Source organism: Micromonospora sp. NPDC048871, assembly GCF_043198155.1.
Lineage (GTDB): Bacteria > Actinomycetota > Actinomycetes > Mycobacteriales > Micromonosporaceae > Micromonospora.
On sequence record NZ_JBICUM010000014.1, the window covers coordinates 1 to 57671 of the forward strand.

39 protein-coding genes (1 of these 39 running past the window's edge) are annotated in these 57671 nt (G+C 70.2%); 23 read left to right on the top strand and 16 right to left on the bottom strand.

The window, feature by feature from the left end; all coding sequences use genetic code 11:
• The first annotated feature begins 66 nt into the window (after positions 1–66).
• Together ACGFIK_RS23995 and ACGFIK_RS24000 are read left to right on the top strand one after the other, a co-directional pair.
• Complete coding sequence (locus ACGFIK_RS23995) at positions 67–1212, top strand: IS3 family transposase (protein WP_393341426.1); 1146 nt, start codon at positions 67–69, stop codon at positions 1210–1212.
• A 22-nt stretch (positions 1213–1234) separates the two neighbouring features.
• Positions 1235–1423 carry a DUF6308 family protein gene (locus ACGFIK_RS24000; RefSeq protein WP_393341429.1) on the top strand — a complete coding sequence of 63 codons (189 nt, stop codon included), beginning with the start codon at positions 1235–1237 and terminating at the stop codon, positions 1421–1423.
• A gap of 59 nt (positions 1424–1482) precedes the next feature.
• Here the strand turns inward: ACGFIK_RS24000 and ACGFIK_RS24005 are convergent, their stop codons facing one another.
• From ACGFIK_RS24005 to ACGFIK_RS24020, 4 genes are all read right to left on the bottom strand, one after another.
• The gene (locus ACGFIK_RS24005; RefSeq protein ID WP_393341431.1) at positions 1483–1677 is read right to left on the bottom strand and encodes a DUF397 domain-containing protein; all 195 of its coding nucleotides are present in this window, start codon (positions 1675–1677) and stop codon (positions 1483–1485) included.
• Positions 1670–2557, bottom strand: a complete 888-nt coding sequence (locus tag ACGFIK_RS24010; protein ID WP_393341433.1) for a helix-turn-helix domain-containing protein — start codon at positions 2555–2557, stop codon at positions 1670–1672. Before ACGFIK_RS24010 ends, ACGFIK_RS24005 begins: the two co-directional genes overlap by 8 nt.
• A gap of 257 nt (positions 2558–2814) precedes the next feature.
• A complete protein-coding gene (locus ACGFIK_RS24015) occupies positions 2815–3318 on the bottom strand; it encodes a hypothetical protein (RefSeq protein WP_327025759.1) in 504 nt (167 codons plus the stop codon).
• Positions 3319–3366: 48 nt separating this feature from the next.
• Positions 3367–3567 (bottom strand): AlpA family phage regulatory protein, encoded by a 201-nt coding sequence (locus tag ACGFIK_RS24020; RefSeq protein WP_327025760.1) that lies wholly within the window; start codon positions 3565–3567, stop codon positions 3367–3369.
• A 142-nt stretch (positions 3568–3709) separates the two neighbouring features.
• Between ACGFIK_RS24020 and ACGFIK_RS24025 the strand changes: the two genes are divergently transcribed.
• The 7 genes from ACGFIK_RS24025 to ACGFIK_RS24055 all read left to right on the top strand — a co-directional run bounded on the left by ACGFIK_RS24025 (position 3710) and on the right by ACGFIK_RS24055 (position 12349).
• A complete protein-coding gene (locus ACGFIK_RS24025; protein WP_327025761.1) occupies positions 3710–4198 on the top strand; it encodes a hypothetical protein in 489 nt (162 codons plus the stop codon).
• A complete protein-coding gene (locus ACGFIK_RS24030; RefSeq protein WP_327025762.1) occupies positions 4195–4575 on the top strand; it encodes a hypothetical protein in 381 nt (126 codons plus the stop codon). Before ACGFIK_RS24025 ends, ACGFIK_RS24030 begins: the two co-directional genes overlap by 4 nt.
• Positions 4576–5229: 654 nt before the next feature.
• Entirely contained in the window at positions 5230–7764 is a 2535-nt protein-coding gene (locus ACGFIK_RS24035; protein WP_327025763.1) for a DUF262 domain-containing protein, read from the top strand.
• A 42-nt stretch (positions 7765–7806) separates the two neighbouring features.
• Positions 7807–9957, top strand: coding sequence for a UvrD-helicase domain-containing protein (locus ACGFIK_RS24040; RefSeq protein ID WP_327025764.1), 2151 nt, complete (start codon positions 7807–7809; stop codon positions 9955–9957).
• 180 nt (positions 9958–10137) lie between these two features.
• Positions 10138–11412: a serpin family protein gene (locus ACGFIK_RS24045; protein ID WP_327025765.1), complete on the top strand. Its 1275-nt coding sequence runs from the start codon at positions 10138–10140 to the stop codon at positions 11410–11412.
• A gap of 83 nt (positions 11413–11495) precedes the next feature.
• Complete coding sequence (locus tag ACGFIK_RS24050; RefSeq protein ID WP_327025766.1) at positions 11496–12008, top strand: hypothetical protein; 513 nt, start codon at positions 11496–11498, stop codon at positions 12006–12008.
• Positions 12005–12349: a hypothetical protein gene (locus ACGFIK_RS24055; protein ID WP_327025767.1), complete on the top strand. Its 345-nt coding sequence runs from the start codon at positions 12005–12007 to the stop codon at positions 12347–12349. The genes ACGFIK_RS24050 and ACGFIK_RS24055 overlap by 4 nt, the downstream gene beginning before the upstream one ends.
• Before the next feature lie 840 nt (positions 12350–13189).
• On the opposite strand, the gene ACGFIK_RS24060 is transcribed toward ACGFIK_RS24055, so the two are convergent.
• The 6 genes from ACGFIK_RS24060 to ACGFIK_RS24085 all read right to left on the bottom strand — a co-directional run bounded on the left by ACGFIK_RS24060 (position 13190) and on the right by ACGFIK_RS24085 (position 24112).
• A complete protein-coding gene (locus ACGFIK_RS24060) occupies positions 13190–13576 on the bottom strand; it encodes a hypothetical protein (RefSeq protein WP_327025768.1) in 387 nt (128 codons plus the stop codon).
• 10 nt (positions 13577–13586) lie between these two features.
• Positions 13587–13775: a hypothetical protein gene (locus ACGFIK_RS24065; RefSeq protein WP_327025769.1), complete on the bottom strand. Its 189-nt coding sequence runs from the start codon at positions 13773–13775 to the stop codon at positions 13587–13589.
• A 119-nt stretch (positions 13776–13894) separates the two neighbouring features.
• A complete protein-coding gene (locus ACGFIK_RS24070) occupies positions 13895–14020 on the bottom strand; it encodes a hypothetical protein (RefSeq protein ID WP_327025770.1) in 126 nt (41 codons plus the stop codon).
• A gap of 67 nt (positions 14021–14087) precedes the next feature.
• Complete coding sequence (locus ACGFIK_RS24075) at positions 14088–18416, bottom strand: hypothetical protein (RefSeq protein WP_393341442.1); 4329 nt, start codon at positions 18414–18416, stop codon at positions 14088–14090.
• A 65-nt stretch (positions 18417–18481) separates the two neighbouring features.
• Complete coding sequence (locus ACGFIK_RS24080) at positions 18482–22324, bottom strand: helix-turn-helix domain-containing protein (RefSeq protein ID WP_393341444.1); 3843 nt, start codon at positions 22322–22324, stop codon at positions 18482–18484.
• A gap of 57 nt (positions 22325–22381) precedes the next feature.
• Entirely contained in the window at positions 22382–24112 is a 1731-nt protein-coding gene (locus ACGFIK_RS24085) for a toll/interleukin-1 receptor domain-containing protein (RefSeq protein ID WP_327025773.1), read from the bottom strand.
• Positions 24113–24376: 264 nt separating this feature from the next.
• Between ACGFIK_RS24085 and ACGFIK_RS24090 the strand changes: the two genes are divergently transcribed.
• The 6 genes from ACGFIK_RS24090 (at position 24377) to ACGFIK_RS24115 (ending at position 34112) form a co-directional block, all read left to right on the top strand.
• Positions 24377–25189: a serpin family protein gene (locus ACGFIK_RS24090; RefSeq protein WP_393341447.1), complete on the top strand. Its 813-nt coding sequence runs from the start codon at positions 24377–24379 to the stop codon at positions 25187–25189.
• Positions 25174–25476, top strand: coding sequence for a serpin family protein (locus ACGFIK_RS24095; RefSeq protein ID WP_327025775.1), 303 nt, complete (start codon positions 25174–25176; stop codon positions 25474–25476). Before ACGFIK_RS24090 ends, ACGFIK_RS24095 begins: the two co-directional genes overlap by 16 nt.
• 30 nt (positions 25477–25506) lie before the next feature.
• Positions 25507–26520 (top strand): sigma-70 family RNA polymerase sigma factor, encoded by a 1014-nt coding sequence (locus ACGFIK_RS24100; RefSeq protein ID WP_327025776.1) that lies wholly within the window; start codon positions 25507–25509, stop codon positions 26518–26520.
• 62 nt (positions 26521–26582) lie between these two features.
• On the top strand, positions 26583–27146 hold the full coding sequence (locus ACGFIK_RS24105; protein WP_393341450.1) for a dihydrofolate reductase family protein: 564 nt from the start codon (positions 26583–26585) through the stop codon (positions 27144–27146).
• Between the two features lie 235 nt (positions 27147–27381).
• Positions 27382–27759 carry a hypothetical protein gene (locus ACGFIK_RS24110; RefSeq protein ID WP_327025778.1) on the top strand — a complete coding sequence of 126 codons (378 nt, stop codon included), beginning with the start codon at positions 27382–27384 and terminating at the stop codon, positions 27757–27759.
• A 113-nt stretch (positions 27760–27872) separates the two neighbouring features.
• Positions 27873–34112 (top strand): NACHT domain-containing protein, encoded by a 6240-nt coding sequence (locus tag ACGFIK_RS24115; protein WP_393341453.1) that lies wholly within the window; start codon positions 27873–27875, stop codon positions 34110–34112.
• Here ACGFIK_RS24115 and ACGFIK_RS24120 read toward each other — a convergent pair.
• Entirely contained in the window at positions 34079–35305 is a 1227-nt protein-coding gene (locus tag ACGFIK_RS24120; RefSeq protein WP_327025780.1) for a type IV secretory system conjugative DNA transfer family protein, read from the bottom strand. The two genes, ACGFIK_RS24115 and ACGFIK_RS24120, sit on opposite strands and share 34 nt — an antisense overlap.
• Positions 35306–35508: 203 nt before the next feature.
• On the bottom strand, positions 35509–36714 hold the full coding sequence (locus ACGFIK_RS24125; protein WP_327025781.1) for a hypothetical protein: 1206 nt from the start codon (positions 36712–36714) through the stop codon (positions 35509–35511).
• A gap of 138 nt (positions 36715–36852) precedes the next feature.
• Here ACGFIK_RS24125 and ACGFIK_RS24130 point away from each other — a divergent pair, with 138 nt between their 5' ends.
• The 4 genes from ACGFIK_RS24130 (at position 36853) to ACGFIK_RS24145 (ending at position 45517) form a co-directional block, all read left to right on the top strand.
• Positions 36853–38376, top strand: a complete 1524-nt coding sequence (locus ACGFIK_RS24130; protein ID WP_327025782.1) for an NAD(P)/FAD-dependent oxidoreductase — start codon at positions 36853–36855, stop codon at positions 38374–38376.
• A gap of 295 nt (positions 38377–38671) precedes the next feature.
• Positions 38672–40015, top strand: a complete 1344-nt coding sequence (locus tag ACGFIK_RS24135; RefSeq protein WP_327025783.1) for a serine/threonine-protein kinase — start codon at positions 38672–38674, stop codon at positions 40013–40015.
• A 40-nt stretch (positions 40016–40055) separates the two neighbouring features.
• Positions 40056–43787 carry an ATP-dependent RecD-like DNA helicase gene (locus tag ACGFIK_RS24140; RefSeq protein WP_327025784.1) on the top strand — a complete coding sequence of 1244 codons (3732 nt, stop codon included), beginning with the start codon at positions 40056–40058 and terminating at the stop codon, positions 43785–43787.
• Between the two features lie 113 nt (positions 43788–43900).
• Complete coding sequence (locus ACGFIK_RS24145) at positions 43901–45517, top strand: flavin monoamine oxidase family protein (RefSeq protein ID WP_327025785.1); 1617 nt, start codon at positions 43901–43903, stop codon at positions 45515–45517.
• A 13-nt stretch (positions 45518–45530) separates the two neighbouring features.
• Here ACGFIK_RS24145 and ACGFIK_RS24150 read toward each other — a convergent pair whose 3' ends face one another.
• The 3 genes from ACGFIK_RS24150 to ACGFIK_RS24160 all read right to left on the bottom strand — a co-directional run bounded on the left by ACGFIK_RS24150 (position 45531) and on the right by ACGFIK_RS24160 (position 48861).
• A complete protein-coding gene (locus tag ACGFIK_RS24150) occupies positions 45531–46274 on the bottom strand; it encodes a hypothetical protein (protein ID WP_327025786.1) in 744 nt (247 codons plus the stop codon).
• Between the two features lie 77 nt (positions 46275–46351).
• Entirely contained in the window at positions 46352–47665 is a 1314-nt protein-coding gene (locus ACGFIK_RS24155) for an HEXXH motif domain-containing protein (RefSeq protein ID WP_327025787.1), read from the bottom strand.
• Complete coding sequence (locus tag ACGFIK_RS24160) at positions 47662–48861, bottom strand: FxsB family cyclophane-forming radical SAM/SPASM peptide maturase (RefSeq protein WP_327025788.1); 1200 nt, start codon at positions 48859–48861, stop codon at positions 47662–47664. Before ACGFIK_RS24160 ends, ACGFIK_RS24155 begins: the two co-directional genes overlap by 4 nt.
• A 264-nt stretch (positions 48862–49125) precedes the next feature.
• Here ACGFIK_RS24160 and fxsA point away from each other — a divergent pair, with 264 nt between their 5' ends.
• Genes fxsA through ACGFIK_RS24175 form a run of 3 tightly spaced genes read left to right on the top strand, consistent with a single transcriptional unit; the run spans position 49126 to position 54150 of the window.
• Positions 49126–49317 (top strand): FxSxx-COOH cyclophane-containing RiPP peptide, encoded by a 192-nt coding sequence (gene fxsA / locus ACGFIK_RS24165; protein ID WP_327025789.1) that lies wholly within the window; start codon positions 49126–49128, stop codon positions 49315–49317.
• Positions 49304–53149: an FxSxx-COOH system tetratricopeptide repeat protein gene (fxsT, locus tag ACGFIK_RS24170; RefSeq protein ID WP_327025790.1), complete on the top strand. Its 3846-nt coding sequence runs from the start codon at positions 49304–49306 to the stop codon at positions 53147–53149. The genes fxsA and fxsT overlap by 14 nt, the downstream gene beginning before the upstream one ends.
• 11 nt (positions 53150–53160) lie before the next feature.
• A complete protein-coding gene (locus ACGFIK_RS24175) occupies positions 53161–54150 on the top strand; it encodes a hypothetical protein (protein WP_327025791.1) in 990 nt (329 codons plus the stop codon).
• 22 nt (positions 54151–54172) lie between these two features.
• Here ACGFIK_RS24175 and ACGFIK_RS24180 read toward each other — a convergent pair whose 3' ends face one another.
• On the bottom strand, positions 54173–56350 hold the full coding sequence (locus ACGFIK_RS24180) for an AAA family ATPase (protein ID WP_327025792.1): 2178 nt from the start codon (positions 56348–56350) through the stop codon (positions 54173–54175).
• 312 nt (positions 56351–56662) lie between these two features.
• Between ACGFIK_RS24180 and ACGFIK_RS24185 the strand changes: the two genes are divergently transcribed.
• Positions 56663–57671: the 5' portion of a RyR domain-containing protein gene (locus tag ACGFIK_RS24185; protein WP_327025793.1), read on the top strand. It continues 779 nt past the right edge of the window; the window shows 1009 of its 1788 coding nt (coding positions 1–1009); its start codon is at positions 56663–56665; its stop codon lies beyond the right edge, outside the window.

Consider the following 57671-nt stretch of genomic DNA (forward strand, 5'->3'; position numbering starts at 1 on the left):
GCGGCAGCACCAAGCCCGAGCCCGACGATCCCACTACACACGCCGCCTCAACCTCGAACTTCAGCCATGATCCCGAACGGCGGCTGCCGTACTAGAAGCGGATCTGGCGCGGACGAAGACCGCCCTGGAGATCATGGGAAAAGCGCACGCGCTCTTGGAGACGCTGTCCGAGAGCGCGGACGACACGCCACGGCCGGTCAGGAGGCGCTGACCACGGCCTTCGACAAGCTGATGCCGCTGGTCGGGGTGGCCGGGGCGTGCCGGCTGACGGGCCGGTCCCGCGCCACGCACTACCGGCTCCAGCAGCCGCCCGTGGTGTCACATCCGCTGCGGCCGAAGACACCCCCACCGTCGACCCTGTCCACCGGTGAGCGCCGCGCGGTGCTGGACCTGTTGCACCGGGACGAGTACGCGGAGATGTCCGTGGCGCAGGTGTGGGCCCGTGAACTCGACCAGGGCCGCTACTGGTGCTCGCAGTCCACGATGTACCGGATCCTGCGTGAGGCAGGTGAGAGTCGGGAACGCCGCCGGCAGGCCACCCACCCGGCCCGCGCCATCCCGCAGCTGGTGGCGAGGGGCCCGTCGCAGGTGTGGTCGTGGGACATCACCCGCCTCAAGACCGGGCAGCGGGGCGTGTTCTACCACCTCTACGTGATCATCGACGTGTACTCCCGGTACATCGTCGGCTGGCACGTCGCAGGCGGCGAGGACTCGCTGCTGGCCCGGGAGCTGATCGACGACGCCATCGCCCGCAACGGCGTGCGCCCCGAGATCCTGCACGCCGACCGCGGCTCGTCGATGACCTCGAAACCCGTCGCCGAACTCCTCGCCGACCTCGACGTCACCCGCTCCTACTCCCGACCCCGCGTATCCAACGACAACCCGTACTCCGAAGCGCAGTTCAAGACCCTGAAGTACTGCCCCGCGTTCCCCGACCGCTTCGACTCCCTGCACCACGCCCGCGAGTTCGCCGCCGAGTTCTTCACCTACTACAACCACGAACACCGCCACTCCGGCATCGGCCTGCACACCCCCGCCTCAGTGCACTACGACACCGCCGGAGACGTCCACACCCAACGGCAGGCCACCCTCGACGCCGCCTGGCAGGCCCACCCCGACCGGTTCACCCGCCGACCCCGACCACCCGCCCTACCGACCACGGTGTGGATCAACAAACCAGCAGCTCAACCCACCGAACTACAGAACACCTGACCACGAAAACGTCTCACTTGACTTGACAGGTTCCGAACAGCTCCGAGCCGACAATTGCCGCCTGGCCCGCAGGTTGCACAACCTGCGGGCCAGGGCCAATGTGCCAGCCCACGTATCAGACATCCGAATCTTCGATGTCGTCTTCTGGATGCGTCACCAGGGCAAGCATCGTCGTCGAAACTGCCCAGGGCTGTCGATCGACGGATCTTAGGGCTGACCCGGCCGGATCGGCCGAGCGTTTGCAGCGGGGTCGTTGGGCGCTCGCCGTGTTCAGTCGGCCGATCGGGTCACAGTGACGAAGGCGACCCAGGCGGTGGGGGAGAAGGTCAGAGCTGGTCCGGCCGGATCTTTGGAGTCGCGTACGGCGACGAGGCCGGGGAGGTTGGCGGCTACCTCGATGCACGCGCCGCCGTTGTCGCCGCTTCGGGTGCTCTTGCGCCAGATGGCGCCGGTCAGGTCAGTCATGCCGGATCTCCCCGATGAGCCTTTTGATCATGTCCTTTGATTCTGCCTCGCAGAGGGCGAGCGCATCCAGTCCTCGCCAGACCCTTTCGTAGGCCGCCAGTTCATCGGGTTTGTCGAGGTAGAGCGCTCCGGTCAACGACTCGCTGTAGACGATCGACGGCTCTGGTGCAGCCCGACCACCTTTGGTGGCGGGGAAGTCGAGAATCATGAACGTGCCCGCCACCGCGCCGGGTTGCGGTCCTGCTGCCAGCGGCAACACTCTGACCGACACGTTCGGCAGATCGGACAGCCGGATGATGTGGTCGAGTTGACGGCTCATGACCGTCGGACCGCCGACCCTGCGCCGGAGTACCGCCTCCGAAAGCACTGAATCCAATCGAGGCGCGGCGGGGAGTCGACGAGTGAGCAGCGCTTGGCGTTGCAACCGCACCTCAACGGTTCGCTCTCGCTCCTCATCATTCATCATCCGCCCGAGGCGGATCAGCGTGTCTGCGTAGTCCTTTGTCTGGAGGATGCCGGGGATCAGTGACTCGTCGTATCCCCGCAGCCGCGAAGCGGCGGATTCCAGGCCGACGTACAGCTCGAACCAGCTTGGTACGGCGTCGCCGTAGGCGTGCCACCAGCCTTTGGACTTGGTCTCGGCGGCCAGGCCGCGCATCGCCTCGGTCATCTCGGGCGACACGCCGTACAGCTCGCACATCGCCTTGACGTCGAGCACCCGGACGGAGCCCATGCCGCATTCGAGGCGCCAGATCTTCTGGCGGCTGTATTCCAGGGCCTCGGCGGCGGCGTCGAGCGTCACCCCGGCCTCGTTGCGGAACTGGCGTAGCAGCCGACCGAGCTGTCGGCGGGGCACTGTCGATCCGATGTCCTCGGCCATTGGCACACTCCCTGGTTCCAACACGCAACGCTGTGTGACCTGTCGTTGTTACACCTAGCCGTTACAGGAAAGAAAGTCAATGCATATCCGCGAAATTTGGCGCTGGAACGTTGCAACTCCACTGCGGAGTGTTCCAGGATGCTCACAGCGCGGCGGCTGGCCGATTCCCCCCGGACGGCCGCCGCGTTCCGATCGAATCTCTGCGTCCAGCATGGAAGGGCAGCGACATGACGATCTGCCGCTCCGCGTGCTTGTTGCTACTTACTCGCCGTCGCCGGTGGCTTGTAGGTTCCCAGCGCCTGGGTCCTGGCCATGGTCATGGGCGTGAGGAGCGAGTCGAGGAGCTGTGCGTCCTGGGCTGGCAGGGTCAGCAACGCCCGGCGCAGGTAGATGCTCCACGTCTGCGGCTTGGGAAAGGCGGCCAACTGCTCTACGAGCGGCTGCAACTCCAACCCGCCCGGGTACGGCACCAGGCCGTCGATCCGCAGGTCGCAGCCGGAGACGAAGGTGCGGCTCGCGATCTCGACCGGCTCGTCCAGCTTCCGGACGGAGGAGCGGGCCACTGCCGTACCGATGATCCGGCCACGGTCGCGGGTGGGGTTTCGCCACGCACCTCGGGTGGCATAGAGGAACAGGCGGTCGTCGGCGGCGAGCGCCGCCACCTCCGCACGCGGTGTCGCCGGAAACGCCATGCGCTCTTCGTGCAGTACCCACGAGATGGCGTCACGATCGCCCAGGATCACCAGATATGCACGGGACACCGCGACAGCTTACGTCGATCTAGGCGACCCGATGAACTGCCCTGTCGGCTACGCCTCGGTGTCTTGCAGGTCCCGCCGGTGGGTTCTGATCCACCGTTCCACGTCCTCGGCCCGCCAGATACGGCCGACGGAGAGGACCGCCACGGGATCAGGGAAAGTCTTCGAGTTCGTGATCTGGTATGCGCGCGTGCGGGACACACCGAGCATGTCCTGAATTTCCTGGCTCGCCACCAGTCGCAGCTCTCCCACCCCGCCACGGTAAGAGCAGGCGAACTGAACACATGTTCCCTGAGCAGATGCTCTCTTCATGCGCTTAGGAAGCGTGTAGGCTGTGCATCTGTTCACTTCGTGGGGATGGCTGAAGCGATCAACAGGGGAGGCGTGGTGGAACATGGGTAGGCGGTGGAAGTGGTTCTTGCGGGCGGGGCCGGTGGCGTTGGACCTGACCGGGCAGGCTGTGCCGGACGGGGATGTGCCGGGGCGGTTCCGGCGAATACCGGTGGAGCATGTCGTACCAGAGCTGCGGGTGACCTCGCGCTGCGACGGCGCGGAGGTCTACGAGCGGCCCGAGGAGCGTCCGGCGGTGGCGCGGAACCAGCGGGTAGGCCACCCCGAGGCCGGGCGGCGGAACCGGGGGAGTTTCCCGACGCCGAAGTGCGCGGGGCCTGCGTCGACCGAACCCGATCGGGTGGAGTCGGGCGACGAGATCACTTCGGGTCAGCTTGCGCGGGCGAACCGGGTGGTGAATCAGCACTGGCGGCGACCCGGCGAGGATCCGCGTACCCGCAAATGCGCGGACTGTCGCGCGGACGGCACGTGTCCCCGGGCGGCCTGGGCCGAGGCTACCGTCACCCGCATTCTGCAGACGTACCTGCCGTGAACGCCTTCGACCTGTCGCCCGCGCAGATCCGCAACCGGCTGATCCTGCGGGCGCGCCAAGCGGCGCTGGCCAACCGGACCGGCCCGCCGTGCGCCGAGGAATGCCCGGTCGGGGTGGCGGCGGTCCGCGTACCGGTGGTGCCGCAGGTCTGCGTCGCGCCCGGCGACGTGGTCCGGCTGCACAGCTCCGACTACCGGTACCCCACGGGTCCGATGCGGCTGCGGATCGTCCGGGTCCGGCTGGACATCAGCCAGTGGTACGAGGGGCAGTGGGTGTGGCTCGAAGGCGTCGAGATCACGCCGGATGGCCAGGACGGCGCGTGGCGGCCGGTGCTGGCCCGGGTCTGCGCGCTGCCTCGCCGCTTTCCGGAACCGTAAGCGCCTCCACCTGGGCAGTGGCAGTCGTGTTCGGCTGTGCGCTGATCGGGGCGGAGATCTTCGTACCTGCTCCCTGGATGTGCGGGTCCGCGTACCAGGAAGTGCCCGGACTGTCGGGGTGACGGCACCTGTCCGCGGGCGACCTGGGCCGATTCGATCATTGCGCGGTGTCTGCGGGCGTACCGGCGAGGAACGTCTTTGACCTGTCGCCCGCAGATCCGTAACCGGCTGACGTAGCGGGTGCGGCAGGCCGCGCGGGCCGCCAGCCTGCCATCCGCGTCGGCGACGTGGTCCGGCTCGCCGAATCCGATTATCGTTACGGGGTTGGTCCGTTGCGGTTGCCGGTGGTCCGGGTCCGGTTGGACATCAGCCAGTGGTACGACAGGCAGTGGGTGTGGCTCGAAGGCATCGAGATCGGCCCAGACGGCCAGGATGGTAGGACGTCCCCTCGAACGAGTCACGCCGGACGATGCGAAGAGTCGGCGCCGAACCGCAGGAGCGATGTCGGGAAGCCGACGCGAGTTCGATCCGCTGGGATCGACACTTTCAACCGGTTTGGGGACTGATGCTCGCTGTTCGTGTGTTGCCCGGCGTACCAAGATTTGTTTGGCTTGTCGGACTCAACGGGCAGGACCATAAAGGACGGAGGCGGGGATGGTCGCGGCTGCGGAGACCACGCTGCAGGGTCTGCTGGAAGGCACCAGGCAGTACCTGGTGCCGCTCTATCAACGGACATATTCGTGGACCGAGCTTCAGCTGAAGCGGATCTGGGACGACGTCTGCCAACTCGCCAGGGACCGGGCCGACCACCCGGCCGCCACCCACTTCATCGGCTCGCTGGTGCTCGCGCCCAGCCCGGCCACAGGCGCGGTCGGCGTCGCCGAGTACCTGGTCGTGGATGGTCAGCAGCGGCTCACCACGCTGACCATCCTGCTCTGCGCCATCCGTGACCACCGGGCCGAGCACGAGAGCCCGAAACACCGGCTCCGGCTCGACCAGCAGTATCTGACCAACCCGTTCGAGGAGCAGCGCTGGTTGAAGCTGGTCCCCACCCAGGCCGACCGGGACGCGTACGTGGCCTGCGTGAGGTCGACGCCGTCTAACGGCCCGGACAACGCGGTGGGCCGGGCGTACCGGTTCTTTGCCAACGCCTTGAAGACCCTCGGTGACGGCGAGGAGCCGATCACCGTCGAGCAGGTCGAGAGTGCGGTGATCACCGGACTGGCGTTGGTCGCGATCACCGCCAAGCCCGGTGACAACGTCTACCGGATCTTCGAGTCGCTGAACAACACCGGGCTGGCGCTCACCCAGGCCGACCTGCTGCGCAACTACATCTTCATGCGGCTGCCCAACCGGGGGCAGGCCGTCTACGACTCACTCTGGCGGCCACTGCAGCAGCGGCTCACCCCGACCGAGCTGGTCCTGCTCTTCTGGCTCGACCTGGTCCACCGCGACCCGAAGGCCAAGCAGACCGACACGTACGCGATCCAGCAGGCCCGCCTCGACAAGCTGCGCACCGAAGCGGACGTCGAAGCGGAGGTGAAGCGGTTCAGCCGGCTCGGTGCGCTCCTGCGGGTGATCCTGCACCCGGCTGAGGAACAGGACTCGGGCGTACGGCAGCGGCTGGGGCGTCTCAGCGCGTGGGGCACCACCACCGTCTACCCGGTGCTGCTGCACCTGCTCGACCGTCGGGACCGGGGCACGGCGACCTCCGAGCAGATCGCCTCCGCGATGTTGTACCTGGAGAGCTTCTTTGTCCGGCGGCTGCTGATCGGCCGCAGCACTATGAACATCAATCGCATTCTGCTCGCCGTGGTCACCGAGATGGACCGGGAACTGCCGGTCGACGAGGCAGTGCGCAGGTACCTTTCGACGGGCCGCAAACACTGGGCTACCGACGCGAGCCTGCGAGCCATGGTGCGGACCATGCCGTTCTACCTCAACGGTCGGGCCAGCCAGCGCAGCCTGGTGCTGCGCTGGCTGGAGGAGTCCTACGGCAGCAAGGAACCGGTGGCGCTGGAGAAGCTGACCATCGAACACGTGCTGCCGCAGACCCTCAGCGACGAGTGGGCGCAGATGCTCGCCGCTGACCTCGACACCGACGAGACCACCGACGAGGCGCACGAGGCGCTCGTGCACACCCTGGGGAACCTGACCCTCACCGGCTACAACACGGAGCTGAGTAACAAGCCGTTCGCCGCCAAGCGGATCGCTCTGGCCAAGAGCGGTGTTCAGCTGAGCCGGGACGTCGCCGATCGGCAGCGGTGGGGCCGCTCGGAAATCCTGACACGGGCCGACGCCCTCGCCGAACGGATCATTGCCATCTGGCCGGGTCCCTTCGGCGAGACTGGCAACCAGTCCGACGTGCCCTGGGATGTGCTGGCGAAGGCACTCGCCGAGCTACCGGCCGGCTCGTGGACCACCTACGGCGATCTGGCGGCCCTGATTGGTACGGCGCCGCAACCGGTGGGGAACCGGCTGGCAAACCATCCGACCCTCAACGCCCATCGGGTGCTCCAGGCCGGCGGGATCGTCGCGGGTAACTTCCGGTGGCTCGAACCCGGCCGTAACGACGACCCTCGTGACGTGTTGCGCCTCGAGGGCGTGACGTTCGACCAGCACGGCCGCGCCGACCCGGCCCAGCGCATCACAGTCGAGGAGTTGGCGCAGCTCGCCGGGGTGACGCCACCCGATCTGCCCGAGCCGCGAGCCCGCTCTCACGGCGACGTCGACTACGCCTCGCGGTTCATCGAGCAGCTCACCGCGTCCCAGGGGGCGGCGGTCGCCACGGCCACCGCCGTCGTGCTCGACGCGTGGACCACGATGGGCGGCACCCTTTCCTACGGGATCGGCAACGAGACCTCCTGCTTCCTCATGGCCCGAAGCAAGGATCACGAGTACGGCAACATCTGGCCGGTGACGTTCTACCCCAATGGGAAGTGCGAGGTCGTTTTTCAGCACCTCAGTATCCGTACGCCGTTCGACGACCTGGCCCTGCGGGAGGAACTGCGGCAGCGGTTGAACCAGTTGCCGGATGTCCAGATCGCCGCTGCCAGGCTTGCCCTGCGGCCGGGCTTCCCGATGACGGTCCTCGCCGACGCCGAGGCCCGGTACGCACTGCTCGACCACCTGCGCTGGTTCTACGACCAGGCGCAGATCAGCACCTCCGACGATGCAGCCCTGGTTTAGCCGATCCGCCTTTCTCGATCAACTGCCCCGGAGGTCTCGTTCGTGCCGCAGCTCGCCTTCGCCAGCAGTTTCTGGCAGAGCTACGACGTGCTGGAAAAGCCGGTAAAGGCCGGCGTACGCAAGGCGATGGAGAAGTTTCAGCAGCTCACCGTCGCCGGGTTGCACGCCGACAAGGGGCTGCACCTGGAGTCGGTGAACAATGCCCGCGACCCACGGATGCGGACCATCCGGATCACCGACTTCTGGCGCGGGGTGGTGCTCGCGCCCGACGACGGTAGCGACACCTTCCTGCTGATCAAGGTGGTGCCGCACGACGACGCGTACACCTGGGCCGCGAAGCGGCTCTACACGGTCAACAGCGCGACGCGGGCGTTGGAGGTCCGCAACGTCGTGGCCATCGAGCAGCTCACCCCGGCGTTGGAGCAGGCCGCCGCGCAGGCACCGCGCCTGCTGTTCGCCAAGCATTCCGACACGGTGTTGCGCGATCTCGGCATCGACGATCAGGTGCTGCGGGCGGTACGCACGATCGTCGACAAGTCGCAACTGGAGGCGTTCGGCACGCTGCTGCCGGAGGACCAGTTCGAGGTGTTGCAGTACCTCGCCGAGGGGTTCAGCCCGGACGAGGTCTACCGCGACCTGGTGACCGCGCGCCGGCCGGCCGACGCAACGCCGGAGCCGAGCGAGAGCCTGGAACTCGCCATCGCGAACACCGCCAGCCGGATCACCCTGGTCACCAGCCCGGACGAGCTCGCCGAGATCCTCGACAAGCCGTTCGCCGCCTGGCGGGTGTTCCTGCACCCCTCGCAGCGGCGGGTCGCCTACCGGGTTTCGTACACCGGGCCGGCGCAGGTGACCGGGGGGCCGGGCACCGGAAAGACGGTGGCGGCGCTGCACCGAGTCAAGCATCTGCTTTCCCGTACGCCCGAGGGGCGGGTGCTGCTCACCACCTACACCAATGCTCTGGCGGCGAACCTGCGGGAGAACCTGGCGTTGCTGCTCGGCGACGAGCAGCAGCTGTCGCGGGTGGAGGTGACCACGGTCAACGCCGTCGCCAACCGGACCGTACGCGCCCTCGCCGGCCGGGTGCCGACGCCGATCGGCGATCTCGACGAGCGGCAGGTCTGGCGGCGGGTGTGCCGCAAGCTGACGCTGCCCTTCACCGAGCAGTTCCTGGCCCAGGAGTTCCGGCACGTCATCCTCGCCCAGGACGTGCGTGACCGGGAGGCGTACCGGGCGGCCAGCCGGCGCGGCCGGGGGACCGCGCTGGGCACCCGGCAGCGCGACCGGGTGTGGGACGCGGTGGAGCTGTTCCAGAAGGAACTGTCGGCCGCCGGCAGCGCCACCCACCTGCAGGTCTGCGCGCGGGCGGCGGATCTGCTCGGCGAGACCGACCTGACCGAGTACGGCTACCGGCATGTGGTGGTCGACGAGGCGCAGGACCTGCACCCGGCGCAGTGGCGGGTGCTGCGTGCCGTCGTGTCACCCGGCCCGGACGACCTGTTCATCACCGGCGATCCGCATCAGCGGATCTACGACTCCCGGGTCTCACTCGCCGCCCTCGGCATCTCGGTCACCGGCCGCAGCAGCCGACTGCGGATCAACTACCGCAGCACCGAGGAGATCCTCTCCTGGTCCACAACGGTGCTCGTTGGGTCGCGGGTCGAGGACCTCGGTGGCGAGGGCGAGGACAGCCTTACCGGCTACCGGTCGCTGCTGCACGGCAAGCGACCCACCGCGCAGGGTCACCCCTCGTCGCAGGCCGAGATCGCCGCGCTGATCAAGCGGGTGGGGGAGTGGCTCGACCAGGGCATCGGGCCGAGCGAGATCGCCGTGTGCGCCCGGTTCAACACCACCCTGAGCAGCGTGCAAAGCGAACTGGACGCTGCCGGAATTCCGTCGGTCCGGGTCCGCGACCAGCCCGGCGCGGAAGTCGACGGCGTACGGCTGGCCACCATGCATGCGATGAAGGGCCTGGAGTTCCGCTGCGTCGCGATGGTCGGTGTCACGGCGAAGGCGATCCCCTTCGCCAAGGAGGTCACGCCACCCGAGGTGGACCCGGTGCAGCACGACAACGATCTGCTACGCGAGCGCTGCCTCCTCTTCGTGGCCAGCACCCGAGCCCGCGAAGCCCTGCACGTCTCCTGGAGCGGACAACCCAGCCCGTTCCTGTCATCTGTCTCGACCGTCCGGTAACGACCGCTCTTGTTCACCGAGGCTGATGGAGTGCATCCAGAGTGCGACATCGAGCACTCGCATTCAGCCGGAGTGAGCCGTTCCCCAGGTCTCGCCGCCGCGTCGGTCGACATTGTCAAACTTCGATTAATTTGGGTCTTGGTCTGGTCTGTTCCGTAAGGGCTGAACTACCGTCAGGACATGGTCTCGCGTCGATCGATACTGCGGACCGTGCCGCTCGCGGCCGCCGCACTCACCGCCACCCCAGCCCACGCCCGTTCCTCCACCTCGACGGATCCGGTACGCGTACCTCCCGATCCTGCCACGATGGCCGCCGCCGCGACCGCCGTACGCGGCTTCTCGGCCGACCTCTACCGCGAGTTGGCGTCGAGCCGTCCCGGCGGCAACATGGTCTGTTCGCCGTACTCGGTCGGGCTCGCGCTGGCGATGGCCAGGGCGGGGGCCGGCTCGACCACGGCGGCGGAGATGGACGCCGTGCTGCACGCACCGCATCCCCGACCGGGCGCGCTCGACAGCGGGCTCAACACGGTCGAACAGACCCTGGCCACCCGCTACCAGGACGGCGACGGAGTCGCCCGGCCGCTGCTGACCACGGCCAACGCCCTGTGGACCCGGCTCGGTTTGGGCCTGCGGCCCGGGTTTCAGGACACCCTGGCCGGCTACTACGGTGCCGCGCCGCACCCGGTCGACTTTGGTGGCGCGCCGGAAGCGGCCCGCCAGGAGATCAACACCTGGGTCTCGGACCGGACCAACGCGAAGATCCCCGAGCTGTTGCCGATCGGTGCGGTCAGCCCCGGCACCAAGTTGATTCTCACCAACACGACCTATCTCAAGGCGGCGTGGCGGTACCAGTTCGTTCCGGCGTTGACCGCGACCGAGTCGTTCACCCGGGATGACGGCAGCGTGGTCGGCGTACCGATGATGCGGGGGCCGTTCGCCGGGATGGGCTACCAGGTCGGCGACGGGTGGCGGGCGGTCGATGTGCCGTTCGCGGGGGACCGGCTGGGCATGGCCATCGTCATGCCGACCGGGGACGATCTCGCCGCGATCGAGGCGAACCTCGACGGGGCCTGGCTGAGCGCGCTGCTGACCGGGTTCGGCGGTGCCACCGTCCAACTGCGGATGCCCCGGTGGACCTTCCGGCTGCCGGTGCAGTTGGCTGCCGCGCTGAGCAACCTCGGCATGTCCACGGCGTTCACCCCGCAGGCCGACCTGAGCGGCATGACCACCGATTCGTCCCTGTACATCGACGACGTGCTGCACGAGACGTTCATCGCGGTGAACGAGAAGGGCGCCGAGGCGGCAGGCGCGACGGCCATCATCATCCCGCCGCCGTCCATCCCGCAGGGGCCGCAGTTCTTCGTCAACCGGCCCTTCCTGTACGTCATCCACGACTGGTACACCGGCGTACCGTTCTTCCTCGGCCGGGTCCACGACCCACTGGTCAGCGCGTAGCCGCCTCGACAACACGATCCCGCCCGGGCACCGCAGGGTGCCGGGCGGGGTCGCGGGGTGGCTGGGCTGGTCAGCCGTGGAGGGTGTCGAGCAGACGTTGCAGCTCGGCGACCAGTGCCGTGCGCGCCGCCGGGTCGGTCGTCGCGCCTGGCGTTCTCCACCTGACTGATCAACGCGGTGAGCACCGGCCGGGCGGCGTGCGCCGCACCGTCCTTGCCGAGCAGGTTCTCGATCACCTCGAGTCGGGACCTCACCTGCGAAGCCGTCTGCTGCGACAGACGTTCGGCGTCGATCAGCTCGGCGAGGAGTTCGCGGGCCGGAGCCAGCCGGGGGTCACCGGCCGCACAGTACGAGCGCCGCTGCGCATCGGCGACCGCGGTCTCCGCTCGGGCGTCGAGCAGCAGCGGGATCATCCGGCGGTGTGCCTGCGCCATGGACACCCCGACCCCGTCCGGGCGGACCCGGGCGTCGATCTGGTGCAGGCGCAGCAGTTCCGCCAGCTGCGTGTCGTACTGCTCGGCCGGGATCAGGTAGCCGCAGGTGTCGGCCTCCACCGGCAGGGGCGTACGCGGTCAGGGTCCAGGGCGAGGCGATGAGCTTGCCGTCGCGCTCGACCTCGTACCAGTTCGCCCCGTCCAGCTCGGTCCAGCCGACGGAGATCTGGTCGGCGATCGGGCGGCTGGTGACCGACGGCGTGCCGGGAACGACCGGCTTGGCGACGATCCCGGCCGGGGCGAGCGGAGCGCTGCCGCTGGTGGCCACCCCGGATGGGTCGGTCAACCAGAACTGGGCGGCTCTGCTGAGGGCTACCGGTCGCGCCTACGGCCTCGATGCGGTGGTCGCCTGCGGGCCTTGGCAGGCGATGACCCTTCATCTGCACCGTCAGGCCGACGCCGACGCAGCCACCGGTATCCACCAGCAAGCCCTGCTGCGGTGATCAGCCCCGCACCCCCGAGGGCTATCACCATTTCCAGTGACCAGTTAACCGCCTTGGCGGCGGTCGCGCCGAACACACGGGCAGCGTCGGACGAGGACTGCTTCACCGTCACGCGCACGGTGACGGTCTCCGTTGGGACTAAGTGGGTCTCCTTGTCGACGGCCACCAGCGATATCACGAACCGGAGGAGATAGATCCCCGGCTCATCAGCGCGGACATCCCATAGCCACGTCGCCCGGTCCGTTGGGCTGACCAAAGGCATATAGGCAGCCGAATCTGTGCTTCCGCTCCTTATATCCAGCTCAGTGCTCGACAGGCTGACACCTACGAGACCTCCGATTTTCACGGTCTTCGCGGGCGTCGAAGGAATACGCGACCCCGTGGGAGTCACCGGGCCAGGCTCCTCCTGCGGATATACACAAGGATCGTCGGTGTTCGCCTGCCCGCAAATGATCAGGGTAACCGGAAACCAGGTAGCAACCATCTCCTGGCGGTCCGTCTGGACGAAGAGGTCACCCTCGAACAGGCTGCGCCGGGCGTCCAACACTTCCGCTTGGTAAGCGAACTGGTCGTCAGCAGGAGCGCCAGGACCAGTGGGACCGGGTCCGGGGTTGGGATCGGGGGTGGAACGGCCACTCGCGAAGACTGCGGTCAGCGCGAGCACGAGCATCGCCCCGGTTGCCAGAAAGAATGCAAGTTGGGTGCGAATGCGAAAGCCAATGTCGGCACTCCGCACCTCCGCACGATGGCGTGGCTGGTCCTGACCTATCAGTTTGCGCCTGGACATGCCACCACCCTTTCGAGCTGTCGTCAGACAGTATGGGGCAGCAACGCCACATGTCAGATCGGGATTACTGGTCCCCCACCGGCGAGCCCGCCGTACAGGCCGGGCTGCCCGGTCAGCACGTCGCAGCCGAGGTCGATCGCGGCCAGGACGGCGCTCGCGGCGTCGAGCCGTCCCACGGTGTCGTGGGTGATGGCCAGTGCCCGCCACGATTCCGGGTCCGGGGTGAGGATCAGGGCGGCCGGCAAACCGGTCAGGAGATCCAGGCGGGTGGAGTCGGCCACGATCCGGGCGGCTTCGGCCAGGCACAGCACCGGCAGCCCGAACACGGCGTCGGGTTCGTCCGCGACTTCGGCGATGACCTCGCCCACGTCGATGGACTCGCGGGCGAACGCCACGATGGCGGAGGTGTCGAGGATGACCCTGACGGTGACGTGTTCCACGCGGCGGCGGTCAGGCGGCGGTGCGGTCGGTCAGGCCCAGCTGCTCACGCGCGGCGGCGTCCAGCTCCGGCGTCCACCGCTCCCGGGCCGCTTGCAGCCGGCGGCGGGCCCGTTTCCGACCTTCGTCGGTCACCGTGATGCCCACCGCAGCGAGGACCGCCGTGGTGTCGGTGCCGGTGTCGGGGCTCTGCTGGGCCATACGGGCAGGATACCCCCAAGGTGCCGGCCCAGTCACCCACCACGCAGTACGGCCCCCACCCGGGCGGGGTGAGGGCCGTGGCGGCGGGGCCGGGCAGGTCCGTACGGTCGTGGGGGCGGTCATGCGGGCTGTCCTTCGAGTGCGCGGGCGGCGACGGTGCCGCCGTGCTGCTGGACCATGGTGTCCAGGTCGGTGATGATGGCGGGCCAGATGTGCCGCTCCCACAGGTGGGCGTAGCGGCGCATCGGTTCCAGCGGCGCCGCCGAACAGATCCATGGGGCCGCCCGTGGCGCACTCCCGCCTGCTGCTACGTCACGGGCAGGTCTGCTCGTACGGCAGGTTGGGCACATGGCGTGCCCACTCCCGGTGGTCGAGTCCCCGCCCGGCCCGGGTGCAGGCCTGCGTCACCGGGTCGGCCTGGGCCTCGGCGACCTCGGCGAGGGACCACAGGTAGACGAGGTTGTCCGCCCCGCCGGTGGCCAGGGTGCGGCTGTCCGGGCTGAAGGCGACACCGAGGATGACGGCGCGTTGGCTGCGGGCGCCGATCAGCCCCTGCGGCCGGGCCGGGTCGCTGACCTCCACCAGGGCGGTCGACTGGTCGTTGCTGCCGGTGGCCAGATGGCGTCCGTCGGGGCTGAACGCGAGGGCGCGTACCCAACTGGTGTGGTTGGGCAGCGGCGCGCCGATCACGGTGGGCCGGGTCGGGTCGCGTACGTCCCAGAGCATCACGCTGGTGTCCAGGCTGCCGGTGGCCAGGGTGTCCCCGGTCGGGGCGAAGGCCAGCGTGGTGACCTGATTGGTGTGCGAGGTGAGTCGGCTCAACTGGCGGGGCTGGCTGGGGTCGCCCACCGCCCAGAGGGTCGCCGTGCCGTCGAAGCTGCCCACCGCCAGGGTCTCGCCGTCCGGGCTGAACGCCACCGTGGACACCCCGGCCAGGTGGCCGCCGAACGCGCCGAGCCGGCGGGCCGCCGCCGGGTCGGTGACATCCCAGAGGGCGGTCATGCCGTCCCCGCCGCCGACGGCGAGCAACCGCCCGGTGTCCCGATCCGGGCGGAACGCCACCGAGGTCACCGGTCCGGGATGGCCGGGCAGCCGGGCCACCTCCCGGGCGGCGTCGGTGACGAGGTCCCAGAGGGCGGCGCCGTCCTGGCCGCCGGTGGCGAGGATCCGCCCGTCCGGGCTGAAGTCCACCGCGTGCACGCCCCCGGGGTGTGCGGCCAACGGGCCGCGTCGGCGTGGCTGCACCCCTTCGGCCAGGTCCCACAGGTTCGTCCGACCGTCCGCGCCGCCCGTGGCCAGCAACCGCCCGTCGCTGCGGAACCGGACCGCATGGACCTCCCCGTCGTGACCGCCCAGTCGGTACTGGACGCTGAGCCCGGCACCGGCGCCCCCGCGCCAGAGGACCACCGTGCTGTCCGCGCTCGCGGTGGCCACGGTCTGCCCGTCGGGACTCACCGCTACCGCGTTGACCCAGGTCGTCCGGGTGGCCGACACCAGGGTAGTGCGGATCTGACGGGCCGGATCGGTGACGTCCCAGCGCCGTACGGAGCGGTCCGCCCCGACGCCGATCACGTACTGCCCGTCGGGGCCGGACACCCGCAGGGCGCGTACGCTGCCGGTGGGTCCGGTGAGCTCACCGATCCGCTTCGGCCGGGCCGGGTCGGTCAGGTCCCACAGCAGGATGCCGTCCCCGCCGCCGCTGGCCAGCCGACGGCCGTCCGGACCGAAACCGAAGGCGCCGACGCCGTCACGGTGACCGGTCAGTTGTCCTACCCGGCGGGCCCGTACGGCGTCCCAGACGAACGCCTGGCCGCCGAGGTCGCCGCTGACCAGGGTCCGCCCGTCCGGACTGAAGGCGACCGCGCTAACCCACCAGCCGGAGTGGCCGCTCAGATCGGCGGCCCGTCGTGGTCGGGTCGGATCGGTCACCTCCCAGAGGGTCAATCCGCCGCCGCTGTCGCCGACGGCCAACCGGCCCCCGTCGGGGCTGTACGCGACGCTGGACACCACGGCCGGTTGGCCGGTGGCCGTGGCGATCCGGCGGGGCTCAGCGGGGTCCGCGACATCCCAGAGGGCGATCGTGCCGTTGCCGTTGCCGGCGGCCAGGGTGCGCCCGTCCGGGCTGAAGGTCACCGCGTCCACCCGGGGGGTCCCGTCGAACTCGCCGATCTTGCGCATCGACTCGGGGTCCCAGAGCAGCACCCGGCCGTCCGCGCCGCTGGTCGCCAGCAGTCGGCCGTCGGGACGGAAGCTCAGGGCGGTGACCGCGCCCCGGTGTCCGGTCAGGGTGCCGGCGTACGGCGCCAGCAGGGAGGCGACCAGGCTGGCGGTGCTGGAGCGGTCATGGTGCAGCCGGTCGGCGGCCAGCGCGAGCATGAGGGCTAGCTGCGGCGCGTTGTCCCGCAGTTTCTCCGCCTGGTCGAGCAGGGCCCCGGCGGTGGCGGCCCGCTGCTGCTGTCGGGCCTCGCGTTGACCGCGTACCGCCAGGCCCGCCGCGGTCAGCGAGGCGAGCAGGAGGAGCACCAACGCGCCGACGGTGACCTGGCGGGCCCGTCGGCTTCGTTGCTGGGCGCGGAGGCTGCGGTCGAGGAATTCCGTCGCGGTGGCCGTCAGCGCCGGATGCCGCTCCGGGTCGGCCTGCCACCGGGCCACCGCGCGTACGACGGTGATGAGCTGGTCCCCGACATACAGGTAGGAGGCGTTGCGGTCGTGCTGCTCCCAGGCGTCGGCCGCGGCGAGGAGTTCATGCTGCCGGGTACGGTCGGCGCGGTCGGATTCGAGCCAGGTGCGCAGTCTCGACCAGGTGGCCAGCAGGGCGTCATGGCTGATCTCGATGCCCTGGTCGGCCGCTATCAGCAACCGTTGCCCGGTGAACGCGTCGACGACCCGGTCGACCCGATCGGTCTCGCCGCAGAGTCGGTGCAGATCCGCCCGGTCCATCCTGCGGCGGACCAGGCGGCCGTCCCGGGTGGGCACGGTCAGGCAGGTGAACACCGACCGGGCGGTGGCGCGCAGGTCCTCGTCGAGGCGTCCGTACACCGCCTCCGCGCTGGTCTGCACCGCCCCGGAGACACCACCGGCGCGGCGGTAGCCGAGCACGGTCAGCCGGTCACCCTCGCGATGCTCCCAGGTGACCCGCATCGCCTCGGACAGCAGCGGCAGGACCCCGACGTCGAAGCCGCCGGCCCCGCGCAGGTCGTGCAGGACCGCCTCCAGCAGTTCCGGGGCCACCAGGACCCCGGCCTCGGCGGCCGGGCCGGCGATCGCCGCGGTCAGCTCGGACTCGCTCATCGGGCCGACCGTGAAGGGGCCCTGCTGCACCGCCTCGCGTAACCCGGCGAGAGTCATCAGCGGGTCGAGGAAGTCGGCCCGGACGGCCAGCACCACCAGCGCCGACGCCTGCGTCGAGTCGGGCGCGGGCCGGGCCATCGCCTCCAGGGCCTGCACGAAGGCCCGCCGATCGGGTTCCGGGCCTGCTGCGGCCAGCGTGAACAACTCCTCGAACTGGTCCACCACCAGCACCAGGCGGCCCTGGTCCACCCCGACGGCGCGCAGGGCCTGGGTGGCGATCAGCGCGGCCCGATCGGGGTCGTCGCGCAGGGAGACAAGCACCGACCCCGCGTCGAGGCCGGCGAGGTCGGCCAGGTGCAGGGCGAGTTCACGCAGCGGGGACGCCGTCGGGGTGAACACCCGCCGGGGCCAGGCCGCCGAGCCGGCCACCAGCCGTCCGGCGGCGAGCTGGGGGAGCAGCCCGGCCCGCAGCAGCGACGACTTGCCCGCCCCGGAGGCGCCGATGACCAGCAGCGGGCCGCCCACCTCCAACTGCTCACCCAGCCGTTGCAGCAGCCGGGCCACCAGCTCGCGGCGGCCGTAGAAGACCTCGGCGTGCCGTTCATCGAACGGGGACAACCCGAGGTACGGATTGCCGCTCCACCGGGCGGCCGGGCCGGTGTCGGAGGCACCCGCGTCCCGGGTACGTGCCTCCACCCGCTCAACGGTGTCCAGGATCCGCCGCACCGACAGGGCCAGCTCACGGGAGCGTTCCTGCTCGGCCCGCCCGTGTTCCCGGATGCCCCGCAACTCCTGCTCGATCTGCCACATCGAGTCGCGTACGGCGGCCAGGACGAAGCCGAACTCGCCGAACTCGCCGCTCAACCGGGACAACGACACCGCGAGGGTGTGCTGGAGTTCGCGGTCGCCCAGCTCGATTGCGGTACGTAGCGCCACCTCGATCGCGCCCACCCGGCCCAGCAGCTCGGCGGCCTCGGTACGCAGTTGCCGGGACTCCTCGTCCTGGCTGGCGAAGGCGGCCTCGATCCGTTCCGCCAGCGCCTGCTGGAGGCGCACAGGATCGGGTGGCCCGCCATCGGGGCGCAGTCGATCGGTCAGCCGGGTCAGCACCTCGGTCAGGACGTTGGCCCCGACCGAGCCCAGCACCCCGGCCCCGGCCAGCAGCATCGGGCCGGTCACCGTCCCGGCCGCCGCCACCGGCACCGCCGCCCCGGCGACCAACAGCCCGACCAGCGCGGGTGCCGAAGCCCGGCGCAGGGCGGAGCCACCACGCCGCACGGCCTCCGCCACAGCGGTGCGTGCCGACGAAACCCGGTCCGCTCGCAGCGGATCGCCCCCATGGTCGGCCATCGATGGCACGATATCGGAGGGTTGCCGCGAGATCAACGCACCGTAGCGTTGGCTGGGTGCATCGGTCACTGACAGGGTGGGGTGAACGGCGCTCCGGGGACGTACTGGTGCCACTCGTCCGGGGTGATTCCGGCCCCGGCCGTGGCGCAGATCCACCCGGCCACCCGTTCGGGGTCCAGTTCCCACAGTCGGATACCGCCGTGGGAGTCAGCGGCAGCGAGGGTGTTCCCGTTCGGGGCGAAGGCCACCGTGTAGGCGGCGCCTACCGACCGGGTCAAGGTCACCTCCACGGCCGGTCGCCGGGTGTCCCGGACGTCCCAGAGCCAGACGGACCCGTCGGTCGCCGCGGCGGCCAACCGGGAACTGTCCGCGTCGAAGGTGACCCAGTAGATGCCGCCGATCGGGCCGGTCAGCGCGGGTCCCAGGGGCTGGGGTCGGGTCAGGTCGGTGACGTCCCACAGCCGGATGGTCTTGTCCGCGCTGCCGACAGCCAGGGTTCGCCCGTCCGGGCTGAACGCGACACCGTAGGTGTAGCTGCTGAACCCGCCCAGGGCGGTGTCCAGCGAAACCGGCCTGGTCGGCTCGGTGAGGTCGATCAGTCGGACGAAGGTGTCCGTGCTGCCGACCGCCAGGGTGCTGCTGTCGACGCTGAAGCTCAGGGCGAAGATGATGGCCCCGGTGCCGGCGACGGTGGCCAGGGCGGTGGGCCGCTGCGGGTCGCGCACGTCCCACAGGTACACCTGGCCGTCGTCACCGGCGGCGGCCAGCAGGCGCCCGTCCGGGCTGAAGGTCACCGCCTGGAGCAGGTCGGTCGGCCCGGTCAACGGGGCACCGAGCCGGACCGGTCGGGCCGGGTCGGCCACCGACCAGAGAAGCACCGTCCCGGCCCGGGTGCCCACGGCCAGGGTCGTGCCGTCCGGGCCGAGGGCGGCGGTGGCGGCGAAGGGCGCCAGCCCGGCCGGACTGACCAGGGGTACGCCCACCTGGCCGGGTTGCCGTGGGTCGGCGACCTGCCAGAAACGTACGGTCTCGTCGCGGCCGGCTGTCGCCAGCAACTCGCCGCCGTCGCCGAGGAAGGCCAGGTTGAACACCGCCGCGGGGGAGCCGCTGAGCAGTGGGCCGGGTGGCCGCCAGACCCGGACGACCCCGTCGAGGGCGGCACTGGCCACGGTCCGTCCGTCGACTCCGAAACTGACCGAGGTCACCGTGTCCGGGTGCGGCATGCGCAGAAGCACCCGTCCGTCGTCGCGGGCCCACACCGTGATCGCCTTGTCCGAACCGGCGCCGGCCACCTGCTGCCCGTCCGGGCTGAACGCGACGGAGTTGACCCAACTCGTCGGACCGGTCAGCGGCTCCCGCACGGGTCGGGTCCGCCGGGGGTCGGACACCTCCCAGAGCCGGACACTGTGGTCCCGGCTACCGCTGGCCAACGTCGTACCGTCGGGGCTGAAGCCGACCGTCGTCACCACCCCGGTGTGCCCGGTCAGCGCCGGACCCAGGGGCTTCGGTCGCCCCGGCGCGGCCACGTCCCACAGCCGTACGGTGCTGTCGGCGCCGCCGGAGGCGAGCAGGGTGCCATCCCGGCCGAACGCCACCGACTGCACCGGCCCGGTGTGTCCGTGCCCGGCGGGTCGAGGGGTGACCTCGCCCGGCGCGGAGATGTCCCACACCCGGATGCTCTGGTCGGCGCTGCCGGCGGCGATCAGTCGCCCGTCCGGGGAGAAGGCCACGGAGTAGACGGTCGAGGTGGCGCCCCGCAGCGGATCGAGGCGGACGGGTTTGGCGGGATCCCGGATGTCCCAGATCCACACCGCACCGTCCGCGCTGCCTGCGGCGAGATAGGAGCTGTCCGGACTGAAGGCGACCGAGTAGACCGGACCGGCGGGCCCTCGCAGTGGTTCTCCGACCGCCACCGCCGGAGAGTCCGGGTCGTCGGTGCGCCACAGTCGCAGCGACTGGTCCAGGCCACCGGCGGCGAGCAGCCGACCGTTGCTGCTGTGCGCCACCGCCTGCGCCCCGGTCCGGAAGCCGGGCAGCCGGGTCGCGGCGGGCGTGACGTAGGCGTCCAGCAGGCTGGATCTGGCCTCGACCGTCGGTGCCATCCGGTAGGCGGCCAGGCTCAGTTGCATGGCCAGCGGGACGTCGGAGTCCCGTAGCCGGTCCGCCCGTCCGGCGGTGAGACGTGAGAGCGCCTGGTTGCGTTCCTCGACCGCCTCCTGACGCTGGGCGTTGGCGGCGGTGCGTTGTTGGAAGGCGTACCCGGCCAGGCCGAAGGTCAGCAGGGACAGGGCGGTCAGCACCCCGACGAGCTGGTGGAGTCGACGGGTACGCCGACGGGTGTGGCGGGCGCTGGCACGGAGGAACTCGACGGCTGCCGGCGACAGGTCGTGGTGTCGGCCCGCGACCCAGCCCTGGGCGGCGGCGAGCCGGTTACCGCGATACAGCAACCCCGGGTCGCGGTTCTCGCGCCGCCAGGCCGCGGCGGCCGCGGTCAACTGTTGGCCGATCACCAGCCCGTCGCGGTCCGCCTTCAACCATTCGCGCAGACTCGGCCAGGCGGTGATCAACGCCTCGTGACTGATCTCGACGGTGTCGGTGTCGGCGGTGAGGAGCCGCTTTTCGACGTACCGTCCGAGGACGTACTCCAGTTCGGCGGAGTGCCTACGGGGAAACCCCTCGCGTAGTTCCGCCATGCCGACCCGCCGTCGAGTGTCCGCCGCGTCGGGATTGACCTGCACCAGGGTCAGGAACAGCCGGCGAGTGAGGTCGCGCTGTTCGGTGCTCAGGCCCTGGTAGATCTGCTCGGCGCTGGCCGCGACCGCACCCGCGATCCCGCCGACGGCCAGGTAGCCGGCGATGGTGAGCCGGGCTCCCTGACCGTGCTGCCAGGTGGCGTACAGGGCGTGCGACAGCAGCGGCAACACCCCGGCCTCCGGTGCGGCCGTGGCGCCGCGCGGCAGCACCGTCCGGAGCAGCAGTTCGACGAACCCGTCCTCCACCTCCACGCGGGCCTTCCTGGCCGGCTCGACGATCGCGACGCGAAGCTCGTCCTCGGTCATCGGCCCGACGGTCAATTGCCCGCTCAGCAGCGCCGGAATCAGCGGCAGATAACGCAGGGCGTGGCCGTAGAAGTCGGCGCGCAGGGTCACGACGACGACCGCTCCGCCGGGGCGGGCGGCCAGATCGGCGATCATCTGAATGAAGCGCTGGCGCTCGTCCTCCGACACCCGTGCGGCGAAGACCTCCTCGAACTGGTCGACCACGACGAGTCGACGCCCGACCGGTCGGTGGGCGGGCCGGGTGGAGGCGAACTGCTGGGCGAGGGTGACGGTGGGTTGGTACCCCGGCTCGGTCAACGTCACCGACCAGGCGGACGAGTCGGGTTCCTCGGCCCGGAGCGCCGCGACCAGACCGGCTCGGACCAGCGACGACTTGCCGGAGCCGGACGCGCCGACGACGAACTGGAGGCCGCCGCCTTCGTCGGCCAATTCGGTGACCCTGTGGATGAGCTGCTCGGTCAGTGCGCCCCGCCCGTGGAACCAGGCGGCGTCCTCCGGCTGGAAGCTAGCCAGACCCGGGTACGGCGCCTCCCCGACCGGTCGGGGACCCGGTGAGCGTCGTAGCCGCTGCCAGGCCCACAGCCAGCCCTCGATCTCAGCCGCGCCCACCCCGCAGGCGGACAACACCCGGATCAGCAACCCACGGGAGGAGGTCGAGGGGAGACCACGGCCTGCGAACCATTCGCCGATGGTGCTGTGTGCGCCGTTGGCGCCGGCTCTGGAGGCCACCTGTCGAACGGTCAGGCCCGCCCCCATCCGCAGTGTGGTCAGCGCCTGTCCGAACTCGGCGCGGGTGCGGATCGTGCGGGGATCGAAGTGCTCGTCAGCCGTCCATCGCTCGTCTGGCATCGCAACTCCGTCGTCGGAGGAGACCGGAAGCGGTGGTAACTCGATGCGAGTTTCAGGCTACGAAGCGAGGTCAAGCTGCTCGGCGGGGTCATGCGGGAGGGCGGCACGTCGGCCACCCCGGGAGCGCCGCTTCGGCGGTCGGGCAGCCCAGTGCGGCGCCGCGGCGATGGACCGTGCGCCGGCCGGTCGCCGCTGGCCGGTGATCCCCCAGACCAGATCGTCGATGTCGGTGTGGGAGCGGAGTTGCACCGCCCGGAACTCGCGGAGGAACAGCGGAAGTTCCGGTTTCCAGTCGAGTTCGCCGAGCACCACCGGGATGACCGGCAGACCACGGTCGACGAACTGACTGATCGCGGCTCGGACCTCCATCGCCTCCCAGGGCCCGATGCCGGTCGGCCCGATGAACAGGGCCACGCTGCGGCAGGTGCGAAGGGCCTGCTCAAGCGCGACCTGGAAGGGGGTGCCGGGCGGCAGGTCGTCGAGATCGAACCAGGTCTGGACGTTGGCGGAGCGCAAAGCGTCGACCACCAGCCGTACGGAGGCCGCGTCCGCACTGTGGTAGCCGATGAAGACGTCGTACTGGGCGGGGTTCGGGGTCACCCGGGCCGGGGTCGCGGTCGGCTGGGTGCGGGTGTGCCGCAGGATTCCGAACAGCCGGTTCTCCAGCCTGCTGCGGTACGAGTTCGGTGGGGGAGCGGGCGATGACTGGAAGACCCGGCGAAGCCGGAACCCGATCTCGGGCCGCTGGAACAGGGTGGGCCCCAACCGGTCGAGCAGGGTGAGCAGCCGCAGGCTGTCGAGTTCGGAGATCGAGGCGTACCGGTCGGGTTGTTCCAGGTGCCGGAGGAGGTTGCCGACGGAGCGGTCGAACTGATTGATCGACTGCGGCAGCCGTTGCCGGGCGTCCAACCGCGCGTCGCCGTAGTGCACCGCGTCGAAGTGCAGGTCGGCCCGGGTCAACTTGCTGCATCGGCGGAGCAGGAACAGGTAGCGGTGGAGGGCCTCCTCCCCGCCGGAGCTGAGGATCAGTCCGACGTACCCGAGTTGACGGCACAGCGAGCCCTTGCCGGGTGCGGCGTTGCTGATCACCTCCGACACGGTCGCCCGGTTCTCGGCCGTACCGTTGCGGGCCAGCACGTGCAGCGCGTGATGCTGGAGAAGGTCCCACCGGCCGTGCGGCTTCGGCACCGCGACCGCCCGCAGGGCCGTCAGTGCGAGCCTGCGGTGCTCCGCCAGTTGGTCACCGCCGGTCTCGCCGAGGGCAAGCGCCAGGCCCAGGTAGTGATTGACCGGATAGCGCAGGTGCCGGTGGATGGTGCTCGGTGTCAGCAGGGCCCGGAAGTCGCCGGTGCTGGCGGCCCTGGTCCACTGGCGGAAGACGTACGAGGCGTCGATCAGGTGGCGGTTGACGGCCCCGGCCCGGTCGCGGTCGGAGGCGATGATCTCGTCGGCTGCCCGGGCGGCGACGAAGTCGAGCACCGTGGTGGTGAGCTCCTCGGCGGGGCAGTGCGCCAGATGTGCCAGGGCGGTCATCGTCCGGCGAAGCTGGTGGAGATTCTCCTCAGCCGACTTCAGCGTCAGCAGGTGTTCCAGATCGCCGGGGCGGCCGATCTCCGCAGCCAGGTCACCGATCACCCTCCGGGGAATCGGGGTGTGTCCGGACACCCACCGGTGCACGGCGGGCCGGGGATAGCCGACGGCCTTACTCAACGCGCGTACGGTCATCTTCCGCTGGGTCAACGCGGCGTGGATCCATTGTCCCGGGGTGGGCAGTAACAGATCGGTCATGGGCTGTCCCCTCGTGACGGGACCGACCATGATCTTGAGCTAGGCCGATCCCTGGCGGACGGTCTTTCATCCAGCGAAACCGAAGCCGCCCTGGTCAGCCACCTTTTACGAGTTAGTCGTACAACTCCGGACAACCGGCAGAGCCCCAGCCGGGGGTGCCACGGTGCGCTCCGATCTCGGCCGACGGGGTGCGCTCCATAGTGGAACTTCAATGAATTTGAGTCGTTGGCCTGGTTTTTTGAAGGACTGCACTGCGGTCGAAACATGGTCTCGCGTCGATCGGTGCTGCGGACCGTGCCGCTAGCGGCCGCCGCACTCACCGCCACCCCAGGTCAGTTCCGCTGGCTCGACGAGCCGTCCACATCGACCCATCCCGCTCGCGTACCCCCCGATCCTGCCACGATGGCCGCCGCCGCGACCGCGGTGTGTGGCTTTTCGGCCGACCTCTACCGCGAGTTGGCCGCCACCCGTCCCGGTGGCAACGTGGTGTGTTCGCCCTACTCCGTGGGGCTGGCGCTGGCGATGGCCAGGGCGGGTGCCGGTTCGACCACGGCGGCGGAGATGGACGCCGTGCTGCACGCACCGCATCCCCGACCGGGCGCGCTCGACAGCGGCCTCAACACGGTCGAACAGACCCTGGCCACCCGCTACCAGGACGGCGACGGGGTGGCCCGGCCGCTGCTGACCACGGCCAACGCCCTGTGGATCCGGCTCGGTCTGGGCCTGCGGCCCGGGTTTCAGGACACCCTGGCCGGCTACTACGGTGCCGCGCCGCACCCGGTCGACTTCGGTGGTGCGCCGGAAGCGGCCCGCCAGGAGATCAACACCTGGGTCTCGGACCGGACCAACGCGAAGATCCCCGAGCTGTTGCCGTTCGGTGCGGTCAGCCCCGGCACCAAGTTGATTCTCACCAACACGACCTACCTCAAGGCGGCGTGGCGGTACCAGTTCGTTCCGGCGTTGACCGCGACCGAGCCGTTCACCCGGGATGACGGCAGCGTGGTCGGCGTACCGATGATGCGGGGGCCGTTCGCCGGGATGGGCTACCAGGTGGGCGACGGGTGGCTGCCGCGCTGAGCAACCTCGGCATGTCCACGGCGTTCACCCCGCAGGCCGACCTGAGCGGCATGACCACCGATTCGTCCCTGTACATCGACGACGTGCTGCACGAGACCTTCATCGCGGTGAACGAGAAGGGCGCCGAGGCGGCAGGCGCGACGGCCATCATCATCCCGCCGCCGTCCATCCCGCAGGGGCCGCAGTTCTTCGTCAACCGGCCCTTCCTGTACGTCATCCACGACTGGTACACCGGCGTACCGTTCTTCCTCGGCCGGGTCCACGACCCACTGGTCAGCGGCGCATAACCCGTCAGGGGTGGCACGTACGGTCACCCGGTGAGCGACGACGACTTCGTCCGGGGGATCGAGCAGCACCGGCGTGAGCTGCGCGTGCACTGCTACCGGATGCTCGGCTCCTACGACGAGGCGGAAGACCTCGTGCAGGAGGTCTTCCTGAAGGCGTGGCGAGGGCGGGCCGGCTTCGAGGGCCGGTCCTCGCTGCGCAGCTGGCTCTACCGCATCGCCACCAACGTCTGCCTCGACGCGCTCGACGGACGCAAACGGCGGCTGCTGCCCGACCAGGCCAACCCGGACTACCTTCCCGGGCAGCCGACGACGACCCTGATCACCGGCCCGTGGCTACAGCCGTTCCCGGACGCCTTGCGGGCACCGGACGGGCGGTGGGAGCCGGTCGCGCCGCGCCAGGACGAGCCGGAGGCGGCGGTCGTGGCGCGGGAGACCCTGGAGCTGGCCTTCCTGGCGGCGATGCAGCACCTGCCGCCCCGGCAGCGCGCCGCGGTGATCCTCTGCGACGTGCTCGGCTGGCCGACGCGGCAGACCGCCGAGGTGCTCGACGGCAGCGTCGCATCGGTCAACAGCGCCCTGCAACGGGCCCGCGCGACACTGCGGGAGCAGCTTCCCCCGGGCCGGTCGGACTGGGCGCCGGCCGCGCCACCGACCGAGGCGGACCGGCAGGTGTTGCGACGATACCTGGACGCGGTCGAGCGCGGCGACCTCGACGAGGTGGCCGAACTGTTGGCCAAGGACGTACGGGCGACGATGCCGCCGCTGGCGGAGTGGTTCGCCGACCGGGAGTCGATCCTCGCGGCGTTGGCGGCGACCTGGGATGCGAGTTCCCCGGACTACATCGGCGCGTTGCGCGCGGTGCCCACCAGCGCCAACGGGCAGCTAGCCGCCGCGAGCTACCGGCGCCCGCCGGGCCGGCAGGTCTTCGAGCCGTTCGGGATCGGAGTGCTGCGGGTACGCGACGGCCTGATCACGGAGATCGTCGCGTTCCACGAGCCGACGCTCTTCCCGGCGTTCGGGCTCCCGCCGACGCTCGACCGATGAGTTCTCGTCGCGGTCGCCGTCTCTACTTCGGTACGAGCACATCAGCGCACCAGGAGGACGGCATGAGCGACTTCGCACCGCAGACCGCGAACGGCAAGGTCCTGTGGCATTTCACCATGTCACTGGACGGCTTCGTGGCCGGGCCGGACCACGACATGACCTGGATGGAGACCGGCATCTCCGAACGACCCGGCTTCATCCAGCAGTACGTCGAGACGACCGGCGCCATTCTCGGCGGCCGGCGCGGCTGGGACGCCTTCCCCGACGCCGGCAACGTCTACGGCGGCGGCTGGAGCGGGCCGCTCTTCGTGCTGACCCACCATCCCGAGGACGCGAAGCCCGCCGACGGGGTGACCTTCCTCGACTGCGACCTGGCGGAGGCGGTGCGGATCGCGCTGGCGGCAGCCAATGGCAAGAATGTCGAGGTGCTCTCGGCGGACATCGGCCGCCAACTCCTCCACCGCGGCCTGCTCGACGAGATCGACCTGCACATCGCGCCGGTGCTGCTGGGTGACGGCATCCGCCTCTACGAGCACCTCGGCGGCCGTCCGATCTACCTGCACCGGGTCGGCGCCGACGACCCGACCGCCGAACTCGACGTACGCTACCGCCCGGCGCCCAGGTAGGGGAGCGGGTCGGGCCAGGGAGGGCCTCCACCTCTCGTGGAGCGGCCCTCCCGGCCCGTTCCCGTCCTTCGCCGTACGCTGATCGACTCCGTTTCGCCGCAACGGTGGGGTCCGTAGCGGCCTGATACCGCCGTTTCGGCGAAACGGTGAGTCGTCTTTCCGCCTTCGGCCGTGACGAGCGACTTGCCATAGTGGACCATGGAGACGCGATTGGGCATCGTCGACGGGAGCGCTGATGGATCCGGTGACCTTGGTGGTCGGTGCGCTCGCGGCAGGAGCGTTGCAGGGCACCGGAGAGGCTGCGGCCAGCGCGGTCAAGGACGCCTACCAGGCTCTCAAGGCGGCGGTGGCGGCCCGCTTCGCCGACCGGCCGTCCGGGCAGTTGGTGCTGCAGGAGCACGAACAGGACCCTGAGGTGTATGCCGCACCGCTGGCCAAACAGGTCCGTGCGGCGGGTGCGGACCAGGATCCCCGGATCGTGGAACTGGCCCAGGCGCTGATGGCCCTGCTGAACGAGCAGGGCGCCGGGTCGGCGAAATACCAGGTGCGTCTGGACGGGGCCAAAGGGGTGCAGGTGGGGGACGGCAACACCCAGACCAACACCTTCGAGTAATCGTGGATCGCGGGCCGGACGTGGGATCGGGTGACGGCACCGACTCGAGAAGATCGGCGCCGGACTCAGCCGGTGGATCCATGTATCGGGTTGACGCCTCAGGCGCCAAAGGCGTGCTGGTCGGGGATAACGGCGTCCAACACCTCCATTTTTATTCCGGCGGCCAGACAGCCGAGTCGGCGGCCGACGCCGGCGCCGCCCTGCGTGCGTACCTGGAATCGCTCGCGGAGTGGTACCGGTGGCTGGAGTTGCAGGGGATCCGGGAGGCCGGGTCGCTGCGCATCGAGTTGGACAAGGTCTACGTCGCCCTGAAGGCGGAGCCGGAAAGCGAATACGACCTGCGGCATCGCGCGAAGCTGCACGAGATCGAGATCCGTGAGGCGGCGGGCGGCGCGCCGATCGATTCGATCGCGCCGACCCACCTGGAGGCGCTGGACGCCGAGAACGTCCGGCGGACCCATCAGCCGCGGCGAGAGGACGCGCGGCGAGCGCAGGTGACCGAGGTCCGGACGATCGCCGACGTGATCCGCCAGCACACGCGGATGGTCCTGCTTGGTGGGCCCGGCAGCGGGAAGACGACCCTCAGCCACTGGCTGGCTCTTCAACTGGCCCGCGGGCTCCTGGACCAACTGGGGCGGGAGGTCGCCCCGCAGGTGGGGCCGGACCTGGCGGGCAGCCTGGGCGTCCACGTCCGTGCTGACGCGACCTTCTCGTTCTCAAGGGCACACGTCGCCTCGATGTTCGCCACCGACGACGCGAACGCCGACCAGGTGAGCGCGATCGGCATCGAGGTGCTGCCGACACGGGGGACCCTGGCGCTGTCCGGGGTACCGGTCGTCGTCGGGCAGATCGTCAAGATCGACCAGGTGGAACGCCTGACGTTCACCCCCGCCGCCGGCGAATGCGGCACCGGCTACGCACACCTGGGCTTCTCGGCGTACGACGAGACGGGGCTGCTCGCCTCGGCGACGGTCGTGATCGACGTGGGGGTGCACGTACAGGTGCCGGTCTCCCAGGTGGACCCGGATCAGCGTCCCGCCCTGGCGGACGAGCAGCTGGTCGATCTCGGGCCGGCGCGGCTGCCGGTCTTCCTGCGGCTGGCCCACTTCGCCCGGGAACTTGCCGATCGGGAGCGGACGCGGCGACCCACCGTCTCCCTGGACGACTATCTCGGGCGCGACCCGGACACCCAGGGATGGGCCGGTGCCCCCGGCTCCGACGCTCGCAACACCCTGGTACGCCGATTCCTCGAAGCCGGCCGGGCGGTGGTCATCCTCGACGGTCTCGACGAGCTTCCCGAGGCCAACCGCCGTACGGTCCTGTTGCGGGTCCAGGACTTCATCGAGCGGTTCACTCCGCCCAACGCACCGGAGGCCGCAGAGCTGCCCTGGCAGGTCGGCGGCAACCAGGTCGTCGTCACCAGCCGGTACGTCGGCTACAAGCTGATGCCGGTCCGGGGCGGGTGCGCCCACTTCGGTATCCAGCCCATGCGACGCCCGGCGGTGGAACAGTTCGCCCGCGCCTGGACGGCGGCGGTCAACGCCGAGCTTGCCGTCGGCGACCAGCGCGGCCTGGTCGCCGAGGCCCTGATCGAGGAGATCTACGACGACCTGCGACCGGCGATCCGGGAGCTGGCGACGAACCCCCTGCTGATCACCATCCTGGCGACGGTCTACTGGGCCGATGGTCGGCTGCCGGACCAACGTGCCGGCGTCTACGACCGGGTGGTGGAGAACCTGCTGCGCATCTGGCTGAAACGGCCAGAGTGCGAGGCACAGTCGCTCGGACGGGAGGAACTGCTGGCGGCCCTGGAGCCGCTGGCCGCCGAGTTGCAGGGCAATCCCGCGAGCAACGGCCTGGTCGCCCTGGACCGGATCGGTGAACTCATCGAGGGCCCGCTGGCGCTCATGCGGCGGGCGAACCCGGCCGACCGCGCGTTCCGCCCGGTGCTCGACGCCCTGCTGACCACCATCAGGAAACAGGTCGGCCTGCTGGCGGAGCAGAGTTCCGGCAACTACGCCTTCTTCCACCGGACCTTCCAGGAGTTCCTGGCCGCCCGGCGCATGCTCTCCGACCGGGAGAACGCCGCAGCGAAGATGGTCGAGCGGCTCGACGACCCGCAGTGGCGGGAACCGCTGCTGCTGGCCCTGGGCTTCGCCATGATCAGCCCGGAGTGGGGTGGACCGCAGGCCCGGACCCGACTGCTCGCCGACGTGCTCGCCGCCGACGACGAGGATCCGCTGCTGCCCCGGGCCGCCATCCTGGTGGTCAACGCCCTGCCCGACCTCACGGACGTGCCGAAGTCGATCGTCGGGCAGGTGGTCCGGCGACTACTCGGACGCTACGCGTTCAGCCAGGACCAACCGCAGGCGGTAGGGCTGCGGGAGGGGATCTGCGCGGCGTTCGTACGGTTGCGTGACGGCCCCCGCGCCGACCTCGTCGCCGAGATGATCGCCGAGGCGATCCGGCGCCCCACCGACGACCACGATCTGGCCGCCGCGGCGGCCGACGTGCTGACGCAGCTGCACTGGTTCACCACGAACACGGTCGAGGCACTCCTGCACGCCGTGCACCGGGATCGGGCGGATCTGGACTGGCCGATCCACTGGGCGTTGCTCGCCGCCCTCGGCCAGCCCGTCGGCAGCGCCACCGGGCCGACGCCGACGCTGAACATGTCGCGGCTGCTCGCGGCCCACCTGCCGATGCGCCGGCTCCTCGAGACCAGCCCGGAGCTCATCGCGTTCGTCCGTGCCGACAGCGACTGGCTGTGGCTGCTGATCGCTCTGTACGGCGGGCTGGGTCAGGCTCAGCCGCAGCGACGGCGGGGCGAGCACCATCCGGAGCCGCAGCCCGACGCCACCGCTGCGACCGAGGGGCGCGCGGCGGAGACCGCGCCCATCGAGTTCTGTCCGGCGGACATCGTGCACGACCTTGCCGATGCGGAGTTGAGCCGCCTCCTCCTACGGCACCTGCGCCAGCGGCGACCAGCCGGCGACCTCGTCGAGACCTTCCACACCCGCTGGCGGCATGGCACCAACCCGGCCGGCCGCGCCGACGCCCTCATCGGCCTGGCCGCGCTCGGCGAGGATGTCCTCCCACTGCTCACCGAAGCCGTCGGTGACCGCCAGGCTGCCGCTCAGCAGGCGCTCAGCCGGTTCGGCTGGCTGCGCGCACTGCTGCGGGAACCACTGGTCAGGTCGACGGAGATCGCCGCGCGCACCATCCCCGAGGTGGCACCGGAGACCCACCAACTGGATCTGCTGCGGATCGTCATCGAGGCGCGGACCGCCAGCGGCGGGGGTGCCCTCCAGGTCAGCGATCGGATCCCCGCCCACTGTCTCGTCGCCGCGACATCGGCTCAGGTACGGGAGGCACTGGCGGCCGAGTACTGGGCGTACGTCTTCTCCGGCTCTGCCGACGAGCGGCCCGAGGTGCTGTGGGCCAACCTCCGGGCCGCGACCGAGGCGCAACCAGACTCGGCTGACCCACCCGGCGGTGGCTGGTCGATGCTCGCCCGGGCGCGTAACCACCTGTCCCGGCGGCGCCTACCGTGGCCGCAGATGATTCTCGCCCCCCGGTGCGACACGCCGACCGAACGGTATCTCGCGATGCTGGATGGAATCGCGACGGCACCGAGCGAGCGTAACTACCTGGCCGGCTACCTGTTGGGACGGCACCGGTCGATGGTGGATGACAACCCGGCACTGCTGTGGGAGACATTGGCGATCGGCCTGCTGCGCGGGGAGGAGTTCAGGCTGGGGTACTTCGCCGGTGCGAACGGCGACCGGGTCTTCGACTCCACCTGCGCGCCGACCGCCGCTGAACACCTCGGCTCCTGGTCGGACCGGCTCGTCGCTCGTGTCGAGCTGGATCGACCGATCGCTGATACGCAGGACACGCCCGCCCTGCGGCCCGTTCTGACGGAGGTCTTCCTTCAACGTACCCAGGGGGTCGACAGACCGGGCGAGGTCAGCCTGGCGTCGATCTCCACCATGCTGAGGTACGCCTATCGGGTCACCGACCCGTACCTGCGGTTCCGCGCCCTGTGGCGGCTGTGCGACAGTCTCGGCCGAGAGCACATGCTCGCCCTGCGACTGGACGTCCTCGGCCTCATCGAGAGCATCACCGACCCGCACGACCGGGCCCGTGCCTTCGAGTGGGTCGTGCTGGCGATCCCCGGCAAACAGGCCTGGCTCGGCCTCGGGGAGATCGTCGATCTGGCCGGGCAGGTGGAGGCACTTGCCGCGATAGACGATCCGGAGAACCGGGCCCGCGCCCAGACCCGGCTGGCGCTACTCGTGCCGGAGCGGCTGACGGAACTGCGCGACGCCGCAGTCGAATCCGTCGGCCAGATCACCGATCCGTACCGGTGTGCCGAGGTCGTCGCCGACCTACGCGCCGCCCTCGTCTCGAACCTCGCGCAGCCGCTCGACGCTGTCGCCGAGGCCATGCCGGATCCCTGGCTGCGCGCGAAGGCGCACGGCCGTGCCTCCCGCCTGATCGCGGCCTACCGGTCGCGCTACGACACCCCGGCGTTGCTCTGGCGGCTGCCGACCGACAGCGGGCCGCACGGCGACGTCAGTTGCCGGCTCGCGCAACCGACCGGGCAACTCGCCTGGGGACTGCTCTTCCTGAGCGTCACGGCGGCCGAGGCCGAAGCGCTCGGGGCGACCACTACCGGCGACGGCGACCACTGGGCCCTGCTGCTCGGCCCAGACCTGCCGGTGGGTGTGGAGAGACTGGTCGGCTCGGTGCGGGATGACGCCCTGCGGGTCGGCGCCCGGGAGGTGTCCGTGCTCAACCACGTCATCGGATCGGGTCGGGCCGCAGCCCTCGATCCGCTCTGGGCACACCTGGAGTGCACCGACTCCGGGGCGATGGCGATCATCACCCGTTGGGGTGGTGGCGACCCGGCGGTGAGCGGCTGGAAGGCGCTGGTGCAGGCGGAGGCCGGGCACCTCACTCCGGAGGGTGCCGCAGCCCTCATCGAGTTGGCGAGTGAGTCGACCGATCGCCTTCGCCTGCGGGCCGCTCTGGCCCTGCACGGGCGCAACCCGGTGTCGCGCAACCGAACTCGCCGCTGGTCCGTGCAACGGGTCGGAGCGAGGACGGTGGAGGTGATCGCGGACCACGCTCATCGCGACGACTATCCGCCGTCCGTGCGCAGCACGCTGCGGTGGGTCGCCCATGACATCCACCACGACGACGTCGAGGCGCTCGACAGGTGGTTGCAGGAGGCGGCCGAGCAGGACCACGGAGCCGCGTCCTGGATTCTCGGTTTCCTCGAGTCGGTCGACCATGAGCTGGTGATGCCGCTGCTGGAGGCTCTTCCCTCCGCGCCGCAGGGCCTGCAACGGACGCTGCTCACCGCGCTGGCCCGGCTGGCGCACTGCGGCGAGGCCCTGTATCCGAGCCGTGCTGCGATGCGAGGTGCGATCCGGGCGGTGCCGGCCGAGGTCCGGCGGGAGGTGGCAGTCCTTCCCCAAGGGCCGGTGACGTACCTGAAGGTCGTGACGCGGGTGGTGGCCGACGGTGGCGAGGAGGCGCGCCTGGACACCGCGCTCGGGCTGCTGGACGACTTCTACGTCTGGCTCGACGACGGGTGCCTGGACGATGACACCGCCTGCGTCAACCGGCTCAAGCAGATCGGCGGCGAGTTCTACGTAGCGGTCGGCTCGAACAGCTACTGGGCCAGGGCGGACAAGGCCGCAGCCGAGCTGGCGGAGAACGAGCGGGCGCTGCGGCTGCTGCTCTCCTGGGTCCAGCGTCTGAGCTTCGGGCAGACCGACAACAAGAACCTGGGGGACCTGCTCGCCGCGACCTACGCGCTGGCCCGACAGTCGCCCGACGCGTTCGCAGCCCTGGCGGATCCCGACGAGTGGGAGCCGCTGCTCGCCGAGTGGGCGGAGACGGCCGAGTGGTGGATCGTGCGGTTGTCCGCCGTCCGGCTGCTCGGTCTGCTCCGCCGGGTCACGACCCGGATCACGGCGGCCCTGGGTGCGGCCATGAACGACATCTCCTTCGTCCAGCAGGCCGCCTACCAGTCGGTCGCCGAGTTCCGCCAGATGAAGGACGACATCATTCCGGAACTGGTCGACCTGCTGGACGACCGGAACACCGCCGTCGCCGCGGCATCGGTCCGGCTGTTGGTCAGCCTCGCCGATGCCGAGAGCACGACCGTGGACCGGCGCCGGATCCTGCGCGGACTTCAGGACGCGGCAACCGGTTCGCTGCGGGCCCGTCCCGTCCATCTGATGCGGGATCTCGACGATGAGCGGCCGATGTCGATCGAGTTCGTCGATCGACTGGACCGGATTCTCTACCGGGCGATCTTCGAGCTGAGCGGATTCTGAGCGTCTAACCTCCGGGCCCGGTGCAGTGTGCCGTCGAGCCGGACGAACTGTTCGCCCGGGCCGAGTGACCAGACGTCCGTCGGCGCCAGGCCGAGCAGCGCCTCGGCCTCGGACGCCGCCGCGGTCTCCCTGCTGCCGAAGACCTGCACCACACCGGAGCCGGCGACGATCTCCGGCCAGCGACTCGGGTACGTGGTGCGGAGTTGGTGCAGGTCGTGCCAGAACGTCCAAGCGCGGACCGCCGAACCGGACCGAAGCCGGAGCACCGCCTCCAGCAGGGGGAAGGGACCCAGTTCCGCACAGTGGTCGAGGAGGAAGAGGGTGGGTGGGACCCCGGCCCTCGACGCTTTCAGGGCATTGTGCAGCAGGGTGCCGACCCAGACCCGCAACAGCGGAGCGTGCGTGGCCAGCCGCTCCGGAGGAACCATCAGGTAGACCGTCACGGGTGCTCCGGCACGCATCTCGGACAACGAGAAGCTCGATCGGCTCACGCTGCCCTGCACCTGCGGATTGGCGAACGTCTTGAGGTGCGACGTGAGATGCGTGAGGATGCGGGACCGGGTCACGTCCTCGCGTTGCAGGAAGTCCGCTATCTCCGAGTACGACATCTTCGGAATCTTCTTGCCGATGGTGTCCAGCACCACGGCCAGGTTGTAGATCACGTCGTCCGAGTGCATCGTCACGTAGACCTGGTCGAACGATCGACGGTCCGGGACCGCCGTGAGGTAACCGATCACCGCGCTGAGCAGCCCGAACGCGCTCTGCTCGATGCCGCTGCCCGGCGAGTTCCCAGGGACCAGCAGCTCGGCGAGATCCTGACAGCCGGATTCGAGGGCCGGTGACGGCAGACCGTCGAGTAGCGTCATCGGGTCGAGGGCGTCCGACTCGGGCCCGGCCACCTCGAAGGGGTCCAGCCGTACCACCGTGTGGCCCATCGCGCGCCGGGCCGCCGCCGTGGCGGCGTACGCCTCACCGGTCAGGTCGACGGCGACCACCTGACCGGGGTAGGTCAACAGGTTCGGAATCAGGCAGGACTGGCACCGGCCCGACCGGTTCGACGCGATCGTCAGCAGGTGGGCGTTCTCGTCATAAGTGAGCAGCCCGGACGCGGACGAGGTGGCGGGTGTTGCACCGTTGCGACTCGGCGGCACGACCTGACCGAGCAGAAGCGCCTCGCGACCCACCTCGCTCATTCGCGCCTCAGTCCGCCGACCGGGTGCCGCTGCGTATGCTCCCGCGCCGGACGGCGTCGGTCAGGTCAGTCATCCCGGATCTCCCCGATGGGCCCTGCGAGCATGTCTCCTCCCGATTCTGCCTCCCCGAGCGCGAGGTGAGCCACACCGCCCGGCGTCCTGTAGGCCATCGGACAGATCGAGGGATGACGAGGGGATCACGTTCAGATGATGAAGTGGGTCCAGTAGGCGAGCCAGATGACGAGCAGGGCGCCCTGGAGCAGCGCGAGGGTGGCGGTCATCCAGACGTCGAGCTGAGGTCGCCGCGCCCAGCGGGCCAGCACCAGGGCCACCGGGAACACGGCGAGCAGATAGCGCAGCAGGCTCTTGTACACCGGTGGACCCATCGACAGCGGCACCAGCACCATCATCACCCCGTACACCAGATAGGGCAGGCCCAGGCGGCGGGCGCCGGCGACGAGGACGGCCAGGAACAGCACGGCGATCCAGACCCGTACGGCGTCCGGCGCCGCCCCGGTCAGACCCTGCCAGAGCACACCGAGCGGATTCTGCACCCGGATGCCCCAGCCCTGCTCCTGGGTGTGCTTGTAGGCGAACCAGTCGCCGCTCTGCCACCGGCAGAAGGCCATGAAGGTGAGCCATCCCGCAGGTAGCAGCAGCAGCGGCCACCCGGATCGTAGGTACCCCCACAGGGCGCGCGGATGCAGCCGGTAGCCGCCCTGCCCGAGCAGCACCAGGGCCAGCGGCAGTGCCACGAAGAACCCGGCCGACCGGCTCAGCGCGAGGAAGAAGCCGATGACTCCGACGAGCAGCCACCGTCGCTGCTCCGCGTAGTAGAAGGTGGCCAGCGTCAGGCAGAGGAACAGCGACTCGGTGAGCGCCGCGTGGAACAGGAAGGCGGTGGGCAACAGCACCAGGTACCGCACGAACCGTCGGGCCGCCGGGCCGGTGCCGGCGGCAGCACCGCGACCGTCGCCCAGCAGGCGCTCGCCGAGGCGGACGCCGTAGTAGAGCAGACCGAGGAAGGCCAGGTTGGCGATGACCAGCAGCGCCAGTGCGGTGTCGCCGCCCAGCAGCGGGGCGAGAGGGCGGGCCAGGAAGGGGTACAGCAGGGGAAAGCCGAAGTCCCGCCACGGCTCGTCGAGGGGCAGCCGTGCCAGGTGGTCGTAGAGGAACGAGTCCCAGGCGAACCAGAGCGACAGCCAGCCGTGCGGTGAGATGTCCCGCTGCTGCTGGCGCATCTGCGCCTCGTCGGGCGGCGGCGCCCACCCGGTGCCGTCGAACGCGGCGAGCGTGAGTACCCCGACCAGGGTGAACACGATCTTGGTGCCGAGGAAGACCGCGAGCACGTACGGCCAGGGTGCCGGCACCCGTGCGAGCGCCCGGCCCACCCGGCCCGTCCCGACCATCCGTCCCCCGAACCGTCCCGCCACGAATCGGGGCCGCGTACCCGATCCGGCGGCGACCACACCCGCGTCGCGCAGGTGATGTCGCCGCGATGGCGGGTAACCGGCCGGGTCGGTCGGGGGACGTTAGGTGGCGGGGACATGGGCGACGAGTACGGCACCGTGGTGATCGGTGCGGGTCCGGCGGGGCTGACCGCGGCGTACGAGCTGCTGCGGCACGGTGCCCCGGTGCGGGTGTTCGAGGCCGACGAGGTGGTCGGCGGCATCAGCCGTACGGTCGAGCGGGATGGCTGGCGGTTCGACATCGGCGGGCACCGATTCTTCACGAAGGTGTCCCGGGTCGAGGACTTCTGGCACGAGATCCTGCCGAACGAGGACTTTCTGCTGCGTCCCCGGATGAGCCGGATCTACTATCGGGGGGCGCTCTACGACTACCCGCTCAACGCCGGTAACGCGCTACGGAACCTCGGCCTCTGGGAAGCCACCCGGTGCATGGCGTCGTACGCCCGGGCGCGATTGCGGCCACCGGCGGACCAGTCGCACTTCGAGGGGTGGGTGTCGGCCCGCTTCGGCTGGCGGCTCTACTCGATCTTCTTCAAGACGTACACCGAGAAGGTCTGGGGGATGCCGGCCGACCAGTTGCAGGCGGACTGGGCGGCGCAGCGGATCAAGAACCTGTCGCTGGCCAAGGCGGTGCGCAACGCGGTGCTGCCGAAACGCAACCGCACGGACGTGACCAGCCTGATCGAGGAGTTTCAGTACCCCAAGCTGGGGCCGGGCATGATGTGGGAACGCTGCGCCGAGCAGGTACGGCGGCGCGGCGGCACGGTGCAGACCGGCACCTGGGTCACCACTGTGCACCGCGACCCGCAGCAGCGTCGGGCGACAGCGGTCACCGTCGACGGCGTCGACGGCCGACGCACCGAGCCGGCCGATCACGTCATCTCCTCGATGCCCATCTCGGAACTGGTGGCCGCGCTGCGTCCGGCCCCGCCGCCGCAGGTTCTCGCCGCCGCCGAGGATCTGCGTCACCGGGATTTCCTCACCGTGGCGCTGGTGGTGCCGGCGGAGTTCTCCTTCCCCGACAACTGGATCTACGTGCACGATCCGGACGTGAAGGCGGGCCGCATCCAGAACTTCGGCTCCTGGTCGCCGTACCTGGTCAAGGACGGCCGTACCTGCCTCGGGCTGGAGTACTTCGTGTCGGTGGACGACGAGACCTGGCGTACGCCCGATGCGGAGCTGATCGCCGCCGCGACCCGGGAGTTGGAGACGCTGGGCCTGGTCCGCCCCGGGGTGGTCGAGGCCGGCCACGTGGTGCGGATGCCGAAGGCGTACCCGGTGTACGACGAGCGCTACCAGCGCAACGTCGAGGTGATCCGGCAGTGGCTGGCGCGCGAGGTGCCTAACGTGCACCCCGTCGGGCGCAACGGCATGCACCGCTACAACAACCAGGACCACTCGATGCTCACGGCGATGCTGACCGCCGAGAACATCGTCCGGGACGCCGGCCACGACGTCTGGTCGGTCAACGTGGAGCAGGACTACCACGAGGAGACGGCCCGCAACGACGGGCGGCACGGCACCGGCCGCGACGCCCCACTGATGCCGGCCCCGCCGCTGTCGACCAAAACCGTCGTCCCGAGTGCCGGCGGTCGACGGTAGCCAGCCCCCGCAGGACGAGCCAAAGGTCCTCCGCCGGGTGCCGGCGACCCGTCCCGCTTCGAGTGACCGGATTTCTGCGTAAGGGCAAGCAGCGCCAGTGGTCACGCGTGGATGTCGCCGAATCACGTACCGCAGTGGGGAATCTGCATTGTCGGTAAGCCGACATGTGAATGTGGTTCTGCCGGCTTCATTGGTTTCCGCAGATCGCATGATCGAATTACGATTCGTTGGTTCGACGTAAGCGAGCACAAATTGGCTCGCTGCGTCCACTGGTGGCGGACCGACGGAGGCGGGTGTGTTGGAGCGGAGTCTGCTCAACGGCCGCTACGAGTTGGAGGCGCTGCCGGTTCCCGGCGGGGCGATGGGACAGGTCTGGTTCGGCCGCGACACCACCCTCGACCGAGAGGTCGCGGTCAAGTTCATCCGCTTGCAGGCCGACCGGAACGACGATGCCCTCGTACGCCGGTTTCGGCGCGAATCCCGCATCATGGCCCGGCTCGAACATCCGGGCGTGCCGGCGGTTTACGACTGGGGTGACCAGGATGGTCGTCCCTTTCTGGTCATGCAGCGCATTCGCGGCATCAACCTCGCCGACCTGATCGCGGAACAGGCGCCGCTGCCGATCGCCTGGGCGGCGGCCATCGCCGCGCAGGTCTGCGCCGTGCTCGTCGCCGCGCACGAGGCCGGATTGGTCCATCGTGATCTCAAGCCGGGCAACCTGATGCTGGACCCGGCCGGCGCGGTCAAGGTGCTGGACTTCGGACTGGCCGTGGCTCCCGCGCTTCCCGACTTCTCGAAGATCACCCACAGTGATCAGCACCCAGGAACACTGGCCTACATGTCGCCGGAGCAGTTTCTCGGCGCCAACGAGCCCGGCCCCGGCTGCGACCTCTACGCCCTGGGCTGCACCCTGCACGAAATGCTTGCCGGTAAGCGACCGTTCGACGGATCGACCACGTACCTGCTCATGAACCAGCACGTCCATGAGCCACCGCCGCCGCTGTGTGACGTGCGGGCAGACATACCGGCCGGCCTGGAACGGCTCGTGCTCGACCTGCTGGCGAAGAGACCCGAAGACCGCCCGACCGACGCGCACACCGTTCACCAGCGGCTACTGCCGTTCGTCCGTGACCTGGGACACCTGCCCGGCGCCCTCGGCCCGCCGTCGCAGCGCAGTTCTGTCCGAATGTACGCGGGCATCCTGGGCCGGGTCCTCGCTGACGCACCAGCCACCGCGCCGGCACAGCCCACCATCAACGGCGCTGATTCGCCGGGCACCGTCGAACCACGACCCACCCGGAGCGTCGGCTTCGAACTCGCCGACAGGTGGTTCGACGGTGGTGACTACTGGAATGCGGCTCAGGCGTACGCCCAAACCGCCGCAGACCTTGATCCCAGTTCGGATCTCGACCACCTTCTGCACTGCCGCAAGCGGGAGGCCGCCTGCTACAGCCGCATCGGCGACGACTCTCGCGCCCTGCGCACGCTGGAGGAGTTGCTGCGCCAACTGCGACCGGTTCTTGACGGCGACGACGCCCGAATGACCGACCTACAGCGCCAGATCGCTCTGCTGCAACTCAGTGCCGGTCGACGCCACGAGGCCAGCAGGACACTCAACCGGTTGTCACGAGACCGATGACCCGGCTGGTCTGAACGCTAGTTGTCAACGAGGAGAGTCCATGGGCAAGCCGGTAGGGCCGATCGAGCACATCTCCATTCGTGTCCCCTGGCACGACGGTGGATGGAACGGCACGGTATGCCACGACCCGCGCGGCAATGGCTCCTGCGTACTCCTGCCGACCATCGGCAAGAACCGGCGCGACCAGCAGGAACAGAATCTGGCCGGCAGGCCGCTCACCGATCTGCCGTTCGGCGACACGCCACCGTGTGTCGCCGAACGCGCCACCTTCATGTCGCCGCGGCCGATCCCGTTCCAGCGGGTCCACCCGTTCACCGACAAGAACCCAGCATTCGCGACCTTCCTGCCCACGCCGCAGCCCCTTCCGCCCTACTCGGCGCAGGCGGTGCCCTTCCGGTGGATGTCGCGGCAGGAGGCTCAGGCACTCGGCGAGGAACGCCAGATCGGTCTCCAGACGGACCTCGAGGAGCAGGTCGACGCAATCACCGGCTGGAAGGACATCCACTGGGTGATGCACGGCGACAACCAGCGGTCGCTGTTGAACGCCTTCTTCGACACCGTGCAGCCCGACCGCAGCCTCGTCTTTTTCTACGCCAAGCACAGCCCACTCACCGACGACCCGCGCCGACTGCTGGTCGGCGCGGCGACGGTCGCCAAGGTGACGCCCACCGGCGCCTACCACAGCAGCGGCGGTGAGCGGTTCCCGGCGCAGATGTGGGAGACCACCGTCGAGCATTCGCTGCGCCCGGACCAGCAGCAGGGATTCCTGCTGCCGTACCAGGCTCTGCTGGCCGCCCGCGACACCGACAATGTCGATGTCGGTGATGCCCTGGCCTACGCGCCCGAGGCAGGCTGGGTAGCCTTCTCGTACGTCACCGAGCATGTCAGTCACGACCTCGCCATCGACGCCCTCCTCGCCCTACAGGCCGCCGGCCACAACGCGCAGCGGATCCTCGGCGACGACGCTGGGCGGCTCGGGTTCGACTGGCTGGAGGCACAGCTCAATCGGCTGTGGAAGCTGCGCGGCCCGCGTCCTGGGCTGGCCAGCGCCCTGTCTGCGTTCGGTGTGCGTCGATCTGTCACCTTCGCCCACATGGTCGCGGCGACCGCAGGCCCCGACGCCGATCCGTGGCCGACCCTAGAGCAGGCGATGGTGGATCCCGAGCGTCTCGGCATGAGCGCCTCCGCTCACCTCACTCCGAGCCTGCGCAAGACCTGGCAGGCGCTGAAGCCCGAGCGGCGGGAGTTGCTGCAACTTCTCAGCCGCTTCTCCCTCACCCGAGAGCAGGCCGAACGCTTCTTCGTGGTCGAGCAGCGCGATCCCGCGCTGACCGACGAAGCCATCATCGCCAACCCGTACCTGCTGTTCGAGGCCGACCGTGACCAGCAGGAACCGGTGTCCTTCTCGGTGATCGACCGAGGATGCTTCCCCGACGCGAAAATCGCCTCCGCGTATCCGCTGTCGAAACCCACGGCGATGGACGACGGGCTCGATGCGCGGCGCGTACAGGCCTTGCTGATCGACGAACTGCAACGGGAGAAGGTGACCGGTCACACGCTGCGTCCCCAGGCCGACCTGGTCACCCACATCCGGGAACGCGCCGAACACGGGCTGAGTGCGCCGTGTCCGGTCAGCGCCGATGTCCTCGACGCACACCAACTCTCGGCCGGAACGCTGCCGTCGGGCTCGCCACTGACCGGGCTGCTGCTGCCCGACGGCGCTCCCGCGCTACAGCTCACCGAGTTGGCCACGGTCGGCGCACTGATCCGGGACCGGGTCGAGCAGCGGGCCAAGGCCGCACCGATCGGAGGCGAGCCGGATTTCGTCGCCCTGCTCGATGCGGCTCTCGGTGATGTCAAGGACGGGTTGACCGACCATGAGCGGGAAGCGGAGGACCGCGCGCGAGCAGAGAAGGTCGCCGCCCTGAAAACGTTGTACTCGTCGCGGATCAGTGTGCTGATCGGCCCGGCCGGCACCGGCAAGACCACCCTGCTGAAGGTGCTGCGGCACACCGGCGCGGTCGCCGCCGGGGGAGTCCTGCTGGTCGCTCCGACCGGCAAGGCCCGGGTGCAGCTGGCACACCGGGTGGAGGCGGAGGCCGTCACCCTTGCCCAGTTCCTGATCAAGAAGGGACGGTACGATCCGCAGCGCGAGCGGTACCTGATCACCGGAGACCCGCAGAGCCGCGCCACGAACTACAAGTCTGTCGTCGTGGACGAGGCGTCGATGCTCACCGAGGAGCAGTTGGCCGCGCTCCTGGACGCGGTGACCGGCGTACAGCGGCTGGTCCTCGTCGGCGACCCGCGGCAGCTGCCGCCGATCGGCGCCGGTCGGCCGTTCGTCGACATCGTCCGGCGGCTTGCGCCCGAGGACATCGCTACTCGCCACCCGCGCTGCGCGCCCAACTACGCCGAGCTCACGATTCCTCGGAGGCAGGCCGGCGACGAACGCGACGATCTGATCCTGGCGAGCTGGTTCGCCGACGGCGAGTTGTCCCCGGCGGCAGACCTCATCTGGGAGCGGCTGCGGTCCGGAGAGAACCTACCCACCCTGCGAGCCGTCCACTATCAGCAACCCACCATGTTTCGCACGCTGCTCGCCGTGCTGCGCGAAGAGGTCACGGAACTCCGCGACGCATCCGACGAGGAACTCGCCAACGCCTTCGGCCGCAGCTACGGCGGCCAGGTCTCCGGCAAGGGCAACCTCTACTTCCCGAAGGGTGCCGGTGCCCGGGCCGATGCCTGGCAGATCCTCTCGCCGGTGCGTGGTCGCGGCTGGGGCACCACCGAGATCAATCGAGCGCTGAAGGACGCCTTCGGTGCCAAGGCGCTGGCTCAGTCGACGGGGCTCAACCGCTACAACGCCAAGCCGATCGGCCCGGAGCGGATCGCCGTCGGTGACAAAGTGATTAACATCCGCAACCACACCTTCCGCGAGAACGGGGTCTACCCGAAGGGAGCGGAGCCTTTCGTCGCCAACGGCGAACTCGGTGTGGCGGTGGGGCAGACCCGATCACAGTGGGTCAAACGCCCCTGGAAGATCGAGGTCGAATTCAGCGGACGATCGGGCGTCAAGTACGACTACTACGACTGGGCCGACAACGACCGGGCGGCGATGCTGGAACTCGCCTGGGCGATCACCATCCACAAGGCGCAGGGCAGCGAGTTCGGCATCACCATCGTGGTGCTACCCGCAGACGGCGCGGGACTGAGCCGCGAGTTGCTCTACACGGCGCTGACCCGGCAGAGCAGAAAGGTGATCCTGCTGCACGAGGCCGACCTGAACGAGGTCGCCAAGTACAGCTCGGCGGTATGGTCCGACACGGCCGGTCGGCTGACGAACCTCTTCGTGCCGTCCCAGCCGATCCAGGTCGACGGGACTGTCATCGACCGTGGCCTGGTGCACCGTACCGACGGCGGGGAGCTGGTCCGGAGCAAGAGCGAAGTGATCATCGCAAACCTGCTGCGGCAGCTGAACGCCGTGTACCGGTACGAGGAGCCGTTCACCGGAGACGACGGCCGTACGGTCCGTCCGGACTTCACCATCGACACCGACCTCGGCGAAACGGTCTACTGGGAACACCTGGGCATGCTCACCGACCCTAGGTATGCGGCCAAGTGGGCGAAAAAGGAGGACTGGTACGCCCGCAACGGTGTCCTGCCGTACGAGTCGGGCGGTGGTGCGCGGGGAAAGCTTGTCATCACCGACGATCGCGGCGGCGTCGACGTGCCGCACTGGCGCGAGATAGCCCGCAAGGCCCTGGGGTTGTGAGCTACCAGTCGTCATCGAACATCGGGTCACGTCGATCAAGCGTAACCACGTAGCCACGTCGGTGAAACTCCCCGTTGAGATCGTCATACCTCGATCTTGTGAGGGAGGCGGCGATGACAACTCCGACGACACGACGGCAGTTCCTCCAGGCCGTCGGGGTGTCCGGTGGAGCAGGTGTCCTCTACAGCACCATGAGCGCGCTGGGACTGGCACCACCGGCACAGGCGGCGCCGCCGTTTCGGGCGCCGGACCGATCGGACTTCACCCTGACCGGCCGGTCCGCGAAGTCCGTCCTGGTCCTCGGTGCCGGCATCGCCGGGCTGGCCGCCGCGTACGAACTCGGCAAGGCCGGCTACCGGGTGCAGATCCTGGAGGCCCGCAACCGTCCCGGCGGCCGCAACTGGACGGTGCGGGGTGGCACGGTCGAGACCGACCTGGACGGGCACACCCAGCGGGCCCGCTTCGCCGGTGGCCAGTACCTCAACGCCGGTCCGGCGCGGATCGCCCAGCACATGGTGACCATGGACTACTGCCGGGAACTGGGGGTGCCGGTCGAGATCTTCGGCAACCAGAACGCGGACGGCTACTACTTCAACGACAACGTCGGGGCCCTCTCCGGGCAACCCGTGCGGCACCGGGAGGCCAAGGCCGACGTCTACGGGTACGTCTCCGAACTGCTCGCCAAGGCCACCGACCAGGGTGCCCTGGACACCCACCTCACCGGCGAGGACAAGGAGCGGCTGCTGGAGTTCCTGCGGTCCTTCGGCGCCATCGGTCCCCGGGTGGCCGGTGATCCGGCGGCCAGTTGGCGCTACACCGGCACCAACCGGCGCGGCTACGAGGTGGAACCGGGCGCCGGCTTCCAGGCGGGCATCCCCAGACTCACCCCCTACCCGCTGTCCGACGTGCTGGCCAGCGGTGTCGGCCGGTACTTCTCCTTCGAGTTCGGCTACGACCAGGCGATGTTGATGTTCCAGCCGGTCGGGGGGATGGACCGCATCGCGTACGCCCTGGCGGAGGCCGTGGGGCGGCGCCACATCAGCTACGACGCGGAGGTCCGTTCCCTGACGAACACCGGCTCCGGGGTGTCCGTGGTCTACACCGGGCCGGGTGGAAAACTACGCACCGCGACCGCGGACTTCTGTGTCTGCACCATCCCGCCGCAGGTGCTGGCGAAGATCCCCTCGAATCTCACCGAGCCGGTCCGGACCGCCCTGGCGTACGCCTCCCCGAACGCCACCGGCAAGATCGGGTTGCAGTACCGTCGGCGGTGGTGGGAGCAGGACGACAAGATCTACTCCGGCATCACCAACACCAACCTGGACCTGTCCGCGATCTGGTACCCCTCCTACGGCTACCACGGCGCCAAGGGGGTCGTGGTCGGGTACTACAACAACGGGGCCAACGCCCGGGCGTACGCCGCCCTGTCCCCGGCGGACCGGGAGGCCCGCGCGGTCGCCCAGGGGGTACGCATCCACGGCGAGAAGTACCGCACCGAGTTGGAGTCCTCCTTCTCGGTGGCCTGGGAACGCACCCGCTACTCCGAGGGCGGCTGGGTGTCGTGGCCCTCGCGCACCACTGGCGGACACTACGGGCGGCTGCTGGAGCCCGACGGCCGGGTGTACTTCGCCGGTGACCACCTGAGTCACTACATCGCCTGGCAGGCCGGGGCCTTCGAGTCGGCCCGTCTGGTCGTCACCGACCTGCACGCCCGGGTCATGGCTGGCTGAGGGGTCGGGGTACTCAGTCGGGGCGGTGACTGTTGGTGTGGCCCACCCGCAGGATGAGGTTTTCCACCCAGCGTTCGAACCGGCTGCTGCCGCCGCCCAGCAGCTCGCTCAACTCGTCCGCGGTCACCGCGCCCCGGGTGGCCAGGGAGTCGACCAGGGTGCGCAGCCGACGGTTGTCGTCGTCGGCCGACCCCTCGGTGAAACCGCCCGTGCCCAGGTGACGTTGCACATCCTGGAGGATGTCCATCATCTGCGGCAGGGTCTCGATGATCTGCGACAGACCGGCCTCCCGAGGGCTGGTCGAGCCGCGTAGCTCCTGAAGGGTGAGGGCGACCGACATCGGGGTGACGATGTCGGCGCCCTCCCCGAAGGCGTCGATGGCCCGACCCAGCTGATCCTTGGCGTGGTGCACGCTGTCCAGGTCGGTGTGGTCGACCAGGATCACCCGCATGCCCTGCACGTCGAAGGGCAGTTGCTGACCCTTCGCCAGCAACTGCACGAAGGGCTTGCGCAGGGCGTGCCGCACCGCCAGTTCGTAGAAGACATTGGGATTCTGGTCGGTGAGGTCGGCGATGACCAGGTCGTTCTGAATGATCCGGTCCAGCACCTGCGAGGTGATCATGCCGGCGCGTTCGATCTCGTCGCCCCGCACGGCCACGTAGCCCCGCTCCTCGACCACCGGTCGGATGACGTGCTTGAGAATCTGGTCGCTGCGTTTGCGGATCTCCGAGCCCTCCGGGCCGATCGGTGCGATCACGAAACACTCACGGCGCATTGATCGATCGTTGTCCTCCCCCATGGACCCAGCGTAGTGGAGTTCAGCGATACGAGTTGTCAACCGGTCGGCGTGCGAGACCGGTCCCACCGGGCGCGATGTTCGGCGAGTAGCCGACCGGCCTGCTCGGCGGCCAGGGCGCTGACCGGTTCCCGGACCCAACCGGAGAGGACTGCGGCCATGCCGTCGACCAGGTGCCGACCCACCGGGGTCAGTCGCCGCTGCGCGGCCAGCACCCGCACGGTGTCCTCGGCCGCCCGGCTCCACCGGGCGAACTCCACCTCCGCGCGATACCGGGCCGCCCCGGTGGCCGTCGCCCGCACCTGCCGACGCCAGAACCCCGCCACCCCCAGATGGGCGTACGCCCCGTGCAGCAACCCGTCCAGGGGCCGGGGGTCGGTCCGCCACGGCGCGTAGAACAGCTCCGGTGGGCCCGGTTCCAGCAGGGCGAACATGTCGGTGAGGGCGGCCAGCTTGGCGTGCTGGATCTCGTGGGCCAGCACGACGGCGGCGGATCGGCCGTCCGGCGGCAGGGACATGGCCACCGACCCGAAGGCGTGGTGGAAGGTGCCGCTGCGGCTGCCGTACCGGGGTGCCTCGACCGGCACCAACGCCCGTAACGCTCCGGCGATCTCCTCGGCGACCGGCCGGTGGTGCTCGACCAGCAGCCGCCAGGCCTCCTCCAGTCGGGACCGCCAGGCCGGGGTCAACTTCCCGCCGATGCGGTGGCCGGTGCCGATACCCGGCACATGCCGCCAACTGCGGGTGTCCAGCAGCAGGGACAACCGCAGCCCGTGGTGGGCCAACACCAGTCGGGGCACCGGCTGCCACCGGGGGTCGGTGGAGCCGACGCCGATGGCGATCCGCTCACCCGCGCCGTGCGCCCAGGCGTGTCCACGGACGACCCGGACCCGGGCGCGGGTGGTGGCGGCCGGCAGCTCCGCCGTGCCCAGACCGGGCAGATCCAACCGGCCGGCCGCCCCGGCCGCCAGGGGCACCTCGAGGTCGGCGGCCACCCCGGCGCGGACGGCCGCGGTGGCCGCCACCGCCGCCAGCAGCCCGGGGTAGGTCCGGGTCGGATCCTCCCCACCCAGCAGGGCCGCCGTGCCGAAGGCCCAGGCGGCGGCCGGCGGATGGGCCAGCGTCGCGGCCCGTAGCTCGGGCCGCAGCCCGGCCAACAACCGGTACGCCGCCTCGACCGCCGCCCGGTCGGGGTGTCCCCGCTGGCGCAGCAGCAGGACGATCGCGCGGACCAGCAGCATCGACTTGCTGTGTTGGGCGGCCCGTAACAGGGCCACCCCCTCCGCGCCGCCGCGCCCGGCGGCCAACTCGTCGAGGACTGCCCGGGGCAGCCGATGCTCGGTCGGGATCACCGGGCCGCCCCGGACAACCGGGCCAGGTCGCGGCGTACCGTGCGCCCGATATGGCTGATCAGGGCGTACAGGTCGGGGCAGTAGACGGACGGATTGTCGAAGCCGGTGTCGGCCGCCCAGCGGTGGGTACGCAGCCCGCCCCCGCACACCCGACCCAGGTCGCAGGCCCGACAGGTGGCGCTCAGGGCCGCCAGCCCGGCCTGCTGTTGCCGGACCGCCGGCAGGTCCAGCAGGGCGTCGAAGGGGTCCCGCAGCACATGCAGTCCGGTGTGGGCGGCGCCGTCGTACGCGGCGGCCAGGGTGTCGTCCATCTCGATCGCCCCGTCGGTCTGCACCACGGCCACCGTCACCGCGCTGGTGCCCACCCCGGTCAGTCGGGAGGTGCCGCCGAGCAGCACCTGGATGATCTCGTCGAAGAGGCGGATCCGTACCGGTGGTCCGGGTTGGTGGTACCACTGCGCGAAGACCGCGATCAGCCAGTCCGCGTACGGGGTGGATCCGGGCTGGGGCACCCGCGCGGGCGGGGGAGTGTGCCAGGTGCCGTGCGGCAGCAGGAAGTCCACCGTCGGGGGCCGGTGGGTCAGCAGGCTGCGGTACGTGTCGACCGGGTCGTTGCGCAGGTCGATCGTGCACAGCAGACCGTTGAACAGGTGCGGGTGGCCCGTGGTCAGCCGGTGTATCGCCGTGGCGACCCGATCGTGGCTGCCGCGCCCGTCCGGTCCGCGTCGATGCCGGTCGTGGGCGTCCCGGTCACCGTCGAGGCTCAGGCTGATCCGGACGTCGAGCCGGTCGAGCAGCCGCAGGTAGCTCTCGGTCAGCCGGAGGCCGTTGGTCTGCACGGTGATCCGCACCGGTACCGGGGCCATCGCCTGTCGGATGGCCGACACGGCGTGCTCGATCCGGGCCGGTCCGACCAACAGGGGTTCCCCGCCGTGCAGGACGACGGAGACCCGGTCCAGTCGATGTGCGCGGGCATGGTCGCCGATGCGCCGGGCGGTGGCCTCGAGCACCCGGGGCGACATCGTCCGGGGCAGGTCCCGCCAGCGCTGGTCGGCCATCGTGTAGACGTAGCAGTGGTCGCAGGCCAGGTCGCAGCGACTGTGCAGCTTGAGCACGAACTGGCGCAGGGCGATCGGCGGGGCGCGGCGGACGGCTGAATCAGCGGCCGGCCGATGGTCCTCATCGGATCCGGGCATCAGGGCTCCACGAACTGGCGACGGCTGGCGGGCCGCCGTCGGGCCCACCAGCATACATCGACAACCGACATTGAAAGGGTGGCTGTCACATCGAAGGACGCCGAGGTGCAACGCCCTCGACCGGTCCGTTTCCTACAGTCCGGACGGTAAGTCGGGCCCCCGTGAGGTCGACGCCGTACCGTTATCATGGGCGTACGCAGCGGATCTGGCCAACGATCTATGTCCGGCTTCGAGGCGACCCGATATGCGATACGCAGACAGGCGGTGATCGGGTTGGACACCGGGGAAGACGTGTTGCGCTCCGATCTGATCGATCTGACCGAAGTGGACCTGGCCACCCTGGAAGGCGTACCCAGTCAGGTCCTGCTGGCCGCGCTGCACCGCCTGCAACGCCGCAGTGCCGCCGCCGGTGACCAGTACGCAGGCTGGAACAGTGCGATCGATGGCGACGACTGACCAGCCGGGCGGCCCGGCCGCCGTGGGCGGGGGAGAACCGGCGGCCCACTGCACCATCGTGTCCTTCGTGTCGCCGACCAGCGGCAACTCCGGGCGCAGCAGCGCGGTGGCCAACATCGCCTGGATCCTGGCCTCCAACGGCAAGCGGGTGCTGGCGGTCGACTGGTGCACCAAGACCCCCCGGGTCTACGACTACCTGCGCTCCTTCCGGGTCGACGCCGTCGCCAGCGCCGGGGTGTACGGCGCGGAGCTGGCCACCCTGACCAGCCCGCATCCGGACGCCCCCGGGCACCGCCCCTCCGCGCTGAGCGGGCCGCCCGCCCCGGAGCAGGGGATGCTCTACCGGTACGCGATCCCCGGCACCAGCTTCGGGTTCGCCCTGGTCGGGGTGAGCATGGAGGTCGACGGCCTGCCCAAGGTCGACCCGGTCCGGGCCCGGTTGCTGCTGCGCCAGGCCGGCTACGACTACGTCCTGATCGACACCCCGGTGGATCTCACCATGCCGGGGGTCAGCTACGCCGCGATGCTCAGCGACGTCGCCGTGGTCTGCATTCCGCCCCGCCGTCCCGCCCTCCAGCAGGCCGCCGACCTGGCCGACCAGCTGCAGCGGCAGGCCACCGGTGGCATCCGGATCCTCGCCGCACCCACCCTGCGGGATGTCAGCCAACCCTGGTACGGCGAGGCCCGCGACTCGGCCCGCAAGGCCTTCGCGAAGCTGCTGGACGAGTCCACCGGGGCACCGAACTCCGCCATCGAGATCGTGGAGGTGCCGGAACCGACCTACGACACCTACGACGACGTGCTGGCCGTGCTGGCCGACACCCCGGGCGAGCAGAGCAGCCTGTTGTCGGCGTACGAGCAGATGGCCTCCTGGATCAGCGGCGGCGCGGTGACCCGGGTGGCCGAGGTGCCCGAGCGGATCCGCCGCCGCTACCGGCGGGGGGTGCTGCTGGAACGCGCGGAGAGCGCGGACGAGATCCATGTGCTGTACGAGCCGGCGGAGCGGCCGTACGCCGACTGGATCGCCGGGCAGTTGCGGCGGGCCAACGTCCAGGTCCACCCGCACGCCCTGCGGGGTGGCGCCGCACCGGCGTACGAGTCGGACGCCACCGTGCTGGCCCTGCTCTCCCCGGGGGTGGTCAAGGCCCTGGGGGCCGGTCTGACGGCCGGCACGGACATCGAGGTGTTCGGGGTGCTGACCGACGGTCAGCCACCGAGCCACCTGGATGCCAGCCGGATCATCGACCTGCGCGAGGTGGACGCCGCCCGGGCCCAACCTCTGCTGCTGAGCCAGTTGGGCCTGATCGCGCCCACCCAGCCCACCGGCGACCTGCGCTCGGTCCCGCGCTACCCGGCCGAGACGGATCGGCGGCTGCGTTCCAACCTGCCGGCCCGCAACGACTCCTTCGTCGGCCGCAGCGACTACCTGGAACGACTGCGCGACCAGCTCACCGACGCCGGTGGGCCGGTGACCCTGACCGGCGGGGCCGGGGTCGGCAAGAGTGAGATCGCCCGCGAGTTCGCCCACCGCTTCGCCTACGACTACGACGTGGTCTGGTGGATACCGGCCCAGGACCGGGAGACCGTGCAGACGGCCCTGGGAGAGCTGGCCCAGGAGATCAACGTGGTGGACAGCGTCGGGGCGGCGGAGGCGGCCGTGGCCGCCCTGTCGGCACCCAGGGGCAGCATCGCCCGCTGGCTGCTGATCTACGACAACGCCGACGACGCCGAGGTGCTGTCCGGGCTGCTGCCCCGCCCCGGTGCCGGTCACATCCTGTTCACCTCCCGCGACGACGGATCGTCGAACCTGCCCTCCCCGCTGGAGGTGGCCGCCTTCAGCGGCGACGAGAGCGTCACCATGCTGCGGCGGATGCTCGGCATCAGCGCCGCGGACGCCCGGACCATCGCCGCCGCGGTCGACCACCTGCCCCTGGCGCTGCGGCTGGCCACGGCCTGGATCCGGGAGCGCACCCGCACCCTGGAACTGGAGGGGGTGCCCAACCTGGTGGCGGTCAGCCGGTCGGTGGAGGAACTGCTGTCCGGGGTCAGCCGCCCGGGTGTGGAGGAGCCGACCGAACGGATCCCGGGCTCGCGTACCTCCACGGTGGCCCGGGTGCTGGACAACACCCTGGCCACCCTGCGGGACACCGAGTTCGGGGCGCTGGCGATCCGGGTGGCCGAGATCGCCGCGTACCTCTCCCCGGAGGGGATCGGTCTGCCGCTGCTGCGTTCGACCTCGATGCTGGTGCAGTTGGCCGCGGCGGCCGAGGCCGACCCGGAGGAGATGCTGCTGGCCGCCGGGGAGATCGACCTGGTGCTGGCGGTGGGGGCCCGCTTCGCCCTGTTCGACATCGACTGGGGACGGGGTGCCGCCCTGCGGATGCACCGGGCCATCCAGGTGCTGATCCGCGAGTCGATACCCGAGCCTGAGCGAGGTGAACGACACCGCCAGGTCCTGCACGGCCTGGCCGGGTACGCGCCGACCGACCCGGAGGCCGACGACCGCCGCTACCTGCCGATCTTCGAGGAGCTGCAACGTCACCTGGTGCCCTCCGGGGCGTTGACCGCCGACGACCCCCGGGTGCGGCACTGGGTGGTCAAGCAGGTCCGCTACCTGTTCTACTTCGGCGACAGCGACGCCTGGCAGTCCGCGGTGCGCCTGGCCCAGCAGGCCTGTGACCGGTGGGCGGCCGGCGGCGACTTCGACCAGCTGACCATGCGCCTGTTCGTGCAGACCGCGAACCTGCACCGGGTGCTGGGCCGGCCCCAGGAGGCGCTGCGCCTGGACGAGCAGGTGCTCAGCGAGCAGCGTCGCCGCTACGGGCTGCGGCACTTCCGGACCCTCATCGCCGGCCGGGGCCGGGGCGGTGACCTGCGAGGGCTGGGCCGGTTCGAGGACGCCCTGGTGGAGGATCAGGCCACCCTCAACGGCTACTTCGAGGTGCTCGGGGGAGACCATCCGAACACCCGGATGGCGATCAACAACCTGGCCATCTCCTTCCATCTGACCGGCGACGCCCGGGAGGCCCTGCGCCTGGCGCACCAACTGTTCGACCGGTGGATGACCCTGTTCGGCCCGGAGGAGCCGGCGACCTGGCGGGCCTCCTGCCTGGTCGGCACCCTGGAGCGGGAGGTCGGCGAGTACGAGCTGTCGCTGACCACCCTGCGCGGCACCCTGGAGCGGGTGCACGAGCTGCGGACCGCCTCCCAACTAGACGAACTCCAGGTCAACCGCAGTCTCGCGGTCACCGAGCGCCGCCTGGGGCTGACCCTGGCCGCCAAGAAGCGCAGCATCGAGACCTTCCGCGGCTACCGGGACCGCTTCGGGGAGGACCACCCCCTGACCCGGTCCAGCCTGCTCAGCATGGCCATCGACTACTACCGGGCCGGGGACCCCGGGGTCGCGGTCGAGCACGCCATGCGCTGCCTGCGTGGCTACGAGCGGACCCTGGAGACCGGGCACCCCTTCACCGCGGTCTGCTCGGTGGACCTGGGCATCTGCCACCGGGGCACCGGCGAGTACGACCACGCGATCCGCGACGGGGAGCGGGGGATGCGTACCCTGCGGGCCCGGCTCGGCGACGCCCACCCCTGGACCCTGACCGCCGCGACGGCCCAGGCCGGTCACCTGGCCGCCCACGGTGACCTGGCCGACGCCGTACGACTTCAGCAGGAGACCCACCTGACCAGTCTGCGGTTCCTGGGCCGCGGACACCCCTGCACCGGCGACGCCGCCGCCAACCTGGCCGCCATCATCGCCCGCCGCGACGGGGTCGACGACCTCGGGGTGACCGCGCTGACCGACACCGACATCGACGTGCCGAGAAGCTGAGGAGTGACCAGGTGACCGACCCGCAGCTGATCGGTGCCGTGGTGGAGGAGTCCGCCGAGCAGGACGTCCCGGGTTTCCGCAAGAAGCGCAACCTGTGTCGCCAGTTGCTCCTGGACAATCCGTCGGTCTACCACCTCGCGCACTACACCGGGGGAGTGCTCGACTTCTCGCTCGACCTGCTGGCCCACGACTCGGCGCCGCCCGGTCGAGGGCACACCGACCTGACCCAGCGCCGGGAGGCGTACCGCCGGGTGGGCGCCCAGCTGGTCTACCGGGCCGCCGAACTCAGCCGACGGGTCTGGCACCTGCAATGTGGCGGGCTGGTGCGGTTGGCCGCACAGACCCGGGTGGACTACGTCTTCTGCAACACCACGACCGGCGGAGAGCACGTGGTGGGCTTCGCCAGCACCGCACCGGCCACCGACCCGGTGGTCGACCCGGCCGCGGCCAGCCAGGCCGACCAGGGGGCCGCCAGGCTCGCCACCGACCTGCGGGGGCTGGTACGACAGCCGTCACAGAATCCGGGCGGCTGGCAGACCGAGACATATGTCCCATCCTCCTCGGACGGCGACAACCGGCCCTACCTGACCGAGGTGGGTGACAGCGAGGCCGTCCTGGTGCAGGCCCTGCGCCCCTCCGGGCTGCACTATCTCAGTCATCACCGGCTGGGGGAGCAGGTCGGCGCGGTCGACATCCTGGGGCACCCGGATCTGGAACAGTTCTTCAACCGGGGTGCCACCGTGGCCGACCGGCGTACCGGCTACAAGCGCCTGGCTCGGGACCTGTCCCTGCTGGCGCTACAGGTCAGCCGGGACCTCCGCCGGGCGATCACCGGGGAGGTGGAGCGGTTGGTGCTGGATCTGGAGATCGGTGCGGTCTACTACTACCTGCTGGCCCCGGACGAGTACCTCTTCGGGGTGTGCCTGGACCAGGACTGGGTCAGCCACGCCGACCAGGCCATGTGGCGGGTGGGCACCCAACTGGCCCGGGACCGGGCCTAGGATCCCGCTCCCGGGCGCGGCCTCAGCCCTGGATGACCTGTCGGCGTACCTGGCCGCTGAGCCCGTCGAACATCGACCGGGCCTCCGACCAGTTCAGCGACCGGTCCGTCGACTCGGCCGGGGCCCCTCCCTCCGGCAGGGCCAGGTCGTCGAGCAGGTCCAGTTGGAACAGCGGCAGGTACTCGGCGATCCCGTCGTAGGTCTCGCAGAGCCGGTCCAGCCGTTGCAGGTCGGCCGGGTGGGGCGCGTGCCGGTGGTTCACGTACCACTGCTCGACCCCGTCGCGGAACGCCTCGATCAGCCGGCGCAGCACCAGGGCCGTGCCCAGGGCCCGCTGGACGTCCCGCGACCGCAGGCCCGCGCGCAGCAGCGGCGCCGCCTCGCCGGACCGGCGAGCCTCCGGCCGGGAGGGGGTGAAGGCGTCCCGTAGGTGACGTTCGAAGCCGACTAGCTGGTCCAGCGCCTGCACGGCCTCGACGAAGACCCGAGTCACCCGGCCCGGTAGGGCACTGGTCAGCCCGTTCTCGCCCGGGGGATTGGTGGCGGCCGGCTCGCGTCGCACCGGCCCTCGGGCGTCCGGGCGCAGGTCCCCCCGGATCTCGTCCAGTTGGTACGACAGCCGTTCCAGTGACCGCTGGGCGTTGGTCTGCTGCCGCTGGATGCGTTCCACCCGCTGCCGTACGGAGGTCAGGGCGTCCGCCCCGAGGGTCTGCTCCAGCCGCCGCATGGAGGCCTTGACGCTGCCGGACAGATCCTCCGCGAAGGTCTGCGGATCGTGAACGATCGGCTCCGCACTGAAGGTCTCCGTCAGGTCCGCGGAGAACTCCGCCGGCAGATGCCCGACGACGACCAGGATCACCTCGCTGTCCGGCACGGCCGAGCGGATGGCCACCACCCGACGGTTGAGCTCGTCGACCTCCTCGACCTTGAGCACCGACTCGGTCAGCAGGACGCAGCATCCGGCGCCCTGCTCGTCCAGGGGCACCCAGAAGTCCACCGGAAGGTCCCGCAGCGAACCGATCAGGTGGTCCCGCTGGTACGACCAGCCCTCCTGGGTGAGCACCCGCCGCACGTCGGCGGCGACATCCTGGCGGCTGGCCAGGTCGAACTGGACCCGTACCGCCTCCCGCACCATGCGATGGGTGACCGGGGTGCCCTCCTGCATGGCCCGCTGATACAGGTGATAGCACAACCGGATCAGTCGGCGGGGCACCCCGTCGGTCAGGTTGGTCAGGTATTCCGTGGTCTCCACCGTGAACGGGGACAGTCTCGCCTGACCGAAGGCCCGCAGTTGGCTCTGCCGGATGAAGTCCCGGACGTCCTGCGCGGTGAGCGCGGACATCCGCACGATCGGCCCGATCCGTTGGCGCACCTGCGGGGAGAGCAGGTGTAGCAGCTCCGGCAGCCCGGCGATCACCAGCAGGGCACCGGCCGAGGCGAAGACCCCGAGCATCCGGGCGAACCGGGCCATGGTCTCGTCCCCGGGCCGCCCCGCGGTGGACAGGATCTTGTCCAACTCGTCCAGCACCAGCACGAACCGTTCGTGGCGGCGGGCGTGCAGCAGGGCCAGCACCCCGATCGTCTCCACCGCGCCGGACTCCACATCCGACCGGGCGGTGACCCCGGCAGCGGTCAAGGCCGGCCCCGGGGGGTAACCCATCAGCCAGTCCCAGGCGGTGGCCTCCGTGGCCGGGTCGGCCAGCATCGCCAGCACCATGCCGACGGAGGGGTCGGTGGTGACCTCGGCCAACTCGGCACGCAACCGCTCGGCCAGCAGTCGGGTATCCGACCCGGCCGGCCGCTGCGCCGCCGTCTCGGTCACCTCCGCCCGGTAGCCCTGCACCAGGGCGCGTACCGCCTCCCGGGACAGTCGGCCCAGGAACCGGCGGCTAAGCGACAGGAAGGTGTCCGCGGGTGCGTCCAGGTAGACGGCCTGACCTGCCCCGACGCTGCCGCGCCGGGCGTGGGCCAGCAGTTCGGCCGCCAGATGGGTCTTGCCGGTGCCGTAGTCACCCACCACGGCGACCGTGCCGCCGTTGCCGGTGCGCAGGTAGTTGTCCAGGTGGGCGAGGGCGTCCCGGATGGCCACCGTGACCACGGTGGTGGCGGCGAGCGCACCGCCGTCGGTGACTCGGGCCACCGCTGTCGGGGAGAACGGATTGACCGGGTCGACCGCCGGCGGATCTTCGATTGCGTCCATTGCCCTGATCCTCCGGTAGCTCTGGTCTGGGCACCAGGCAGTCTCACGGCGGAGGGTGAAATCCCCGTACCCCGCCACCGGACCGTCTTCAAATCGTAGCCCTCGGTAGCCATCCCAGCGGACCTCCAATCGAGCTCAGATTCGGCCTCACCTGCAAAAAGTGCTGCTCGGCGGGTATGCCGAAAGCTCTGGTGATCGACTTCGTCCCATACCATTGGCCCATGGGCCAGTCCGGTGGCCGGGATGCCGACCGTGGCGGCCCGACCCGGCCGGGGCCCGCCCCGACGGCCCTCCGGAGGAGGACACCGTTCGATGACCGACCCGGCCTCCGGCTTCGTCCGGCCGTCCGCCTGGTGGCTGCGGGTGGTGTTCGGCGTCATCGGAGCGGTCGCCCTGACGCTGGGCTGGATCGGCTTCGAGCGGCTGGGCAGGTGTCGTCCGGAAGCCATCCACGACTCCTACGACGTGCTCTACTACGCGCTGCAACTGTTCGTCCTCAGCGCCGAGCCCTTCGAGAACCCCGGCCCGTACCCGTGGCAGTTGCAGGTGGCCCGCTTCGTGGCCCCGCTGTTCACCCTGCTGGCCGTCGCCGAGGCGGCCCGCCTGCTGCTGGCCGCCGAGATCCGTCGGTGGCGGGCCCGGCGGGCCACCGGGCATGTGCTGGTCTGCGGGGACTCCCAGTTCGCCCAGATGCTCGCCGACCGTCTCTTCGCCGACGGGGAGCGGGTGGTCGTGGTGCGTTCCGAGCCCTTCGGGCCTCTGGAGTACCGCCAGCCCCGCTACCTGGGGGTCATCGGCGACCCCAGCAGCCCCGAGGTGCTGCGGGGGGCCGGTCTGCCCCGGGCCCACACCATCTACGCCTGCACCCATGACGACGACCTGAACCATGCGATCGCCAACGCCGCCAGCCGCCTGATCCAGGACCGGCGCAATCCTCCCAGGGTCTACGTCCAGGTCCACGATCCGGAGGTGTGCCTGTCGTTGCAGGCCCGGCGGCTGGGGGCCGCCGGTTCCAGCCGGCTGCGGCTGGACTACTTCCACGTCGACGACATCGCCGCCCGCGCGCTGCACCGACACCATCCCCTGCAACCCGCCCGGGGCCGGGCCACGACCGTACTGATCGTCGGTAACGGCAGCTTCCGCCGTGCCCTGCTGGTCGAGACCGCCCGGCACTGGCGGGCCCAGGACGCCGGGACCCGACTGCGGGTGGACCTGGTGGCCCCGGACGCCGGGGCCGAACTGGCCCTCGTGGCGGCCCGCTACCCCTTCCTGCGTACCGTTTGTGAGGTGTCCACCTACGATCTGGACATCGCCGAACTCA

Excerpts from the sequence above, each read along its gene's own strand:
- ACGFIK_RS23995 (WP_393341426.1), top strand. The coding sequence starts at position 67 with ATGATCCCGAACGGCGGCTGCCGTACTAGAAGCGGATCTGGCGCGGAC.
- ACGFIK_RS24005 (WP_393341431.1), bottom strand. The coding sequence starts at position 1,677 with ATGACTGACCTGACCGGCGCCATCTGGCGCAAGAGCACCCGAAGCGGC.
- ACGFIK_RS24010 (WP_393341433.1), bottom strand. The coding sequence starts at position 2,557 with ATGGCCGAGGACATCGGATCGACAGTGCCCCGCCGACAGCTCGGTCGG.
- ACGFIK_RS24025 (WP_327025761.1), top strand. The coding sequence starts at position 3,710 with ATGGGTAGGCGGTGGAAGTGGTTCTTGCGGGCGGGGCCGGTGGCGTTG.
- ACGFIK_RS24035 (WP_327025763.1), top strand. The coding sequence starts at position 5,230 with ATGGTCGCGGCTGCGGAGACCACGCTGCAGGGTCTGCTGGAAGGCACC.
- ACGFIK_RS24045 (WP_327025765.1), top strand. The coding sequence starts at position 10,138 with ATGGTCTCGCGTCGATCGATACTGCGGACCGTGCCGCTCGCGGCCGCC.
- ACGFIK_RS24055 (WP_327025767.1), top strand. The coding sequence starts at position 12,005 with ATGAGCTTGCCGTCGCGCTCGACCTCGTACCAGTTCGCCCCGTCCAGC.
- ACGFIK_RS24065 (WP_327025769.1), bottom strand. The coding sequence starts at position 13,775 with ATGGCCCAGCAGAGCCCCGACACCGGCACCGACACCACGGCGGTCCTC.
- ACGFIK_RS24070 (WP_327025770.1), bottom strand. The coding sequence starts at position 14,020 with ATGCGCCGCTACGCCCACCTGTGGGAGCGGCACATCTGGCCCGCCATC.
- ACGFIK_RS24075 (WP_393341442.1), bottom strand. The coding sequence starts at position 18,416 with ATGGCCGACCATGGGGGCGATCCGCTGCGAGCGGACCGGGTTTCGTCG.
- ACGFIK_RS24080 (WP_393341444.1), bottom strand. The coding sequence starts at position 22,324 with ATGCCAGACGAGCGATGGACGGCTGACGAGCACTTCGATCCCCGCACG.
- ACGFIK_RS24085 (WP_327025773.1), bottom strand. The coding sequence starts at position 24,112 with ATGACCGATCTGTTACTGCCCACCCCGGGACAATGGATCCACGCCGCG.
- ACGFIK_RS24090 (WP_393341447.1), top strand. The coding sequence starts at position 24,377 with ATGGTCTCGCGTCGATCGGTGCTGCGGACCGTGCCGCTAGCGGCCGCC.
- ACGFIK_RS24105 (WP_393341450.1), top strand. The coding sequence starts at position 26,583 with ATGAGCGACTTCGCACCGCAGACCGCGAACGGCAAGGTCCTGTGGCAT.
- ACGFIK_RS24110 (WP_327025778.1), top strand. The coding sequence starts at position 27,382 with ATGGATCCGGTGACCTTGGTGGTCGGTGCGCTCGCGGCAGGAGCGTTG.
- ACGFIK_RS24120 (WP_327025780.1), bottom strand. The coding sequence starts at position 35,305 with ATGAGCGAGGTGGGTCGCGAGGCGCTTCTGCTCGGTCAGGTCGTGCCG.
- ACGFIK_RS24125 (WP_327025781.1), bottom strand. The coding sequence starts at position 36,714 with ATGGTCGGGACGGGCCGGGTGGGCCGGGCGCTCGCACGGGTGCCGGCA.
- ACGFIK_RS24130 (WP_327025782.1), top strand. The coding sequence starts at position 36,853 with ATGGGCGACGAGTACGGCACCGTGGTGATCGGTGCGGGTCCGGCGGGG.
- ACGFIK_RS24140 (WP_327025784.1), top strand. The coding sequence starts at position 40,056 with ATGGGCAAGCCGGTAGGGCCGATCGAGCACATCTCCATTCGTGTCCCC.
- ACGFIK_RS24145 (WP_327025785.1), top strand. The coding sequence starts at position 43,901 with ATGACAACTCCGACGACACGACGGCAGTTCCTCCAGGCCGTCGGGGTG.
- ACGFIK_RS24160 (WP_327025788.1), bottom strand. The coding sequence starts at position 48,861 with ATGCCCGGATCCGATGAGGACCATCGGCCGGCCGCTGATTCAGCCGTC.
- fxsT (WP_327025790.1), top strand. The coding sequence starts at position 49,304 with ATGGCGACGACTGACCAGCCGGGCGGCCCGGCCGCCGTGGGCGGGGGA.
- ACGFIK_RS24180 (WP_327025792.1), bottom strand. The coding sequence starts at position 56,350 with ATGGACGCAATCGAAGATCCGCCGGCGGTCGACCCGGTCAATCCGTTC.